Genomic DNA, 56,472 nt, shown 5'->3' with positions numbered 1-56,472 from the left:
TCGTCGTTGCTCGGGGAGGTGGCCTTGATCGCGTCGAAGCAGGCCATGGTGATCGGGGAGATCGGCGAGTCGGAGGCGCCGGCGATGCACACGTCGGCCCTGCCCTCCTCGATCGTGTGGAAGGCGTACCCGACGGCGTCGAGCCCCGACGTGCAGCCGGTGGAGACGGTCTGCACCGGCCCGCGCGCCTCGAACCGCTCCGCCACCGCCGAGGCGAGGGTGCTGGGCGAGAACGCCCGGTGCAGGTGCGGACCTGCCTCCCGGGGGTCCACGTCCCAGCGCTGCCCGCCGTGGCTGACCAGGACGTAGTCGTGCTCCAGCCGGGTGGTGCCGCCGACCGCGGTGCCCAGCGAGACTCCGACCCGCCACGGGTTCTCCGCGGCCAGGTCGAGGCCGGAGTCCCGTACCGCCTCCTCGCCGGCGACCAGGGCGAACTGGAGGTAACGGTCGCTCCGGGTGATCTGCTCCGCGTCCAGTCCGTGGGCCGCCGGGTCGAAGTCGCACTCGGCGGCGATCCGGGAACGCAGCTCCGACGGGTCGAAGAACGTGATCCCGCGGGTCGCCGTACGACCGCTGGTCAGCAGGTCCCAGAACGCCGGGACGCCGATACCGCCCGGAGCGACGATTCCTATGCCGGTGACCGCCACGCGCCTGTTCATGAGCGCAACCCGGATTGTTCGGCCGCCCCGGCGTGGACCGCGTCCACGGGGATCGGCACCCCGTCGGCGTCCTCGGTGTCGACGTGCCCGAGCGGCGGGCTCGGGGCCAGCGGGCCGAGGTGGAAGACCATGCGGGCCTCCACGTTGCCGACGTTGCGGAAGCGGTGCCGCATGTGGGACGGGATCAGGAGCCCCTGCTCGGGACGCAGTTCATGGGGCTCACCGTCCAGGTCCACCTCGAGCTGCCCGCACACCACGTAGATGAACTCCTCGGAGTACGGGTGGTAGTGCTCGGCGATGCGGTCGCCGGGCTGCACGATGGCCACGCCCATGAAACCGCTGGTGGAGCCGACCGTGGTGGGGGTGAGCAGGGCGCGCAGATCGCCCCCGCGCCGGGTGTTGGGCTCGACCTCGCTGAGGTCCACCACTCCGGGATGACGTTTGATCACGAGGTTCCTCCGAACAGGTGCTGCTTCGACATGAGGGCGTGGCCGGTCACGGCCCGAGCCGGTGGGATCAGGCCTCGGGCGCGCGGCGGTCGGTGACGAGGTCCATGCGGGAGACCGCGAGGAGGTGGGCGGGGCTGCTGTCCCGCAGTGCCGGACCGTCCACCCCGAGGGCTTCGCCGTCGAGGAGTGCCGTCAGCTCGGCCGCCCGGCCGTGCTCGGTGAGACCGAGCACCGGGCCGGGGTCGCCGTCGAGGGGGCCGCGCACGTCGACCAGGCGCATCACGACGTCGTCGCGCTGGAAGATGGTGCTGCGCAGCACCGGTCCCCGCGGATCGTCCGCCGCGGCCTCGTCCTGCCGGGCGAGCAGCTCGGCCAGCTGCATGCCGCGGCCCTCGCGGGCCGGGTAGTACAGCGCGTGCCGCACGGCCTCCGGGCTCTCCTGCCCGGCCGTCACATGGTGCACGGCGGGCAGTGCCGCGCGGGTGAAGAAGACCCGGGCGGACTCGGGGTCGTCCAGGTCCCGGTCCTGCTCCAGATAGGGGTTGATGGCTTCCTCGACGGCCCGCACCTCGGGCTGGCGGGCGACGTGGCGCAGCGCGGCGAGCAGGTCGCCCCGCACCTCGATGGCCCGGACGACCCGGTTGCCGTGCATGAAGAGGGAGGTGCGGATCAGCCGGGTGGTGTCGTCGACCCGCGGTTCCGGCGAGGTGTAGCCGGCGAGGATCTCGGCGACGGTGGCCTCGCTGCCCGGCTTGACGGTGAAGGTGAGCGCGTGGCGGATGACCCCGTCACCGATCCTGGGCGCCGCCTGGAGCCGGCGCTTCCCGGGCCCGGTCGGCACCGCCGGGCCGCCGGTCTCGCGGACGATGTGGAAGCGCAGCGACCGGGTGTCCCGGACGCAGCTGTGCAGCGGCTGCACCATCCGCACGTGTTCCTCGCTGTTGACCCAGGTGAGGAACGGCGGGGCGCTCTCCCACTCGCTGGTGATGAGCCACTGGGAGGGGTTCTCGATGGACTGGCACAGCTGGTCGCTGACATGTCCGGGAACGGAGGCGACCTGGCTGCACAGGCTCTCGTACGCCTCCAGGAACTGCTGCTGGGCCCCGTCGTAGACGTCGACCAGCAGGACGACACGGAGCCTGGAGCCGTCGAACACGGACTGGGAGACTCGCTGCGACGCCTGTTGTGTAGGCGCTTTCGAAACACGGTCGGACGTGGTGGTCATCCTGCGCACATCTCCTTCGGGGGCTAAGGCGGACGAACGTCGGCCACGGGGCGTGACGTCGGCGTTCCTCGATCGTCAGCCCGCCCCGGGAAGCGCGCGACTCGTATGCACCGTGGGGGTGACCGGCGGCCCGGGAGCCGGGCGGGGCGGGGCGGGTGAGGGGGGGCTCAGAGGAGGTGGGCGAAGACCACGAGGTTGTCCGTGTAGTCCTTCGCCGAACGGTCGTAGTCACCCGCACAGGTGATGAGCCGCACCTCGGGCCGGGCCGTGTCGTCGTACACGCGCCGACTGGGGAAGTTGTCCTTCTCGAACGTCTCCACGCTGTCGATCACGAAGGACGCTCGGCGCCCGTCGGCGCGGTCGACGTGGAAGACGTCCCCCGCCTCCAGTTCGCCGAGGTTCACGAACACGGCCGCCGACGTCTTCGTGTCGACGTGTCCGGCGATGATCGCGGTGCCCGGTTCCCCGGGGGAGACGCCCTTGGCGTGCCAGCCGACGAGGTTGGTGTCGGCGGCGGGAGGAGGTTCGAGCCGGCCCGTGGGGCCGATGGCGAGATCCGTGAAGGGGGCGTCGACCCCGATCTTCGGAATGAGCAGGCGTTCGGGTCTGGACCGCCGCAGTTGCCTGCCGGCCGGCTGCCCGGCCGCCTGTCCGGGCGGTGCGGGTGGAGCCGATACGGCGGTGGGCAGGGCCCGCGGCAGCCGGGGGGCGTCGGCGGACGACCCGTCGTTTCCGCCGAACAGGCTCACGGCCAGCACCAGGAGCGCCGCGGCGCCCAGCATCAGCTTGGTGTGGGACCCGTCCCCGGTCGGGGCGGGATCGTCCTGGCCGGGACTGTCTGCGGGGGGAGAAGGACGAACTGCCATCGGGCACCACCTCACCAGGGCACGGCAGCAAATCAGGCGGACGGGGCACGGGGAGGGCCGGCCGGGCCGCCACGCGGCACACGCGTGGCGGCCACGGCGGCTATCGCGTCCGGCATGGGTCAGGCCATGCTTCCGGCGAACTTCTTACGGCGTGCCGCGTACAGGCCGGTTCCGGCGACCACCAGCATGGCGAGGCCGCCCGTGGTGACCGCGGGGGAGGCGAGCCCGCCGCCGCCGGTGTGCATGCCGCCGCTGGGCTTCTCGTGGCTGCCGCTCCAGCCGCCGTCGTGCTTGCCGCCACCGGACTCCCGGCCCTGCTCGCTGTCCTTGTCCTTGTCCTTGTAGGTCTCCGGGTCGTACTTGGGGTTGGTGTGCTCCTTGCTGTAGGAGGAGTCCGACGAATCCCAGTCGTCCCCGGCCGCGTGAGCGCCGGGTGCGCCGAGAACGAGGACGGCCGAGGCCGCCGCCGTGGTCAGGAGGATGCGGGCAGAGCGCATGTGACGTTCCTTCCGTCGGTGGCCGGGCAGCTGCTGCTTCGTCAGCTGAGGTGGCCCGCCCCCGACGTGATCCACCGTCAGTCACCCGGGCGTCCGCCACCACTCAAGGCGCTCACCCGGGTGAACACGCCCGCATCCGGGGGAATGTCAGACGGATCCGAGCAGGGTGCTCAGAACCTGACGCAGCGTCGATTCGGCATCCGCGACCGGTCCCTGCGACCGCCAGGCCACGAACCCGTCGGGCCGTACCAGTACGGCGCCTTGGGGCGTCGTACCGTGCGCGGCCGACCAGTCCGTGCCGCCCTCGGGCGTCAGCTCGGTGTCCGGTCCCTCGCCCACCCGGTACGACGTCAGCGGGACGGACGTCTCCGCGGCGAGGCGGACGGCGGCCTGGTGCCAGCCGCTCGACGCCCCCGCGTCGCTGAGCAGGACGAGCGAGCGTTCGTAGAGGTCCAGGGTGGAGATCCGTTCCCCTTGGCGGCGTACCACCAGGTGGGGTGCCCTGCTGCCGGGTTCGCCGGACAGGTCGAGACGGTCCGGGACGACCGGGGTCGCGGGATCGGCGCCCACGACCGCGCCCTGCGGATAGCGGTAGCCGAGGGCCACGTTGAGGATGCCGCGCTGCGGGCCGCCACCGGTGCCTGGAGGCGGGGCGTAGCCGGGGTGGCTGTGCTCGGCCGACCGGGCGGCGGCGCGGGCGCTGGTCGCCTCCGCCACCGGGCGCCGCTCGGCGTCGTAGGAGTCGAGGAGCGTCTCCCCGGCCCAGCCGCCGAGGACCGCGGCGAGCTTCCAGGCGAGGTTGTGCGCGTCCTGGATACCGGTGTTGGAGCCGAACGCCCCGGTGGGGGACATCTCGTGGGCCGAGTCGCCGGCCAGGAAGACGCGCCCCGACCGGTAGCTGCGGGCGACGCGCTGGGCGGCGTGCCAGGGGGCCTGGCCGGTGATCTGTACGTCGAGATCGGCGACGCCGACCGCGCGGCGGATGTGGTCGACGCACCGCTCGTCGGTGAACTCCTCCAGCGTTTCGCCGCGTTCGGGGTGCCAGGGCGCGTGGAAGACCCAGTTCTCCCGGTTGTCGACGGGCAGCAGGGCGCCGTCGGCCTCCGGGTCGGTCAGGTAGCAGACGATGAACCGGCGCTCGCCCACGACGTCGGCGAGGCGGCGGGAGCGGAAGGTGATGCTGACGTTGCTGAACAGGTCACCGGGACCGCTCTGGCCGATGCCGAGCTGCTCGCGGACGGGGCTGCGGGGGCCGTCGGCGGCGACGAGGTAGTCCGCGAGGACGGTGGTGTGCTCGCCGGTCTCCCGGCTCTTGAGGATCGCGGTGACGCCGGAGGGCGAGGTGTCGAACGACAGCAGTTCGGTGGCGTACCGCAGATCGCCGCCGAGCCGCGTGGCGTGGTCGAGGAGGACCGGCTCCAGGTCGTTCTGGCTGCACAGGCACCATGAACTGGGGCTGAAGCGGGCCAGTCCGCCGCCCGCGTCGATCTCCTTGAACAGCCACTCGCCCGCGTCGCCGACCAGGGTGGGGGTCTGCAGGATCCCGTGGTTGTCGGCCAGGGTGGCTGCGGCCTGACGGATCATCGGCTCGACGCCGGCCGTCCGGAACAGTTCCATGGTGCGCACGTTGTTGCCGCGGCCGCGGGGGTGGATGGAGGTGCCGGCGTGCCGTTCCACCAGCGTGTGCGGTACGCCCAGCCGGCCCAGGAAGACCGAGGTGGACAGGCCGACGAGGGAACCGCCGACGATGAGGACGGGGACCCGGTGGGTCGTGGGTTCGGCTTGGGCAGCTCTTTGGTTCATCACTCGCCTCCAGCGCGTCGTGTCCGCCGACTCGTCCGGGTGCGGCGGCGAGCTTCATGCATGCCCCGCGACACGACCACGGGCCCAAGCTTCACCCGCTCAACACGCCCGGTTCCCCGAGTCGGCGGGCACTCGACGTGACGGCGGGTTCGACGCGCGCGGGGCCCCGATGCCGTACGGCATCGGGGCCCCGGAGGATCGGTACTGCGCCGGCGGCTCCTTGATGTGCGAGCCGCCCAGTGCGGCCCTCAGCCTCGTCGCCACCCTGGGAACGCCTTGGCTTCGAGGCTCGAGAGCCGCACTGACCTGCGAACTTCGTCTACCACTACCCGCCAGTTCGTGTCTGCCGGGTCTCGTTCGACCATGTCTACGATATGAAGCGTAACTATGTCGGCGAAGGATGTCTACTCTGGCAAGAGTAGATTTGCTGGCCCGGACCGCAGGCCGGTTCCGGGACTGAATAGGATCTGCTCTCATGTCGAACCCTGACGAGCTGCTCGTCGCCCTCTCCACCGCGGTGGAGTCCGAGCGAAGCAATCAGATGTCGTTGACCGTGGTCGTCGGCGGTGCCGTCATCACCGGCCGGCTGGCTCCTGAGGCCGTGTGGCGGGAGCGCGTGGCGGAGGTGCTGAAGGACTCGGACCGCCTCGGCCCGTTCTCCGACGTCTTCTCCCGTGAGCCGGGAGGGGACCGGCCCGATCACGACGGGGCGCCCGCCCAGCCCACCCATCTGCACTTCCATCTCGCCCGGATCCTGCAGGGAAGCCTCGGTATCCCGGAGACGGGAGGCATGTACCGCGTCGCGATCAAGGACGTCAGCGCGTGGACCGTGGGTGATCTCAGCTACTTCGACCAGTAGTCCGAGACCGGGGGCCCGGTCCGGCCGGGCCCCCGCTCTCGCCGCTCACTGTCTCGGGAGCGCCGCCTCCGGGTTGCCGTAGTAGGCGTCGGGGCCGTGTTTGCGGGTGTAGTGGCGCTCCAGGAGGTGCTGGGGCGGTGGGGCGGTCGGGTTGAGGGACATGGTGTGGAGGGCGATGTCGGCGACGGCCTCGCAGATGATCGCGTGTTCCAGGGACTTGCGGGCGGTGGCGCCCCAGGTGAAGGGGCCGTGGCCCGAGACGAGGGCGGCGGGGACCTCGACGGCCCGCTGATCCTCTCCGTCCAGCAGATCCACGATCACTTGGCCGGTGTTGTACTCGTAGTCCTTGGCGCACTCCTGGGCGGTGAGGTCGCGGGTGACGGGGATGGGTCCGTTGAAGGTGTCGGCGTGGGTGGTGCCCAGGACCGGGATGTCGCGGCGGGCCTGCGCGAAGGCGACCGCGTGGGTGGAGTGGGTGTGGGTCACGCCGCCGATGGAGGGGAACGCCCGGTAGAGGCAGCGGTGGGTCTCGGTGTCGGTGGACGGACGCAGGTGGCCTCCGACGACCGCGCCGTCGGACAGGCGGACCGTCACCAGGTCGTCGATCGTGAGGTCCTCGTAGGGGACCCCGGAGGGCTTGATGACGAATACGCCCGCCTCGCGGTCGACTCCGCTGACGTTCCCCCAGGTGAGGGTCGCGAGGCCGACCTGGGGGATGGTGAGGTTGGCCTCCAGGACCTCCTGGCGCAGACCCTCCCGGACACGCACGCTCTTGTCTCCCTCGATGCCGGTCACAGGGCCTGGGCCAGTCGGTGGTAGGCGGCGTTCCAGCGGATTTCCTTGGCGAACTGGTCGGTGCGGGTGTGCTCGTCGATGGTGAGGAGTTCGACGCCGGTCATGGCCGCGTAGTCGGTCAGCGTCTCGAGGTCGACGGCGGAGCTGAGCACGGTGTGGTGCGGGGCGCCGGCCAGCAGCCAGCTCTCGGCCGACTCCGCGAGTGAGGGGCGCGGCTTCCACACCGCCCGGGCCACGGGGAGGTGAGGCAGGGGCTCGCTGGGACCTACGACGTCCACGGCGTTGGCGGTCAGCCGGAAGCGGTCGCCGAGGTCCGAGAGGCCGACGACCACGGCAGGGCCCTCGGCCGCGTCGAAGACCAGACGGACCGGGTCCTCGCGGCCGCCGATGGACAGCGGGTGGATCTCGCAGCTGGGGCGGCCGGCGGCGATGGAGGGGCAGACCTCCAGCATGTGCGCGCCGAGCACGCGGGGGGTGCCGGGGCCCAGGTGGTAGGTGTAGTCCTCCATGAAGCTGGTGCCGCCGGGCAGCCCCTGGCCCATGACCTTCATGGTGCGCAGCAGGGCCGAGGTCTTCCAGTCGCCCTCGCCGCCAAAGCCGTAGCCGTCCGCCATCAGCCGCTGGACGGCCAGGCCGGGCAGCTGGCGCAGTCCGCCGAGGTCCTCGAAGTTGGTGGTGAAGGCGGTGAAGCCGCCCTCGGTCAGGAAAGTCCGCAGGCCGATCTCCTGGCGGGCCGCGTACAGGAGGGAGTCGTGGCGGATGCCGCCGGGGCGCAGTGCGGGTACGACGTCGTAGGACTCGACGTATTGGGCGGCGAGTTCGGCGGCCGCCTTGTCCTCGACGGCGTCGACCACGGCCACCAGGTCGTTGACGCCGTAGGTGTTGACGGAGAAGCCGAAGCGCAGCTGGGCTTCGACCTTGTCGCCTTCGGTGACGGCGACGTCGCGCATGTTGTCGCCGAAGCGGGCCAGGCGCAGGGTGCGTGAGGCGTGGCGGCCCAGGGCGGCGCGGGTCCAGGCGGCGATGCGGCGGATGACGCGGGGGTCGGTGGCGTGCCCGGCGACGATCTTGCGGTCGATGCCGACGCGGGATTCTATGTGGCCGAACTCGCGGTCGCCGTGGGCGGCCTGGTTGAGGTTCATGAAGTCCATGTCGATGCTGGGCCAGGGCAGCGACAGGTTGTACTGGGTGTGCAGGTGCAGCAGGGGCACGTCCAGGGCGCTGAGTCCGGCGATCCACATCTTTGCCGGGGAGAAGGTGTGCATCCACACGATCACGCCGACGCAGGTGTCGGAGGTGGTGGCTTCCAGGCACATCCGGCGGATCGAGTCGGCGTCGGTGAGGACGGGCTTCCACACGATGCGGGCCGGGATCTTGCCGGGGCCGCCGAGGATGTCGGCGATGTTTTTGGACTGCTGGGCGACCTGGTGCAGGACGTCATCGCCGTACAGGCCCTGGCTGCCGGTCAGGAACCAGATCTCCTGGCCGGGGTGGGCGGGGGCGTTGGTGTTGCTGGACATGGGGGTTTTCCTTTCAGGAGGACGCGGAGACTTCGGTGCGCAGGCGGCGCAGGCGGCGCATGACGTCGTTGGTGCCGCGGCCGAAGTAGTCGTGCAGCAGCCGGTACTCGGCGTAGAGGCGGTCGTAGGCCGCGGCCCGCTCGGGGTCCGGCTGGTAGACGCCGCGGTCGGCCTTGCCCATGGACCGGGCGGCGGCCTGGATGTCGGGGTACGCCCCGGCCGCCACCGCGGCGTGCATCGCCGCACCGAGCGCCGGGCCCTGGGTGGAGCCGATGACACCGAGGGGGCGGCGGGTGACGTCGGCGTAGATCTGCATGAGCAGGGCGTTCTTGGTCAGCCCGCCCGCGACGATGAGCTCCTCCACCGGCACGCCGGCGGCCTCGAAGGCGTCGATGATGGTGCGGGTGCCGAAGGCGGTGGCCTCCAGCAGCGCCCGGTAGACGTCCTCGGGACGAGTGGACAGCGTCTGGCCGATCAGCAGGCCGCTGAGGTCGTGGTCGACCAGCACCGAGCGGTTGCCGCTGTGCCAGTCCAGGGCCACGAGTCCGTGCTCGCCCACCTTCTGCCGGGCGGCCAGCTCGGTCAGGTACTCGTGCGCGGACTGCCCGGCCGCCGCGGCCTTCTCGGCGTACTCGGCGGGGAACCCGATGCGGACGAACCAGCCGAAGATGTCGCCGACCCCGCTCTGACCGGCCTCGTAGCCCCACAGGCCCGGCAGGATCCCGCCGTCCACGACACCGCACATGCCGGGCACGGTGCCGAGCTGGTCGGAGCTCATCACATGGCAGGTGGAGGTGCCCATGATGGCGACCATCTGGCCGGGCTCCACGGCCGCTGCCGCCGGGGCGGTGACATGCGCGTCGACGTTGCCGACGCAGACCGTGATGCCCTCGGGCAGTCCCGTCCAGGCGGCGGCCTCGGCGGTCAACGTCCCGGCCGGGTCGCCGAGCTGGCCGATCGAATGGTCCAGCTTGTCGGTGACGAAACCGGCGAAGTCCGGGTGCAGGGCGCCCAGATGGGCGGGTGACGGATAGCCCCCGTCCTGGTACTGGCCCTTGTAACCGGCGGTGCAGGCGTTGCGGACGTACGTGCCGCACAGCTGCCACACGATCCAGTCCGCCGCCTCCACCCACCGCTCCGTACGGCGGTAGATCTCCGGGTCCTCCTCCAGGACCTGCAGCGCCTTGGCGAACTCCCACTCCGAGGAGATCTTCCCGCCGTAGCGCTGGAGCCACGGCTCCTTCATCTCGGCGGCCAGCGCGTTGATCCGGTCGGCCTGGCCCTGGGCCGCGTGGTGGCGCCACAGCTTGACGTAGGCGTGCGGTCGGGCGGTGTACTCGGGCAACTCGCACAGGGGGGTGCCGTCCGCGAGCGCCGGCAGGACCGTGCAGGCGGTGAAGTCGGTGCCGATGCCGATGACCTGCTCGGGCGCCACACCGGCGCGGGCGAGGGCCTCGGGTACGGCGGTGCGCAGCACGTCGATGTAGTCCGACGGCACCTGAAGGGCCCAGTCGGGGGGCAGCCGGGTGCCGTCCGGCAGCTCGCGGTCCAGGACCGCGTGCGGATAGACGTGCTCCGCCGACGCGAGCTCCTCGCCGTCACGGACGCGGACGACGACGGCACGGCCGGACAGGGTGCCGAAGTCGACACCCACGACGCAGGGTTCTTCGGGCATGGCGCCCCACCTCTCGTTCGATATATCGATCACCGTTCGGGATCTAGGGCAGAGGATAAGGGGTCCGGCCTCGGCCGGACCCCCCTCTACGGGTCAGTTAATCCGCACGACCTGCCGCAGTTCGTCTTCGGCACCGTTGTCCGCCGACTGCACGATCAGCGCGCCGTTGGCGGTGGAGGCCGAGGCGACGTCCGCCGCCAGGCCGCTGCCGCTGTTGACGAGCTTGTAGTAGCCGCCTCCCGCGTCCGTGAGCGTCCACTGCTGGGAGCGCGCGGTGGACCACGCCTTCTGGACGACGGCCGCGCCGGCCGGACAAGAAGATGATCGCGGAGACGGCGGTGACGCGACTCCTCAAGCGGATCGGCGGCTCGTCTCCGGTCCCGGGCATGGAGATCCGGGCCCCGCACCGGCTCGTCCCCCGGGCGAGCACCATGGGGCGGAGGCTGCGGACACGGCCGAGTGGGCGGCATCACCACCCCTTTTGCACTAATTGGGGAACGCGGAGGATTCCCCACCCCTCCTTCTGTGTGAAGGAAACCGCACAGGTAGGAAATCGGGGATCAACCGGTATGGGTCTGACCAGCGAGACGACGGTGTATGTGATGGCGGCACTCGCCGCCGTGTGTGTGGCACTGCTGGTCTGGTGGTGGCCACGGTTCGCCCGGCAGGGGGTGCTGCAGGTGCTGGGACGCCTGGTGGCCCTCGGGACGACCCAGGTGGTGATCGTCGCCGCGTTCGCCTGCTGGCTGAACTCGTCGTACCAGTTCTTCGGATCCTGGGGCGAACTCTTCGGCCACGTGGAGACGGCCCCCGTCGGGGTCACACAGGCGGGGAACTACGGGGGCACGGCCGGTGCCGGGACGGTGGACGGTGTCGCCGTGAAGGGCGCCCTGGTACAGCCCGCCACCGATGAGCAGCTGCGCCGGGTCAGCGGACTGCCCACCGGCCCCGCCGCGGTGAACGGGCGGGTGGAGTCCGTGAAGGTCATCGGCCGCCGTACGGGCGTGGTCGACCCGGCGTTCGTCTACCTGCCGCCGCAGTACTTCCAGAAGGCGTACCGGCGCCAGCGCTTCCCGGTGATCGTCGCGCTCAGCGGCTACCCGGGCAGCATCTTCAACCTCGCGCAGTATCTGCGGGTGTCCCAGACGGCCGGGGCACTGCAGAAGAGCGGTCAGATGCAGCCGACGATCATGGTGATGATCCGGCCGACGATCGCCCCGCCGCGTGACACCGAGTGCGTGGACGTGCCGGGCGGTCCGCAGACCGAGACCTTCCTGGCCAAGGACCTGCCCGATGCCCTGAAGTCCGCCTACCGGGTCGGCCATGACGCCAGTGCGTGGGGAGTCATGGGCTATTCCTCCGGCGGCAGTTGCGCCCTGCAGCTGACGATGCGCGATCCGCACGTGTACACGACGGCCGCCGCCCTGTCGCCCGACTACAAGGTCAAGGACGACCCGACGACCGGCAACCTCTTCGGCAACGGCCCGGACCGCACCGAGCGGATCAACGGCCACGACCTGATGTGGCGGCTCAAGCACCTGCCCGTCCCCGAGGTCTCCGTCCTGGTGACCGAGAGCAAGCACGGCGAGCGCGGCTATCCGCAGACGCAGGCCTTCATCAGGGCCGTCAAGGCACCGATGCGGGTCGCGTCGATCCTGCCCGAGCACGGCAGCCACAACTTCCCCACCTGGGTCCAGGAGATGCCCCCCGCCCTGAAGTGGATGAACCAGCAACTGACGTTCCCCCAGGACGTCGTACCCCGCCACCACAAGAAGGGCACGGTGGTCGCCGACCCGCCGAAGCCCGGTCGCGACCCCCTGCGCGCCGACGGCCCGGAGCCCACGCCGACGGCCAGGACGCGCAGGTAAGGGCTGCGGTCAGCCGGGGCCGTCCGCTGTGGGGGGAAACTTACCCACCAGAGCCCCAAAACTATGGCAAAGCAGTCTGGGAAGAGGGCAGTTGACCATGCCATCGTGCGGCTTCGTCGCCTACCTGGCCGCGTCGCAGCGCGACAGGGGTGGCGCCGCGGCGGCCTGACCGTCGTACGGCGGTCCTCCGGCGGGGCGGCCGTCGTCCGTCGGCCAGGTCAGCGGACGCCCGCCGCGTCGAGCAGGGTGGTCACCGTGGGGGCGACGAGCCCCGGCAGCTTGTCGGCTCCGATTCCCGCCCGTGCGCTGGCACCGTCGAAGACCAGGCTGAGCTGCCGGGCCAGCAGGTCGGGATCGCTCGCCCCGCCCTGTTCGGCCTCTCCGCGGAAGTAGGCGGTCAGATTCTCCTTGACCCGGTGGGCCACCCGGCTCGCGGGATGGTTCTGATCCTTGAGCTCGATCTGCGCGGCCAGGTAGGGACAGCCGTGGAACTCGGGCGCGGCCGACTGCGACTCCACCTGTGCGAAGACGTGCAGGATCCGCTCGCGGGGCGAACGGTCGTCGTCCGCCGCGGGCAGGAGGGTCGCCACATAGTCGGAAGTACGCTGCTCCAGACTCGCCGCGAGCAGTTCGTCCTTGCTCTCGAACAGCTGGTACATGGAGCGCTTGGACACCCCCGCCGCCTTGCACAGCGCCTCGACGCCGATGTTGACACCGGATCGGTAGGTCAGCGCGGCCGCCGCGTTCAGCAGCCGCTCTCGGGGGCTCGGCTTCGCTTCGGTGGTCATACTGCGAGGTTAGCTCGATTCCGACAGAATGAAAACTGATCGGTTTCCAGGGTGTCGGACGGGGAGCATGGTGAGATGTCCGACTTCACGGATCCACCGCTCGCGGTCGACAACCGCGGCAACGCCCTGGTCACGTTCGTCCGCGCCACAGAGGGAGCGCCACCGCGTGACGCCCCGCTGCCGGCGTCGTTGGTCGCCCTCTGGCACGCCGACCGTGTCCTCCTGGTCTTCGACCGGTACCGCCGGCACTGGGAACTGCCCGGTGGGCGTACCGAGGACGGGGAATCCCCTCGCCAGGCGGCCGCACGCGAGTTGTCGGAGGAGAGCGGTCAGGTGTCCGACGGGCCGCTCCGGTTCATCGGATACGCGGGCTTCGTCCTCGCGCCGGACCGTCGAGCCGAGTACGCGGCCCTGTTCACCGGCAGCACCACCACGATCCGGGACTTCCGGGCCAACGAGGAGATCATGGCGATCCGCTGGTGGAACCCGGACCCCCGGGAACCGTTGCCCGCGGGTGTTCACCCCTTGGACGCCCACCTGGCCCGACTCACACGCGACTGAAACACGGCCCCGGGGGGTCGGCGATCACCGGGGAAGCCGTCCGGCGCGAGACCGGCTTCCTTCGCGTGCCCCTTGTCATCACCGACACGTCCGGCTTCTGTGGCAGCCCTGGACTCGGCTCATCCGGAACACAGGGCCGTCATGCCGGCCGCCCTCGGCGCGGTCGACGACCTGCGGCGCTGGACGGCGGGGTCGTGTCGTCGTGTCGTGGTGCCGGAGATCTCGGGGGGACCGCCTGGGCATGGCCCAGTCCGTCCGCGTCCGCTGCCAGGCGCTGGACACTCGACCCTGCCCTCGCCGACGCCGTGACCGCAGCGTTTTTCCGCCGAACGCGCGCTCGGGGATCAAGCCGCGTGGATCGATCACACCTCCGGGCACTACGCCCGTGGGCTGAGAGCTCGCCTCCCGCGATGAGCTGTGGAGAGCCCTCTCCCCCGGAGCCGGGCTCGAACGGTCCGCCCGGCCAACTCAAGCTCACCGTCCGGGCGTTGCTGCTTCGCAGGGGGAACGACGCGTAACCCCTCTTTGCCCATACTTTAGTCTGGGGCGCGCCGACAGCTGGTGGAACGTCTGTCGCAGTCTCAGAAGGGGGTCGCCTCATGGCGGATGAATTCAAGGTCGACCTCGGCCAATTGGACTCTTTTGGCCGGGTATTGAAGCAGTCTGTCACTGATCTGGAGGAAGCTCGCAAAGCGCTCTCCGCTGTCAGCGCCGAGCAGATCGGAACTCCGCGGCTGGACGAGGCGTGTGAAACCTTCCAGAACAAGTGGAAGTACGGAACCGGCCAGTTGAAAGACATGATCAAAGCGGTGGACGAAGGCGTGGAAAAGACCGCGCTGAGCTACAAGCAGTTCGAGGAGAACCTCTCGAAGGCCCTCAAGAAGATGGAAGAGACCAACGCCGCGAATACCGGGGGGAAGTGACCGGTGGCCGACAACCCCTACCCGAGCCTCGGCTGGAACCCGGTCCCCGGCGTACCCGAGCAGGTCACCTCCCTCCACCGCAAGGTGAAGTCAGCGGCCGACACCCTCAACAACTGCCACCGCCAGATCGAGTATCTGCTCGGAGCGAGTTCCAGCTGGCAGGGAGACGCCGCGAGCGCGTTCCGGGACACCCTGGACGGCGACCTCAAGACCGCCATGAGGAACGCCGGGCAGTCGCTCGAGAAAGCCGCCGCGGCGCTCGGCACATGGGAAGGCGACCTCACCTCCCACCGCGACCTGGCCAAGAAATACGACGATGCCGCGCGCGAGAACAAGGCCGACGCCGACAAGGCCAGGACCCGCTACGACCAGGCCAAGGGGAACCCGGACCTCAAGCTCGCCGGCAAGGAATACCCCAGCCAGGCGGAGGCGGATGCCGCGACGGAGCGCCTGCGTACCGCAGAGCGCGAACTGAACGAGGCCACCACTCACCTCAACACCGCCAACACCGCCTACAACGACGTCATCGCGAAGGCGAAGGAGTTGGAGGGCACCCACACCGACGCGGCCGAGGCCGTCGCCCGCACCCTCGACGAGGCCGACGACAAGCTGGCCCCCAAGGAACCGGGGTGGTTCAGCAAGACCCTCAGCGCCATCGGCGAGGGCCTCAAGGCGGTCGGCGAGTTCCTCGTGGAGCACGCCGGCACCATCGGCGCCATCGCCGGACTGCTGGCCCTGCTCCCTACCCCGCTGGCGCCGGTCTTCGCGGGTATCGCGGTCGCGGCGAGCGCGGTGTCCATGGCCAAGAACCTCTCCAGCGAGGACTTCAGAGATTCGCTGATGGGCGAGTACGGCTGGAAGGAGGGCGCGTTCGCGTGGGGCTCCATGGTCGGTGACACCCTCGGCATGGTGCCCGGAGTCGGCGCCCTCGCCCGGGCCGGCAGCGAGGCGGGTCTCGCGGCGGCGGTCGCACGAGAGGGCGGCGAGGCCCTGTCGGTCGGCTCGAAGCTGGGGGCATTCGGCAGGGAGATCGTGCCCGCGTTCAACTTCAAGGCTCTCGACGTGGCGACCGACCCCGCGACCGGAGCGCTCCAGTACGGCATCAACGGCGTCAACGTGGCGGCGAACATGGCGTCGTCCTTGGAAAACATGGGTGTGTTTCCGAAGAACGGCCCCGGACACGACGCGTCCGAGATCACCAAGGGTGCGGCCGCCTCGACCGGCTTCAAGAGCGGCGCGCTGGCCATCGCGGAGGACATCGGTGAACTGGTGGGAGGCATTCGGCTGTGAACGGATTCCTCGACACGGTGGAGGCCGAGCCGAAGCCGGAATTCTGGTACGGGCTGCCCTACGGATACCTACGGCTGGACCTCCAGCCGTCACCCGAGGGCATCCAGGAGGTGGCCCGGCAGCTCGACGCGCTTCCCGATGACGTCCGGGACCGCGCCGACCAGGTGTTCCGGCTCTATTCCGTCGTCCTGACGATGCTGCGGAGCCAGGCCGTGATGGGGTGCGCTCTCGGTATGCACCCGGACGAGCGCGGCGAGCCCACGCTGTCCGTCCTCACCGTCTCCACCGTCCCGACCTCGGGAGCGCACCCTGAAGCCGTGCTCCTCCAGATGCTGGGGGACGGCGGGACGGGGCCGGACAACGGCATCGTGCCCGTGGAGCTGCCCGCAGGGACCGGATACCTGTGGGAGACGGAACGGACCACGATCGCGCCGACAGCTCCCCCCGAGGGGCAGGAAGGGCCCGCGGAGGGGACCGTCTGGCAGGGCACGGTGGCGATCCCGGTTCCTCGCACCTCGTCGATCATCACCGTGCAGCTGGTCACCGCGTCGGTGGAGCTCGCCGACGACTACCGCGGCGTGCTGCTCGGCGTCGCGCGTACGGTGACGTTCGAGGACCCGGCGGCACCGGACCCGGCCGAAGTGGACAACGCGCCCGGGCCGTTCCCGGATTCCGGCTCAGGGGCAGAGGAAAGGAGCCCGTTCGGATGACGGAGCGAGATCGACGGAGAGATCATCTGGTCTCGGACACCGCGCCCGCGCCGTACCCGACCGACGGAACGGACTTCCGGGGCGCGGTGCGCTACCACTACGGCGTCACGCTGAGGAAATTCCTCAAGTTCTTCCCGGTGTTCCTGCTGATGTGGGGCCAGATTTTCGTGACCCGGATCGGGTATCTCCTGCCGGTGGCCATCGTCGGCATGCTCGGCCTCCTGTGGACGCTGTTCCTCTTCGCCGGTCGCATGGACCTGGCCCGGAAGTGCTCGCGAGTGTTCAAGACCTACCCGCTGGAATTCCGCACCCCGGTCGAGAAGATCGGCATGGAGTCGACGCACACGCTCTTCCTGCGCTTCGGAGACCAGGGCGGCACCCCCTTCACCTTGCGTGCGAGGGACGCCCTGGCGCGTGGTCGGTGGCCTGCCGGCATCACGGACGGCGTCTGGTTCGCCGGTGACGAGCCCTTCGGCGGCGCGATCATCGTGCCGGGCACCGGCGAGATGCTCTTCCTGCAGCCCAGGGACTGGGCCGCGAGGGACGAGGACCGCGACAGCGCGGGACCGGAGCGGATCGAGAAGGCGAGGCGCGCAGGCATCAGGCGTCCCGCTCGTCTCAGGTAGTGCGCTCACCGGACTGAGCGGACGGGTCTGCGGGGTTCCCCTGCGGGCCCGTTCGTCGTACGGGCCCCGCGAGGGTCCGTGGCCCCCGGCGGCGCAGGTCGGCGTTAGGCGACCGTGGCGAGGGGCACCGGTGCGCGTGGCGGACCTGGGCATCACGGTGACCGGCGATGCCCCTGAGGTCGAAGAAGAACCGGCGCGGGCTCCCGGTCGGGTTGCCGTGGATGTCGAGGCGCCATGCGGCCAGATGATCGGCGTTCATGTCGACGCCGATCACACCGTGCGCGGGCGCGGCGGCCAGCGGGACGGCTTGGGAGACCGGGATCTGCCAGGAAGTCAAGATCCTCTCGCCCCAGGTACTGACCAGCCTGTGACCCGGTGAGAGACGGCGGGCCCGTCAGGGCCGGGGCCGCAGGGTTCGCCCCGGCGAGGGCGGACTCCCGCCGATGTCCCTGATCAACTCCGCGCACACGTCCCGGAGTTTGACGTTGCGGCGCTGCGAGGCGGCGCGCAGCAGGTTGAACGCCTCGTCGGCCCCGCACCGCTGCTGCCCCATGATCACGCCGATCGCCTGGTCGATGACACTGCGCGACTCCATCGCCGTTTGGAGGTCGGCGGCGTACTCCTGCGCGTCGGCGATGCGCTGCGCGAGTGCGAGGGCCCCGGTGGCCTGGGCGGCGAGCGCGCGCAGGCCGGCGAGGTCGGCGTCGGCGAACCCGGAGACCTTCGGCGAGTACAGGTTGAGGGCGCCGGCGGTGTGCGTGTGGGCGGCGATCGGCAGGGAGGCCGACGAACGCGTACCGCAGGCGGCCGCGTAGGCCGGATAGGGTCCCCAGCGCTCCTCGCCCAGCATGTCCGCGACGACGACTTCCTCGCCCGTGCGCAGCGCCTGGAGACAGGGCCCGTCGTCCTGCCCGTACTGGGCCTCGTCCAGTTCGGGAGCGCTCGTACCGACGCTGGCCACGGTCAGGGGCCGCCGCTGCCGCTCCAGGGTGATTCCGACCCCCTGGGCCATGGGCGCCATGGCCAGCGCACTCTCCGCGAGCACCCGGAGGAACTGTTCGAGGGAGTCGGTGCTCACCAGGAGAGACGTCACGTCCGGCAGTGCATTCGGTTGATCGGTCATGATCGCTGTGTCCTTCCGGGCGTGAGACCCGTCGGCCGGCGTGGTGGGGACCGCCAAAGACCACGGGGATCCAGCCCGAAGGGATACCTCCAGCGAGGTGGCCGCCCCACTTGGGCCAAAGACCCGAGCGACGGCCTGCTCCTCCCACTGTCCTCCTCGACCCCCGCAACGGCTCGGCGCGAACAGCACCCTCACCGTGAAGGCCGCCGGAGTCCACGGCGTCCCGGCCGACGCGACCGCCGTCCGCTCCGAATTGTCGCGGCTGGTCACCCATCGCCGTTCGAGGTGGATTACCGCACCGTTCGGCGCGCGAAAATCTATCGTGGCTGGAGTAGACATTGGGTGCCGTCATGGCTATGGTTTCTCTCGTAGCCCAGAGAGACAGAAGGGCCCGGCAGACACGAACTGCCGGGCAGTAACACGTAGTTGCAGTGTGCAGGACGGTCCGGTGGTGGAGTTCCGAAGCCAGAGTTTTTGCGGTACGGCGACGGGGCTGACGACCGGACCGGGTGGCCCGCAGTGATCAGGGGCCGCCGTTGGCAGTACCGAGTTGGCACTACCCAGCAGTGAAGTCAGTGAGCAGTACCTCGGTGAAGGCGTCGGCTGCGGGCGCGCGCACCGGGAGGTTCGGCAGTGGGGTTCCAAGCCAGAGCAGACGCAGGACGGGCGACGGGGCTGGCTGCCGGAGAGTGGCGCTTCGCGAGGCCACCAGTGGTTCGCAGTATCAGCAGTTCAGCAGTGCGAGCAGTACGCAGTACCCGTTTGGCAAGTGATTGGTTGAGAGGGAAGAACGGAGGAGCCGAGCGCCATCAGGATCGCCCGGGCGGAAGTCTCGAGCCCGGGTACCGCAGGACATCGATAGTGAGGTGGTCTCCGGTCAGGCAACAGCGATCCCAGCAGCCCCGACAGCATCTCGGTCGGGTCCGCGGAAACAGAAGGCCGGCGCAGTACCAGGGTCGGCAGATGGTGTAGCAGTTCCTCCGGGGTCCTGGTGCCGCACGGCACCAGGACCCCTCCACGCGTTCCGCAGAGAGGTGAGATGACAGCAGACGATCCCCTCGGCCGTCTCGACGACGACGATTACCCCGCCTACACCATGGGCCGGGCTGCCGAGATGCTCGGCACCACCCCCGGCTTCCTCCGCGCCCTCGGCGAAGCCCGCCTCATCACCCCGCTCCGCTCCGAGGGCGGACATCGCCGCTACTCCCGCTACCAGCTGCGGATCGCCGCCCGCGCCCGGGAACTCGTCGACCACGGCACCCCCATCGAGGCTGCCTGCCGCATCATCGTCCTCGAAGACCAACTGGAAGAAGCCCAGCGCATCAACGCCGAGTACCGCCGCGCCGCCTCCCGGCACACGGTCGGCATCTGACCCGCAGTCCGCAGCGAGTGGCAGTCCGCAGCGAGTGGCAGGCCGCACTCATCCTTCGATCTCAGAATACGGGCGCATGATCGCCGAAGACACTCAGCCGCCGGAACGCAGGCCCGACCCCCAGCCTCGCCCCGGCACCGCTCCTGACGTCCTGCGACCCGTGGCCGATGCGCCTGCCGACGCAACCGGCGCAACCGGCGCAACCGGCCGACTGGCTGCCGCCGCTCCGGAAGGCGCGGCGGAGCGTATGGCGGCCGCGCTGAAGCCGAGGATGCGCGGCTGGCTGCACGCCGGCGTGTTCCCGCTGTCTCTGGTCGGCGGCATCGTCCTGATCGCCGTCTCGCGCTCGGCGGCGGCAGCGGCGGCCTGCTCGGTGTACGCGCTGTCGGCCTGTCTGCTCTTCGGCACCAGCGGTGTCTACCACCGCGGAACGTGGGGGCCGCGCGGGGAAGCGGTCCTGCGACGGCTGGACCACGCGAACATCTTCCTGATCATCGCCGGCACCTACACCCCCCTGGCGGTCCTTCTGCTGCCCACGGGTCAGCAGCGGGTGCTGCTGGCCGTGGTGTGGGCCGGTGCCCTGGCCGGCATCGCCTTCCGCATCCTGTGGATCGGGGCTCCCCGGTGGCTCTACACCCCGTGCTACATCGCACTGGGCTGGGTGGCCGTCTTCAACCTGCCCGACTTCGCACGCAACGGCGGCACCGCGATCGTCGTACTCGTCGTCGCCGGCGGTCTGCTCTACACGGCGGGCGCCGTCGTGTACGGACTCAAGCGCCCCGACCCCTCACCGGCCTGGTTCGGCTTCCACGAGGTCTTCCACGCCCTCACCATCGCCGCCTTCGGCGCGCACTACACGGCCATCCTCCTGGCAGCCGCATGACCGCGGGTCGGAGGCGGCCCCACGCACAGGGCTGAGGCCCCGACCGCAGACGGTCAGCGAGAGCGGCGGGCGGGGGCCCCGGTGGAGTCCTGGGCGTCATCGAGCGGTGAGGAACCGATGTGGCAGCGGTTGACCCTCTTGGCAGCGGGGGGTCACGACCGTGTTCAAGGTCGACGGTGATCGCATGACCGAGCACAGGAAGGCGTGGATGGTCATCGTCAGTGGTGGGCCCCTTGGCGAGGAGTCGTTCTTCCGTGCGGACCTGGGTGCGGCCGACGCGTGCCTTGATTCGTTGCTCGCTCACCTTGAGAGCAAGGGCTTGTCGCCGTTCGCATGACTGCGTCGTCCTGGTGGTTGACGCAGCCACTCGATGCGAACTATGGGCACGACGGCCACTGAGGGTCAATTGGCAGTTCAGCAAGGGTGGCAGGGGTCTTACTCGGCTGACTGCGGTCTGTGCGGTTGCTGTACTCCGCTGCCGTACAGCGACTTCGGAGGACCCGTGACCGCCCTGCCGGCGAGCGTAGACCGCGACATCCTCGATCACCGGATCATCGTTGCGATCACGGCGATCCGCGAAACGCGAGGCTGCACGATCCATGAGGCCATCGACGTGTTCGCGGCACGGTATGAGGAACTGCGCCGGGATCGTCCGGACGACTTCAGCGTCAGGCCCGAGGAGTATGGCCGGGGCTTCGTAGGCGGGGATGCCTCCGGCGTCGCCGGCTCTGCGAACTCCGTCGGGAGGGGACCAGGTGACTCTTGGGAGCCGGGCTTCCCCCATGGCTGAGTTGCGGGTGTGTTGCCGCTCGGTCGGTGAACGGACAGGAATCGGTCAACACCTTTCCATCTCCCCTTGGCCGGGGCTGGCACATGCCTGTTCACTGCGCCGTATGCGACACAAGAAACCCATGAGATCCCTGATCCGTCCGAGACGGACGGCCACCGTACTGACCGGCGCGCTTGCCGCACTCGGCCTGTCTCTGGGAACAGCCGCCGCGGACACGGTGCCGGCGGAGTTCGGGACCGACTACCACGACCCGGTGACGGCCGCCCCGGCCATCTCGACGCCGCACACCAAGTCGTGTTCGGTCACGATCGCCCAGGCGCAGTTCAAGGACTTCACCCCCTACACCGGCACCTACACGCCGCCCACCGGCTGCGGCACCCCCGGCCGCTGGTCCAAGGTCGTCCTGCGGATGGACGGGAGCGTGAAGGGACGGCAATACGACCGGCTCGGTTATCTGGACATCGGAGGTGTACAGGTCTTCCGTACATCGACGCCTGAGCCCTCGCAGGACGGGATCAACTGGTCCGTCGAGAAGGACGTGACCGAGTACGAGAAGACGCTGAGCAGCGCACAGTCGGTCGACATGCTCATAGGCAACGTTGTCAACGACACCTACACCGGCGTGCTCGACGTCAAGGTGACCCTCACCTTCTACGCCCCCGAGTCCGGCCGCACACCCTCCGCCCCCGACCGGGTCATCCCCCTCAGCGATGGCGACAGCGTGACGACCGGCGCCTCGCTGACCACTCCACGCAACTCCACGCGGATTCTCGCCGAGGTGTACGCCACCGGTTCGGGCGGCGGCTGTGAGGAGTTCTGGTACTCGGTCGTCACGCCGTCCGCGTCGTACTCCTGCCAGGGCGGGGACGACGGTCCGTACCGCGAGGTGCAGGTGAGTATCGACGGGAAGATCGCCGGAATCGCATCGCCGTATCCGAACGTGTGGACCGGAGGCTGGTCGCCCTATCTGTGGTCGGTGCTCCCCGCCCCACACGCCTTCGACGTACGGCCGCTGGAGTTCGACCTGACTCCGTTCGCGGGGCTGCTCAACGACGGCAGAGCGCACAACGTCGACGTGTCGGTGGTCGGGGTGCCGAGCGGCCAGACGGGGTGGAGCGCGCCGACGAACATCCTCGTGTGGCAGGACGCACACAAGTCGGTGGTGACGGGGGCCGTGACGTCGTACAAGAAGGCGGATCCAGCGGTGAGCAACACCTACACCGACGGTTCGGTGCGCCACCTGGTGACCGACGGCAAGGACCGGTTGATGGTCACCGGCTACCTGGATACCTCCCACGGCCGGGTCACGACGACGGTCGAGCGAACAGTCACGAGCGCGATCGACCACCAGTGGACGCCGGACGAGAACACCGACGACCAGACCGGCACGTGGAGCGACGACCAGACCGTGACCACCAACGGGCACGTCTTCCGCACCGACCGCACCTACACGCTCGACGGCCGCGCCACCATCGACAGCGCCAACCGCCTGCGCGTGATCATGTCCGTCGCCGACCGGGCGCACCTCGGCCCCACCCGCATCGACGACACCTACCAGGGAGACGCCACCTTCACCCTCGGCGTCGCCCGCGAGGACCGGCACGCGGTGGCCACGACCAGCGAGCGCTACCGGCTCCGGGCTCCCGGCGCGTGCTACGACCACACGCTCGCGACGGAGCAAGGGGTGCTGACGAAGGACGTGCGCGGCTGCTGACCCCGGACTCGGCCCTTGGCGCGCAGTTGCTCCACCGCTGCCGCGAAGCTCCGCACCACGGCATCGCGGCGGAGCCTCGTCGCCGAGATCGGACGGCCGTCCCCCTCCGAGGGGACGGCCGATGAGGCGGTGAGTCGGACGATGGCCTCACGGCGGGAGGCCATCGTGTTCGCCTGGCCACCGCCCGTTGCCTGACTGCCGCAACTCCTCATCGTCGACGATCAGTTCGGTCGAGCCAGTGCTTGCCGTTCCTCCGGCCCACCGGGCAGCCGACCAACTCCGGCGCACCGCAGAATTGCGGCCCCCGCCCATCGGCTTGGACAACAAAGAACCCCCGGGCCAATGACCTGGGGGTTCATGGAGCGGGTGACGAGAATCGAACTCGCGCTCTCAGCTTGGGAAGCGACGGCGCTTGGGCGGGCTCTATGGCCCTGACCTGCGAAGACGCCCTCTCTGCTAAAGGTCTGTCCGGTCGGATCGCACCGCTGTTGACCGTGGCTGCCTGCTCTTACGGGCACGCTGTGGGCACGGACGCCACCAGCAGTCGGGCCATGCGTGCGCATGTCGCTTCCGCCGAGCGGACCGCATCGTCTCTCGGGTTGATCTGGTGAGTCCGTCGCGACTGCACATACGGGAGCCGACGCTCAGACATGGACCCATGAATGTTGGAGACGTATTCTTCTATGTACATCACCAACATTGTGTGCGAGGTGCGGTATGTCTGTGACCCAGATCGACATCGACGACGATGCCCTGGAACGCGCCATGGCTCTGTCCAAGGTCAGGACCAAGAAGGAGGCGGTCAATCTCGCTCTGCACTTCTACGCCGAGCAGCAGGAGCGTGCGGCGCGCATCAGCCGTCACTTCGAGCGTGCGCGTGAGTGGGGTGCCGTCGAGGACGCCGAGCGCCTGCACCGGGCGGAGAAGCACAGCCGGTGATCTACTTGCTCGACACGTCCGGCCTGGTCCGGCTGCTCCGCGATCCCAAGCTGCAATCAGCCTGGTACGACGCGATCGATGCCGGGGCCGTCGCATCCTGCTACGTGCAGCGCGCAGAGTTCCTCCACAGCGCCCGCAACGGGCGCGAGTACGACGAGATCACGGAGATGTTCACTGATCTCTACCCGGACGTGTCGGTGCCGAAGAACGCGGGGCGCTGGATCGGCGCGGTGCAACACCGTATGGCCCAGGCGGGGGAGCATCGCAGTGCCTCGGCGGTGGACCTCGTCATCGCCGCCACCGCGGCCCATCACGGTCTGGCTGTCCTCCATGACGATGCCGACTACCGTGCTATTGCCCGGCACGCATCCGACCTGACCGAGCACAACGTCCACGACGTCGACTGAGGTGCCTGCGCCGCCCGACGGTTTGTAGATGGGGAAGTTTTCCGAATAGGTGGCCGGACTCTCCCACGCGGTGTGATCGAGCTCGGCCGTCAACGGCACCCGGACGGAGTGCGGCACCGGCCCCGGCCACTCGTTCGCGGGCTCGGCCGGACAGTGGTGGTGATGTTCCTCGATTGGCTGGTCGCGTTGGGCACGGACACCCTGCCCTGCCCGGACACGGACGTCACCGCCCCGTATGGCCGTCGACTCTACGCTCGGTGATGTGCAGGTCGCGCCCTGCCTGGTAGACGTGTGCGTTTCCGGCCGCGTGGGCCGAGATGCGCACCGAGCCGATGGACGACTGCTCACCAGGAGGAAGGAGCTCGCGAGCCTCACGCAGAACCCGCTCCAGGGCGGGCGCCGCGGCGGGGGCGGTCGCCAGGAGAAGCATCATCCGCCCTTGCCACTCGTCGGCCAACCTGGCCTCTGCCTCGCCTTCACCCTCACGTCCAACGACGATCTGCTCCCGCGTCTCGTCGAGAGCAGCCTCGACGTCCTCGGCGTCGGCCGGCCGGAAACGCCGCCACAGCGCGGCAACCCGGTCGCGCGTTGCGCTCCACGCCTCTGTGGCCATCAGCGCGACCACGGTCGTACCAGCGGTCTGCGTGAACTGCACCAACTGTGGATCCATTTGCTCCCCCGGTCGCGACGTTCCCCCTGAGACAGGCATGTGGCTGAACACCCGTGCGCCCAGGGAAAAGCCTATGGCTTCTCCCCTCATCTTTGCTGTCATGCCTAAAAGTTGACCTGATCACTCGGAGTGCGGCGCATACGCCGTCCCCTCAGTTCGAGTGCCGAGCCCCGGTCTCCTGAGGCCTCCAGCGATTCTTCCAACAGCTCGAAAGCGTCGAGGCATTCGTGCCGCAGGTTCGCCGGAAGGGTGACGGGGAGCCTTGCATAGACCGCGAGCGCTTCGTTGATCTTGTCCGGCACTTCACCTGGATTCCTCCGTCCTTCCACGCGTAACAGGGCGGCTCCACAGAGGAAACGGACGAGTGCGACCTCCAAAGGCACGACACCGAGTGTGGCACGGGGACGGATCAGGTCGGCTGCAAGGTCTGCCGCCGGGCATGCCTCGTCCCATTGCTCGGCTCCGCCCCGTGCGATTGCGAGGGTGTACGTCGCGACGGCCAGAGCGGGCCGGTATTCCTGACGGCCTTCGTCGACCCGGCGTTGGTCCAGCGCGACCAGTTCCTCTGCGATGGGTACCAGCTTCTTCCGATGTCCCAACTCCCGGTAGCGCGCGAAGAGGTAGTGGAGTTGGCCTTTCAGCATGGGTCCGAAGCGGTCGGGCACGATCCTGGCGAGTTCCCTTTCGATCGCGGCGGATTCCTCCAGGGACGCAAGTGCCTCGTCCGTCCGGCCTGTTCTCCACAGGGCCCTGCCGAAGGTGTCAAGGGCATTGGAGAGTACCGGAGAGTAAACGGCTCCCTGGGCCTCGGCCAAGCGTCTGCGGAGGTTGAGGGACTCCTCCGCGGCATCAAGAGCCAGAGCGTCGTTGCCCCAGGCGGCGGCCGCTCGGCTGAGGGTCGCCAGCGCCGTGGCGAGTGCCCCGGTATGGGTGTTCGGGTCGGTCTCGTCGAGGTTCCTCAGGATGTGGACTGCTTCGTCGGCGGGAGCCAGTGCTTCCGACGCTCTGTCCAGGTGTACGGCGAGACAGTTTCCGACATTGCTGAGTGCGACGGCCAGCCGGAGTTCGAACTCGCCAGGAGCATGGCGAGCGAGGCTCCGATAGTGGGAGACCGCCTCCCGTGCGGCATCCAGAGCAGGCTGATTCGCCCCGGTCAAGGAGAGGCATTCGGAGAGATTGGACAGCGCGCCGGCGAGATGGGCGCGGCAGTCCTCCGCACCGTCTGCCATGAGCCGTCGGAGAAGAGCGACGGCCGCCGCACCGTGGTCGACGGCTTCCGCATAGCGGCCGTTCTCACCGAGTGCTGCGCTCAACGCGGCGTTCACGAGTGCCCGTTGGTCGTCAGGGAAGAGATGCGCTTTGTCCGACAGCCAGGTGAGGAGGGCGACGTAGCCGGCATTGAGGTCGACGGGACGGCGCTGCGCGAGAAGCTCGTACAAGTCGAGTACCAGCACGCCGTCGAGGTTGCGCAATTCGGTGAGGGAGATGATCGCGGTGCTCCCCGCCTCCAGACAGATCTCGGGGTGTTCGCGTAATAGGGGGATGAGGTGTTCGCGTGCGACATGGGGCCATCGCTTAGCCGTCTCGGCCAGTGTGATGAGCGCGGTACGCGTCCACGGGGTGCCACCTGGTTTCAGGAGAAGACCGAGTGCCTGAGCGCTCCACGGGTCCGCCGGGAACGCGCAGTCGTGCCCCGGGGTCATCAGCGCCAGGAAGTCCTCGTTGAGTCGGTCCGGGTAGAGCGGTTCGAGCACGGAGTCCGCTCGGCTCGGTGGGTAGCACACTGCGTGGCCCTTGATGAGCCTTCCCGGATGCTCCCACAGCTCGACGGGGGCGGCCTGGAGAGCTGCTGTCCCGTCTGCATACGACAACGGCCCCGTCAGCGCCGCGATGTACATGACCTGGGACATCACGTTCGGGTCGGCCTTGAGCATGCCACGTTCGTGCAGGCGCGCCCAATGGTCGCGCTCGCGTGCCAGGAGGTAGGCCGAGAGCTTGTCGGGGTCGTCGGGCGCGGTGCTGTCCTGCACGGCCGCGAGGACGTTGGCGAGGGCGGACATGTGCAACGTCAGTACTTGGTCGTAGGCGCTGTGGTCCTGGAGGCCGGAAGGGGGGCGGGGGAGGAGCGCGGCGGGGGCCTCGAGAGCGGCGGCGAAATGACGGACGGCCTCGGAGAAGAGGAGCGCTCGGGCCGATGGCTGCCTGACGAGAGGTCCGAGCCGGAGCGCTTCCGGCACCATGTCGAAATTTCTGGTGACACGAGATTCGAGCATCTGCCACCACGTACCCGCCGACCGCGCCAGCAGCAATATCAGCACCGGAGCTGATTCGGGGGAGGACATGTCGTGGATGAGCCGGAGCAGATCATCGGTGTCCCATTCCTGGGCGTAGTCGACCACGATCAGCGTCCCTGAGGTGGTTCCAACCGACGTGATCTCCGGTGCGGGACCAGTCAAGGAGTAAGGTTGCCGGACCGCATGAAAGACGCTCCACCCTTCCTGCCGCCATATCCGGGCGGCCTGAGCGGCCAGCCGCGTCTTGCCCTGACCCCCTGGCCCATGAATGAGTCGCAACGCGACATGCGGGCGTCCTCGACAGCTGTCCCGCCAAGAGCGCAGGGTGTCCAATTCGGTCTCCCGGCCGACGAACTCGACGATCTCATGCCCGGCTCGGAGCAACCGGCTGGGCTGAGCGCGCGCCTCCTCGGCCGACAACGCCTTCGAGGGCGACGGCCACATCCTGAGCTCGTACGGCGCGCTCTCACCGTGTATCACCACATCTCCGCCCGCTTGCACGATGCGCGCGGAGTCCGAGGCCGACGCGTACTGCTCCACTGCGACACTCCGGGGGACGAGAAGGAGACCCACAGATGTCACGGCATCCCTGGGCGCTGAGCACGGTACCGGTAAGTGAGTGCGCAGTGGTGGCCCATTTCCCCGGTGGGGACGGCAGTCCGCGGAGCGCGGCGCCAGGCTCATGCAGCTGGCGATCTCCTGCACCCGTTTTCGACGCCGGACATGCCTTGCCCAAACGGTCAGACACGATAATCAGGTGCGGTGCCCCTCGCCGACCGGTCTGGACAACAAAGAACCCCCGGGCCGATGACCTGGGGGTTTCATGGAGCGGGTGACGAGAATCGAACTCGCGCTCTCAGCTTGGGAAGCTGATGTTCTACCATTAAACTACACCCGCGCGGACACCGGACAGGACCGGTGTCGAACGCAACGTTACCTTACCTCATGCCAGGCCCCCGGCGCCGAAGCCGTGGGGCCTGAGTGTGTTCGTGGGGTGGGACGGGGCTGCGGGGCGCGGGAGTTGGGGCGTACGGTGGAGAGGTGGGAGAGGGTCCGGGCGGGGTCGGAGTGCCGCCTGGAGGGCCGTCCCGTCCATCCCGTAATGTGGCTTTTGTCGTCAGGCGAACAGCAGCCGGACGCGGCTCTTGGGGAAGGGACTCTAGGACTTGATGGAGCGCACCGTCGTCCGTTGTGCCGATGGGCACGTGTTCAGCACCGCTTCGTTCCCGATGCAGCAGGCCGAGCGCCTCGGTCCCGGACGGCTCGTCCGGTGTCCTCGCTGTGCCCGGCTTCGCAGCGTCGTTCCGGTGACCTTGGAGAAGCACTGAAGGTCGGTACCAGGCGCGCGGGCCGTCCGATGGTGGTCGGTCCGCGCGCCTTGCGTATCCTCGGGGCGTGCTTCTCTCAGACAAGGACATCCGGGCCGAGATCGACGCCGGACGGGTACGGATCGATCCCTACGACGAATCCATGGTGCAGCCGTCCAGCGTCGACGTACGGCTGGACCGTTACTTCCGGGTGTTCGAGAACCACCGGTACCCGCACATCGACCCCTCCATCGAGCAGGTCGATCTGACGCGGCTCGTGGAGCCGGAGGGGGACGAGCCGTTCATCCTCCACCCCGGGGAGTTCGTCCTCGCCTCCACGTACGAGGTCATCACGCTCCCCGACGACCTCGCCTCCCGCCTCGAGGGCAAGTCCTCCCTCGGCCGGCTCGGGCTCGTCACCCACTCCACCGCCGGCTTCATCGACCCCGGCTTCAGCGGACACGTGACCCTGGAGCTGTCGAACCTCGCCACGCTTCCCATCAAGCTCTGGCCGGGCATGAAGATCGGCCAGCTGTGTCTGTTCAAGCTCTCCTCGCCGGCCGAGTTCCCCTACGGCAGTGAGCGCTACGGCTCCCGCTACCAGGGCCAGCGCGGACCCACCGCCTCCCGGTCCTTCCTCAACTTCCACCGGACCCAGGTATGAGCAACGCAGACGTGCGGGAGAACCTCACCTACGAGGCGTTCGGCACCGCCGTGCGCGAGCTCGCGCAGACCATCGCCGACGACGGCTACGAGCCCGACGTCGTGCTCTCCATCGCCCGCGGCGGAGTCTTCGTGGCCGGCGGCCTCGCGTACGCCCTCGACTGCAAGAACATCCACCTGGTGAACGTCGAGTTCTACACCGGCGTGGGGACCACCCTGGAGATGCCGGTCATGCTGGCCCCGGTCCCCAACGTCATCGACTTCTCCGACAAGAAGGTCCTCATCACCGACGACGTCGCCGACACCGGCAAGACGCTCAAGCTGGTGCGCGACTTCTGCCTCGACGCCGTCGCCGAGGTCCGCTCCGCGGTCATCTACGAGAAGTCGCAGTCCCTGGTGAAGTGCGAGTACGTCTGGAAGCGCACGGACCACTGGATCAACTTTCCGTGGAGCGTTCTGCCCGTGGTACGGAAGTCGGGGGAGCCGATCACTCCGTCGAAGGAAGCCCTCTGAGACAAGGCCGCTTGTCGCTCCGCCCGCGTCACCAGGACTCGGCCTGCAGGAACAGCGTGATCACCTCCGCGACGAACCAGACGGAGAACACCAGGCACGCGAGCCACAGCCCCCACAGGGCCCAGCGGACCTCTCGTCGTATGCGCATGTGCGGATCGCCCCCTCGAATCCCGGTCCGACGAAAGGCTCCCGGCGTTCGCAACCGGGAGCCTTTCGTCGTCACAGCGGAAGAACCGCCGAAGAACCTAGAACGTCCCCAGCTTCACGATCGACAGCAGTGCGATCAGCTGGATCGCCGACGCGCCGAGCGCCTTCGGCCAGGGGAGGTCGTGGGACCTGGACACCATCAGGGTGAGCAGGGCACCCGCCGCCACCCAGGTCGCCCAGCCCAGGAGCTGGACGAAGGACGCGTCGCCGCCGAAGAACATGGCCACGATCAGGCGGGGCGCGTCGGTCAGGGACATGATCAGCATGGACAGGCCGACCGTGGGCTGCCACGCTCCGTCGCCGCCGAGCTGGCGGGCCAGGGCGTGGGTGACGACGCCCAGGACGAACGCCGACAGGACCATGGCGACGGCCGTGGTCAGGACGATGGGGATCGCGTTCGACAGGGTGGCGTTGATCACGTCCTTGCGGGCGCCCTCGAAACCGAACACCGCGAGCAGGCCGTAGAGGAAGGTCACGACGAGGGCCGGGCCCCACATCGTGTAGTCCCGCATCTGGAGGAAGGTCTGCTTGGGCGAGAGCAGGATGCCCTTCAGGAGTTCCTTCCAGTGCAGGCGGGGGCCCACCGGGCCGGCCGGGGCCGAGCCCGCGCGGTAGGTGCCGCCCTGGTTGTAGGGGTCGTCACCGACCGAGAACGCCTGGGTGTGGCCCGGGTTGTTCGCCGCGTACGGGTCATGGCCGCCCTGCGGGTGCGGGGCACCACCGGGACCCGCGCCGTCGCCGAAGTACTCCGGCTCGTCGTAGCCCCCACCGCCGCCCTGGGGCCACTGGCCCGGGTGGGGCTGGGGCGCGGGGGGATAGCCGTACGGCTGTCCCTGGGGCGCCTGCTGCCCGTACGGAGGTTGTTGCGGTCGCGCGTGAGGAGCGCCGTTGTCCCGGCCGCGTCCGATCCTGAATCCAGCCACGTCTTCGAACGTACCTGGTCCTGGAGAGTGACGGGCGCGGCCGGGCATTTCGGGGACGGCTTTGCTGCCGAGCTGTGACATCCCCTAAGGGGCGGTCAGAGAGGAGTCGGGGGCCGTCTCAGGGTGGTGCCGTACTGGGCGTACGCAGTGTGCGAGACCGTACGGCTCCCCTCTCCACGGCACCTCAGCCGATGAGCCCCGTGCCGAAGCCGCCGTACACCCGCGGCCGGCCCACGCTCCCCGGCCCGAACGTCCGCGCCCCCGTCGTGGTCACACCCGTCAGGGCCGTCACCGCGCCGATGCCCTCGTCTTCGAACCCCGCCGCGACCGTGAGGTCGGCGTGGCCGTCGCCGGTGACGTCCGACAGGAGCACGTCCGAGCCGAAGTAGTCCGTCGCCTCTGCCGCGCCGGGTATGCCGGAGGTGTTCTGGGTGAACGTGCGGGCACCTTCGCGGGAGACGCCCGACGCCGCACCGTTCATGACGATGGTCGCGCCGGCGTCCTCGGTCGTGCCGAGGTCCTCGAAGACGACGCCGATCGCCAGCTCGCCGTGTCCGTCGCCGTCGACGTCGGCGATGGACACCGCGCCTCCGAAGCCGTCTCCGGCTTCGTCCGCGCCCGGAACTCCCGTGGAGGACTGGGTGAGTTCGGCCATGGGGGCGTCGCCGTTGACCGGGCCGCCCTCCGAGCCGCGGATCACGACGACCCGGCCGCCCAGGCTGCCGCTGTGGTCGTCCTCCTCACTGAAGACGTTGCCGAGGGCGATCTCGTCGTAGCCGTCGCCGTCGATGTCGCCCAGGGCGATGGAGGTGCCGCCGTTCAGCGGGCGCGGCACCGACGTGTCCAGGCCGGAGGGCGAGCCCAGGTACGCGACGCCCTTCGACCAGCTGCCCGATGCGTCCGTCGTCCGGTCCGTGCGATAGGTGAGGACCAGGTCGGCCCTGCCGTCGCCGTTCGTGTCGCCCGCGTCCATCGCGTCGAGGGCGTACGCCTGCTCGGGCACGTCGATCCGCTGAGCGGGACCGGAGACGCCGCCGCTGATGACGTACGCGTGCGGGGAATCGCTGCCCACGACGAGGTCGGCGTGGCCGTCGCCGTCGAAGTCTCCGGCGGTCAGCGTCCTGCCCCATTCGCCGTGTGCGGCGGGCGCCGGGTCCGTGACCGTGGTGCCGTTCGCGAGGCCGCTCGCCGAGCCCCACAGGACCGTCACCGAGCCCTCGCCGTCGTCCTCGCCGGATGCTCCCACCGCGAGGTCGGTGTAGCCGTCGTCGTTGAAGTCGGCCACGGCTAGGGCGGAACCGAAGGTGTCGTCGGTCTCCGCCGTGTCGGGCACGCCCGCGCTGTCCTGGCTGACCGTGGTGTGGTGGACGGGGTCGAGGCCGGTGGGGCCGCCGTGGACCACGGCCACGTAACCGGCGGATCCCTTGCCGTCGAGCTTCGCGTACGGGGCGGCGAAGGCGGCGTCGCCGTATCCGTCGCCGTTGAAGTCCGCCAGGTGGCGGTCGGTGTCCGCGGCTGTCGCCGGTGCGGCGGCGAAGGTGAGCAGACCGCCGGTCAGTGCGGCGGCGGTGGCCGTGGCGAGGGCGAGTCGCATCCGTCTCGGGTGCGGCTGGGGCATGCGGGTCCTCCTGCTCGGGTGCCGATCGTTTCGGTGACACGGAAGACCCTCGCCGGTGTGCCGGGGTTGTACGGATGTCATGAATCGGTCAGGAACTCCGAGGTGGAGAAGGTGACGGACGGTTCGGCGGTGACCAGCCCCTTCTTCGCGCCGGAGAACACCGCGACGGTGTCCTTCGTCTCGCTCCGGTACGTCCGCACGGCGAGGTCCGCCCGCTCGTCGCCGTCGAAGTCGCCGACCGCGACGACCCGGGTGGCGCCGGTGGCGGGGGGTGCGACGACGACCGTCGCCTTGGCGGACGGGCCCGCCGTACGGCCCTGGAAGACGCGCAGGCGTGAGCCGCTGGAGACCACTTCGCTCAGGCCGTCGCCGTCGAAGTCGGCGGCGTCCAGGACCGAGCCGGGGGAGGACAGGGAGCCCTTCGCCCCGTTCGGGAGGTCGTAGCGCAGTGACGTTCCTCCCATGGCGCCGATCGCCGCGTCCAGGGCCTTGCCGCGGCCGAAGGAACCGAGGGCCACGTCGATGCCGGACGGCAGGACGGCTCCGGTGCGGGTGGGGCCCGCCGGGCCGCCGAGGACCACGGCGGAGGGGCCGGTGCCCTGGGTCGTACGGACGATCAGGTCGTCGTAGCCGTCGCGGTCGACGTCGGCTGCCGGGCCCGTGGGGACCTCGCCGGGCGACTGGATCGGGGCGCCGGCCCCACTGGGGGCGCCCGCGCGGGTGAACGGGCCGCGCAGGTAGGTGAGATGGCCGCCGGTCGCGTGCAGGACCAGGTCCTTCGCGCCGTCGCCGTCGAAGTCGCCGCAGACCGGCTGGTCGGGCCAGTCGTTGCCGACGCGGGCGGCGGGCGGGACGGTGAGGAGAACCGCCTTGCCGGTCAGGCCGGCCGGGGAGCCGAAGAGGATCTGGAGCGGGACCGGGGGTTGGCCCTGGCCGTCGTAGGGCGGGTCGGTGGAGACGACGAGGTCCGTGAAGCCGTCCTTGTCCAGGTCGCAGGTGGCCTCCGCGTCGAACAGGGCGGGGAGTTGGCCGTCGGTGGCCGCGCCCTGCCGGGCCGGGGCGATCAACTGCCGGGCGCCCGGGACGAGTCCGCGCTCGCTGCCGTAGACGATGCCGATGCCGGGGTCGTCGGCGTGGGCCTGCTCCTTGACCAGGTCGCCCAGGACGAGGTCGCGGTATCCGTCGCCGTTGAAGTCGTCCGGGGTCCTGCTGCCCTTGCCCTTCGGGACGGGGACTCGGGCCGGGGCGTCGGCGATCCGTGCCGGGGTGCGGTCCGCGGATCCGGTGTGCGGGGTGGGACCGCAGGCGGCCAGGAGGAGGGTGCCACACAGGGCCGCCGTACCCACAACACCTCTACGCGCGCGCACCGTTCACCCCGTCAGCATCATTGACAACGACCCCGGCAATGATGCACGTGTTCGACAGGTGGCGACAGCCCCGTACGACCCTGGAGTCGAGTGGTGGACGCAGACGCGGTGTTGCACATCCTGGACCTGTTGCGGCGGGCCGGGGCGGAGGTCTGGGTCGGGGGTGGGTGGGGGATCGACGCGCTGGTCGGTGAGCAGACCCGGGACCATCGCGACCTGGACCTGATGCACCGGCGGGAGCAGGAGCCCGCCGTGGTGGCGGTCCTGGCCGGCGTGGGCTTCGTGGAGAGCCTCGACCTGCGGCCGGTGCGGTTCGTGGTCACCGATCCCGGCGGACGGGAGGTCGATCTGCACCCGCTGGTCTTCGCCGGGGACGGTTCCGCCGTGCAGGCGTCGGGGGAGCCGGAGCGGCCCTTCGCGTACCCGGCCGCCGGCTTCGTGACCGGGAGCATCGGCGGGACGGCCGTTCCGTGTCTGTCCGCCGAGCAGCAGGTCTACTTCCACCAGGGGTACGAGCCCGCGGAGCGTGACCGGCACGACATGGCTCAGCTCCGGCGGGTCTTCGGGATCGCCACCCACTTCTGAGCGGAGACCGGTTCTGAGTGGAGACCCTTTCTGAGCGGGGACCGCTTCTGCGTGGAGGCCGCAAAGACGCGGCGCCCCCGGGCCCGGTGGGACCCGAGGGCGCCGAACAGCACCGTCGTGAGCGCTACTTCACCGGCTCCGGCTCCGGCTCGCTCTCCGCCTCCGCCGCGTCCTGCGGGTCGCCCGGGGTCTTCACGGACTGCAGCAGCAGCTGGGCGACGTCGACGACCTGGATCGACTCCTTCGCCTTGCCGTCGTTCTTCTTGCCGTTGACCGAGTCGGTGAGCATGACCAGGCAGAACGGGCAGGCCGTCGAGACGATGTCGGGGTTGAGGGAGAGGGCTTCGTCGACGCGCTCGTTGTTGATGCGCTTGCCGATCCGCTCCTCCATCCACATCCGCGCGCCACCGGCGCCACAGCAGAAGCCGCGCTCCTTGTGGCGGTGCATCTCCTCGTTGCGCAGGCCCGGGACGCCCGCGATGATCTCGCGCGGGGGCGTGTAGATCTTGTTGTGGCGGCCCAGGTAGCAGGGGTCGTGGTAGGTGATGATGCCCTCGACCGGGGTGACCGGGACCAGCTTGCCCTCGTCGACGAGGTGCTGGAGCAGCTGGGTGTGGTGGATGACCTCGTAGTCGCCGCCGAGCTGCGGGTACTCGTTGCCGATCGTGTTCAGGCAGTGCGGGCAGGTCGCGACGATCTTCTTCGCGGACTTCGGCTTGGCGGACTCCGGGACCACCTTGCCGTCGTCGTCCAGCTCCTCGCCGAACGCCATGTTCAGCGCCATGACGTTCTCCATGCCGAGCTCCTGGAACAGGGGCTCGTTGCCGAGGCGGCGGGCGGAGTCACCGGTGCACTTCTCGTCGCCGCCCATGATCGCGAACTTGACGCCCGCGATGTGGAGGAGTTCGGCGAAGGCCTTCGTGGTCTTCTTGGCCCGGTCCTCCAGGGCGCCCGCGCAGCCGACCCAGTACAGGTACTCGACCTCGGTGAGGTCCTCGATGTCCTGGCCGACGACCGGGACCTCGAACTCGACCTCCTTGAGCCACTCCAGGCGCTGCTTCTTCGCCAGGCCCCAGGGGTTGCCCTTCTTCTCCAGGTTCTTGAGCATCGTGCCCGCCTCGGACGGGAACGCGCTCTCGATCATCACCTGGTAGCGACGCATGTCGACGATGTGGTCGACGTGCTCGATGTCCACCGGGCACTGCTCGACACAGGCGCCGCAGGTGGTGCAGGACCACAGGACGTCCGGGTCGATGACGCCGTTCTCCTCGGCCGTGCCGATCAGCGGGCGCTCGGCCTCGGCGAGAGCGGACGCGGGCACACCGGCCAGCTGCTCCTCGGACGCCTTCTCCTCGCCCTCCATCGTCTTGCCGCCGCCGGCCAGCAGATACGGCGCCTTGGCGTGCGCGTGGTCGCGCAGGGACATGATCAGGAGCTTGGGGGAGAGCGGCTTGCCGGTGTTCCACGCGGGGCACTGCGACTGGCAGCGGCCGCACTCGGTGCAGGTGGAGAAGTCCAGCAGGCCCTTCCAGGAGAACTGCTCGACCTGGGAGACGCCGAAGACGTCGTCGTCACCGGGGTCGGTGAAGTCGATCGGCTTGCCGCCGCTCGTCATCGGCTGGAGACCGCCGAGGGCCGTCCCACCGGTCGCGTTGCGCTTGAACCAGATGTTCGGGAAGGCCAGGAAGCGGTGCCAGGCCACACCCATGTTGGTGTTGAGCGAGACGACGATCATCCACACGAAGGACGTGCCGATCTTGATCGTCGCGACGAGGTAGACGAGGTTCTGCAGCGCGGAGACGCTCAGGCCCTTGAAGGCCAGGACCAGCGGGTACGAGGCGAAGTACCCGGCCTCGTAGCCGTCCACGTGGTGCAGCGCGCCCTCCAGGCCGCGCAGCACGTAGATGGCGAGGCCGATGGTGAGGATGACGTACTCGACGAAGTACGCCTGACCCGCCTTGGAGCCCGCGAAGCGGGACTTGCGGCCGGGGCGGGAGGGCAGGCTCAGCAGGCGGATCACGATGAGCGCGGCGATGCCGAGCACGGTCATGACACCGATGAACTCGATGTACATCTCGAACGGCAGGAACTCACCGATGACCGGCAGCACCCAGTCGGCCTTGAAGAGCTGGCCGAACGCCTGCGCGAGGGTCGGCGGCAGGGTCAGGAAGCCGACCGCCACGAACCAGTGGGCGAAGCCCACGATGCCCCACCGGTTCATCCGGGTGTGGCCGAGGAACTCCTTCACCAGCGTCACGCTGCGTGCGTAGGGGTTGTCGGTCCTGCTTCCGGCGGGGACCGGCTGGCCCAGCTTGAAGTACCGGACGAACTGGCCGATGGCGCGTGCGAGCAGTGCCACGCCGACCACGGTCAGGACCAGCGACACGATGATCGCGGCGAGTTGCATTTCGGGGCTCCTCGGGCCTGCGAGGGGTCTACGAGAGGTCCGTGAGGACGGATTCTCGTCATTACTAAGCGGTAACTTATGCAGTCCGTCTGAGACTACCCCCATCCTCCGCCGCACTGTAGCCGGGCACGCAGTGATCTGAATCGCTGAGGGTTACCTTAAAACCCGATCGTGTTATTCGTGATGAATTGGTACATACGGCGCTAATTTAGGCTCGTGCTCTACGGGATCCTTGCCGCCACCTCCGCCCTGCTCCTCGCCGCCGTGCTCACCGCCCTGCTGCGGGTGGCCGCCCTGCGCCTCGGGATCGTCGACCGGCGATGGCGACGGCCGATGCCGCTGTCCGGAGGTGTGGCGATGGTGGCGGCCACCTGTGGTGTGGCGTTCGTCGGGGACTGGCGGGGCGTGACCCCGCTCGGGCCCGACGTCGGACGGCTGCTCGTCGCGGGGGCCGGCGTGGCCCTCCTCGGGCTCGTCGCCGACGTACGGCGGGTCAAGGCACGGTTCCTCGTGGGCGGTACGGCCGTGGCGGCGGTGTGTGTCGTGCCGTACGAGGAGACGGGGGTGGCCGCAGGCCTCCTCGCGGCCGGCTGGATCGTCTTCGTCGCCCTCGGGTTCAAGGCGCTGGACCACGCCGACGGGCTCGCCGGGACCGTCGGGGTCGTCACCGCCTTCGGGGCGGGGGTCTGTGCGGCGGCCGAGGTGATGGACGGGCTCGCCGTGCTGCTGAGCGTGCTGGCCGCCGCGCTGACCGGGTTCCTGATGCACAACTGGCATCCCGCGCGCGCGGGACTCGGCGCGTGCGGGGCGCTGTTCACCGGGTTCGTGCTCGCGTCCGCAGCCGTGACGACCCGCGCAGGGCAGGAACTCGGGTCCGGTGCGGGGGTGTTGTTCGCGCTGACGGCGGTGGTGAGCGCCGACGTCGTGCTCGTCGTCCTGGCCCGGCTGCTGTCCGGGCGGCCGCTGCTGCGTGCCGCCCCCGACCATCTCGCCCACCGGCTGCGGCGGCTCGGGCTCACTCCGCAGGGCGCGTCCGTCGTGCTGGGTGTCGCGGCCTTCGGCGGGGTACTCGTCGCGGTCCTGGTGCACCTCGGGTGGATCGCCGCGACCAGCGCCCTCTGGGTGGCCGGGGGCGCCCTGGTCGTCGTACTCGCACTCCTTCGTGTGAAGTCCAGCAGTGCGCCTCGTCCCGTATCGACGCAGGTCAGAGGGCAGTTGCGTGTAAGGAACGGATAAGAGTTGAGTCTTTACGACTCAGGTCTGTTGACCGAGCCGGGGCTGTCGTGCACACTTGAGTCTGTTCCACTCAAGTCAGCTGGAGGAATCAACCATGGCACGTGCGGTCGGCATCGACCTGGGCACGACTAACTCCGTCGTCAGCGTTCTCGAAGGCGGCGAGCCCACCGTCATCACCAACGCCGAGGGTGCCAGGACCACGCCGTCCGTCGTCGCCTTCGCGAAGAACGGCGAAGTGCTGGTCGGCGAGGTGGCCAAGCGCCAGGCGGTCACCAACGTGGACCGGACCATCCGTTCGGTGAAGCGTCACATGGGCACCGACTGGAAGATGGAGCTGGACGGGAAGCCCTTCAACCCGCAGCAGATCTCCGCCTTCATCCTCCAGAAGCTGAAGCGGGACGCCGAGTCCTACCTGGGCGAGAAGGTGACCGACGCGGTCATCACCGTCCCGGCGTACTTCAACGACTCCGAGCGTCAGGCGACCAAGGAGGCCGGCGAGATCGCGGGCCTGAACGTCCTGCGCATCGTCAACGAGCCCACCGCGGCCGCGCTCGCGTACGGCCTCGACAAGGACGACCAGACGATCCTCGTCTTCGACCTCGGTGGCGGCACCTTCGACGTGTCCCTGCTGGAGATCGGCGACGGCGTCGTCGAGGTGAAGGCCACCAACGGTGACAACCACCTCGGTGGTGACGACTGGGACCAGCGCGTCGTCGACTACCTGGTGCAGCAGTTCAAGTCCGGTCACGGCGTGGACCTCGCCAAGGACAAGATGGCGCTGCAGCGTCTGCGTGAGGCCGCCGAGAAGGCGAAGATCGAGCTGTCCTCCTCGACGGAGACCTCGATCAACCTGCCCTACATCACCGCCTCCGCCGAGGGCCCGCTGCACCTGGACGAGAAGCTCACCCGGGCTCAGTTCCAGCAGCTGACCGCGGATCTGCTGGAGCGCTGCAAGACCCCGTTCTTCAACGTCATGAAGGACGCCGGCGTCTCCATCAACGAGATCGACCACGTCGTCCTCGTCGGTGGCTCCACCCGCATGCCCGCCGTCGCCGAGCTCGTCAGGGAGCTCACCGGCGGCAAGGACGCCAACAAGGGCGTCAACCCGGACGAGGTCGTCGCCATCGGCGCCGCCCTGCAGGCCGGTGTGCTCAAGGGTGAGGTCAAGGACGTCCTGCTCCTCGACGTGACCCCGCTGTCCCTCGGTATCGAGACCAAGGGCGGCATCATGACCAAGCTCATCGAGCGCAACACCACGATCCCGACCAAGCGGTCCGAGATCTTCACGACGGCCGAGGACAACCAGCCGTCCGTGCAGATCCAGGTCTACCAGGGCGAGCGCGAGATCGCGGCGTACAACAAGAAGCTCGGGATGTTCGAGCTGACCGGTCTGCCGCCCGCCCCGCGCGGTGTCCCGCAGATCGAGGTCGCCTTCGACATCGACGCCAACGGCATCATGCACGTGACCGCGAAGGACCTGGGCACGGGCAAGGAGCAGAAGATGACCGTCACCGGCGGCTCCTCGCTGCCGAAGGACGAGGTCGACCGGATGCGCCAGGAGGCCGAGCAGTACGCGGAGGAGGACCACCGCCGCCGCGAGGCCGCCGAGACCCGCAACCAGGGCGAGCAGCTCGTCTACCAGACGGAGAAGTTCCTCAAGGACAACGAGGACAAGGTCCCCGGTGAGGTCAAGACCGAGGTCGAGTCCGCCGTCGAGGAGCTGAAGGCCGCGCTCAAGGGCGAGGACACCGCGGAGATCCGCACCGCGACCGAGAAGGTCGCCGCGGTCTCCCAGAAGGTCGGCCAGGCCATGTACGCCGACGCCCAGGCCGGAGCGGCCGCCGGCGGCGAGGACGCCGGTGCCTCCGAGGCCAAGGCGGACGACGACGTCGTGGACGCCGAGATCGTGGACGACGAGCGCAAGGACGGTGCCGCGTGACGGAGGAGACCCCGGGCTTCGACGAGAAGCCCGACGTCCCCTCCGGCGCCACCCCCGACGACGCCGAGCCGAAGGCCGCCCCCGAAGAAGGGGCGGCCCCGGCCGGGGACGCAACAGCGCAGATCGCCGGCCTGACGGCCCAGCTGGACCAGTCGCGCAAGGCGCTCGACGAGCGCACCGCGGACCTCCAGCGGCTCCAGGCCGAGTTCCAGAACTACCGCCGCCGCGTGGAGCGGGACCGGATCACGGTCAAGGAGATCGCCATCGCGAACCTCCTGACCGAACTCCTGCCCGTGCTCGACGACATCGGCCGCGCACGCGAACACGGTGAACTCCTCGGCGGCTTCAAGGGCGTCGGGGAATCGCTGGAGACCGTCGCGGCGAAGATGGGCCTGCAGCAGTTCGGCAAGGAGGGCGAGCCCTTCGACCCGACGATCCACGAGGCCCTGATGCACAGTTACGCACCCGACGTCACCGAGACGACGTGCGTGGCGATTCTGCAGCCTGGGTATCGCATCGGCGAGCGCACCATCCGCCCCGCGCGGGTGGCCGTGGCCGAGCCGCAGCCGGGCGCGCAGACGGTCAAGGCCGAGGACGGGTCCGAGGCCGGCGACGACAAGGACAACGGCCCTGAGGAGGGCTGAGGTCGAAGAGAACGATCGGGACACCGGAAAGGGGGCACGTCGAGGATGAGCACCAAGGACTTCATCGAGAAGGACTACTACAAGGTCCTCGGCGTCCCCAAGGACGCCACCGAGGCCGAGATCAAGAAGGCGTACCGCAAGCTCGCCCGCGAGTTCCACCCGGACGCCAACAAGGGCAACACCAAGGCCGAGGAGCGCTTCAAGGAGATCTCCGAGGCGAACGACGTCCTCGGTGACCCCAAGAAGCGCAAGGAGTACGACGAGGCCCGCGCCCTGTTCGGCAACGGCGGCTTCCGTCCGGGGCCGGGCGGCGCGGGCGGCTCCTTCAACTTCGACCTGGGCGACCTCTTCGGAGGCGGCGCCCAGGGCGGGGCCCAGGGAGCCGGCGGCTTCGGCGGCGGACTCGGAGACGTCTTCGGAGGCCTGTTCAACCGGGGCAGCTCCGGAACTACGCGCGTCCAGCCGCGGCGCGGCCAGGACATCGACACCGAGGTCACCCTCAGCTTCACCGAGGCGATCGAAGGTGCGACGGTCCCGCTCAGGATGTCCTCGCAGGCCCCCTGCAAGGCCTGTTCGGGCACCGGCGACGCCAACGGCAACCCGCGCGTGTGCCCGACCTGCGTGGGCACCGGCCAGGTGGCGAGGGGCTCCGGCGGAGGGTTCTCCCTCACGGACCCCTGCCCGGACTGCAAGGGCCGCGGCCTGATCGCGGAGAACCCCTGCGAGATCTGCAAGGGCTCCGGGCGGGCCAAGTCCTCCCGCACCATGCAGGTCCGCATCCCGGCCGGAGTGTCCGACAACCAGCGGATCCGGCTGCGCGGAAAGGGGGCGCCGGGCGAACGCGGCGGCCCCGCGGGCGACTTGTACGTCACCGTGCACGTCGACACGCACCCCGTCTTCGGCCGCAAGGGCGACAACCTCACGGTGACGGTCCCGGTGACCTTCTCGGAGGCGGCGCTCGGCGGCGAGGTCAAGGTGCCGACGCTGGGCGGCCCCTCGGTGACCCTGAAACTGCCCCCGGGCACGCCCAACGGCCGCACCATGCGGGCGCGGGGCAAGGGCGCGGTCCGCAAGGACGGCACCCGGGGCGATCTGCTGGTCACCGTCGAGGTGAGTGTCCCGGCCGAGCTGTCGGGGAAGGCTCGTGACGCGCTGGAGGCGTATCGCGAGGCGACCGTGGGTGAGGATCCACGGGCGGAGCTGTTCCAGGCCGCGAAGGGAGCATGATCTAGATGGACGGTCGTCGACGCAACCCGTATGAACTGACCGAGGAGACCCCGGTCTACGTCATCTCGGTGGCGGCCCAGCTGTCCGGACTGCACCCGCAGACGCTGCGTCAGTACGACCGTCTGGGGCTGGTGTCTCCGGACCGCACCGCGGGCCGGGGCCGGCGCTACTCGGCCCGGGACATCGAACTGCTGCGCCAGGTGCAGCAGTTGTCGCAGGACGAGGGCGTCAACCTGGCGGGCATCAAGCGCATCATTGAGCTGGAGAACCAGGTCGCGGCGCTGCAGTCCCGGGTGGCCGAGCTCCAGGCGGCCGTCGAAGGGGCCGCGGCGGCCATGCAGCAGCGTGAGGCGGCGGTGCACGCGTCGTACCGCCGTGACCTGGTGCCGTACCAGGAGGTGCAGCAGACCAGCGCGCTGGTGGTGTGGCGGCCGAAGAAGGCCAGGGACTAGGCACAGCATGAAGAAGGGGCCCGGAGATCTCTCCGGGCCCCTTCTCCATGTGCCGTCAGCAGCTGTGGTGTGTGTCAACGCCCGCTGAAGAACTCCACCGAGGCGCTCTGTGTGCCCTGGCGGCCGTAGGCGTCCACGGCGTACACCTCGGCGACGCAGGGGCCGTTCCAGGGAGCCGTCCACGAGAGGGCGCCGGTGGTGGAGAACCGGATGCCGCTGTCGCCGCAGGCGCCCGAGATCTGCCAGGAGTACCCCTTCAGGACGCGTTCCTCGTCACCCGTGCCGGGAGCCGCCGTGACCTGGACGGGGGCGCGCGCCGGCACTCCCTCCGTGACCAGGGTCAGCTTCGGCGCGGCCGGGCCCGTCGCGGTGGCCGGGGTGAGCCGGTCGACGGTGACCGCGGTGGAGGGCACCGAGTCGGCGCCCTGGGCGTCGGCGGCGGCCACGTAGTAGTAGGCCTTGCCCTGCGGGGCGGAGGTGTCCTCGTACGACGTCCCCGCAGCGCTGCCCAGCAGGCTCCAGGCGCCGTTGACGTAGGTGCGCCGGTAGACGCGGTAGCCGGTGGCGCCGTCGGCCGCGGTCCACGCGAGCGTGGTGGACGCGTCGGCGGGTGTGCCAGTGGCTCCGGTCGGGGCGGGCACCGCCGAGGCGACGGGACGGGTGACGGTGGCCGGGTCGGAGACCGGCGCGAAGTTCCCGGCCGTGTCGACGGCCTGCACCTTGTACGCGTACGCCGTCCCGGCGTCCGCCGTCACGTCCGTCCAGGAGGTCCCCCGGACCGGCTCGGGCCCGTCGGGGTCGGACTGCCCCACGGGCGCGCTCCACACCTCGTAGTGGTCGACGTCCTTGGACGAGGACGCCTGCCACGTGACGGAGTTGCCCGCCGTGGTGCCCAGCGCGGTCACCCCGGTGGCCGCCGTGGGTGCGGTCCGGTCGGCGGTCACCACGGCCTGGTCGGCGGTACCGCCCGACTCGTTGCCGGCCTTGTCGTAGGCGCGGACCTCGTAGTAGTACGTGGCGCCGGTGGGCGGCGGGGTGTCCGTGTACGAGGTCGAGGTGGTCGTCGTGAGCGGCTTGGTGCCGAAGGAGGTCCCCTTGAGCCGCCGGTAGATCCGGTAGCCGGCGAGGTCCATCTCCTTGTTCTTCGCCCAGGTGAGCTTGGCTGTGCCGGTGGCCTTGTCGTACGAGACCGAAGGGGCCGTAGGGGCCAGCGGTTTGACCTTGTCGACGTCGGCGGAGGTCCGGGGCGCGTACGTGACCTTGACCTTGGCGGCGCCGGTCCAGTTGGCGTAGTCGACGCGGAGGGTGTGTTTGCCGGACGGGATGGTGACGTTGGCAGTCTCGGCGACCGTGGTGGAGACGTTCTTCCAGAGGTCGATCTTCCGTACGCCGTCGAGGTACACCCGCATCCCGTCGAGGCCGGTGGCGCTGAGGGCGAACGGGCCGCCGGAGCCGAAGTCGCGGGTCACGGTCCAGCGGACGCCGAAGTTGTCCTTCGGGAGGCCGCTGACCGGGGCGCCGGTCCAGCTCTGGTCGATCACGGTGTCGCAGTCCGTTTTCTTCGGGGCGCCGGACAAGCTCGTGTTCGCGTAGAACTGCCGCTGGAACACGGGCGAGGCACACGACACGGCCGCCGAGGCGGGAGCCGCCGTCAGGGAGACGAGGGTGCCGGCGGTGGCGAGGACGACGGCGGCTGCGGTCGTCCGTCTGGCTGACTTCATTCGGTCCTCTGGTCGTACGGGGAACAGCAGTTGTGCGGCTGCTGTGATCACGACTCGCGAGGTGTGAAGTTGGTTGTACTAGTGTTCGCGCCAAGTCTTCACACCATTGGCGGAGAGTGGCGTTGCGCACTCGTTAAGTGATTCCGCTTGACGTCGATGGGCGGCCCCGCGTTGGCTTTTCAGTCACATGGGCCGCAATGCCGCGCCCGCGTCCGGAAAGCACCAGAAGTGAGCAGCCCCATGCGTCGTATCGCCATAGCCGTGGCCGCGTCCACGATGACCCTCTCGCTGGCCGCCTGTGGCGCGCTCGGCGCCGCGAGCGGGAGCGAGGCGAGCCCGACCAAGGGCAACGACATCACCGTGGGTGTGCTCATGCCGGAAAAGACGAACACCCGCTACGAGGAGTTCGACTACCCGATCATCCAGCGCAAGGTCGCCCAGCTCACCAACAAGCAGGGCAAGACCGTCTACGCCAACGGCGAGGCCAACGCCAAGAAGCAGGCCGCGCAGATGCAGCAGATGATCGACCAGAAGGTCGACGTCATCCTGCTGGACGCCGTGGACTCGCACGCCATCGCGGGCATGGTGCAGAAGGCCAAGGACGCGGGCATTCCGGTCATCGCCTACGACCGCCTCGCCGAGGGCCCGATCGACGGGTACGTCTCCTTCGACAACGAGCTCGTCGGCGAGGTGCAGGGCCGCTCCCTCATCGAGGCGATCGGCTCCGGCATCGACACCTCCGACAAGATCGTGATGATCAACGGCTCGCCGTCCGACCCGAACGCCGGGCAGTTCAAGGCGGGCGCGATGTCCGAGCTCAACGGCAAGGTGACGATCTCCAAGACGTACGACGTCGACGGCTGGAAGCCCGAGACCGCGCAGAAGGACATGGCTGAGGCGATCAGCGCGATCGGCAAGGGCAACATCAAGGCCGTGTACTCCGCCAACGACGCCATGGCCGGCGCCGCCATCCAGGCGATGGAGAACGCGGGCATGAGCAAGCTCCCGCCGATCACGGGCCAGGACGCGGAGCTGGCCGCGGTCCAGCGGATCGTCTCGGGCGAGCAGTACATGAGCGTCTACAAGCCGTACCCGGACGAGGCCGAGGCCGCCGCCGAGATGGCCGTGACGAAGGTCCAGGGCAAGGGCATCCAGTTCGACGCCCTCGCCTCGGACAGCGTCGACAGCCCCACGAACAAGAAGATCCCGGCCCAGCTGGTCCAGGTCGTCGCGCTGACGAGGGACAACATCAAGAGCACGGTCGTCAAGGACGGCATCTACACCGTCAAGGACATCTGCACCTCGGACTACAAGAGCGCCTGCGCGGCGGCGGGCCTGCAGTAACCGGCCCTTCCCCGCCCCTCCCCGGAGTTCACGCCACCCGCGTGAACTCCACCGTCACCTCCGGCGGTGCCCCCGGCACCCCCCGGTAGATCCCCTTGTGCGGGGTCACGTCGTCGTAGTCCCGGCCCCGGCCCACCACCACGTGGGACTCGTCGGCCCGGACCCGGTTGGTGGGGTCGTAGCCGCACCACTCGCCCGCCCAGTACTCGACCCAGGCGTGGCTCTGCCCCGCGACCGGCCGGTGCAGCTCCGCGTCCCGCTCGGGATGCAGATAGCCGGAGACGTACCGCGTCGGCAGGCCCACGCCCCGCAGCAGCGCGAGGGTGACGTGGGCGATGTCCTGGCAGACCCCGGCGCCCTGCTCCCAGGCCTCGGCGGCGGAGGTGTTCACGCCCGTGGTGCCGGGCAGGTAGGAGACCCGGTCGGCGACGAGGTCGGACACGGCGACCGCCGTCGCGTGGACGTCGAGGCCGGCCGCGAGCTCCCGTGCCTTGTCGACCAGTGCGGCCGGGACGGTCGTACGGACTGTGGGATCGAGGAACTCCAGCAGGCGTGAGTCCGCGGCCTGTCGGGCGAGCTCGGCCCAGGCGGGCGGTACCGGGAGCGGGCCCGCCGGGTGGGTCTCGACCAGGCTGGAGGCCGTGATGGTGAGATGGCCGTGCGGGTCCATCAGGTCGAAGCCGGTGACCTGGGTGCCCCAGTAGTCCCAGTACGACCAGGTGGGCGTGGCCGGGCTGACGGTGACCCGGGAGTCCAGGGTGGTCTGGGAGGGCAGGGTCAGCGGGGTCATGCGGACCTCGTTGTGGGACGAGGCGACGGGCTGGGCGTACGACACGTGCGTGACGTGCTTGATCCGGAGGCGGCTGGTCATGCTCACGCTCCTTCCTGGGCCCATTCGACGGGCCCCTGGTACGGGAAGAACCGCTCCGCCACCGCCTCCGCGGCAGCCATGCAGGCGCTCTGCAAGTCCCCGAGGAGCAGCGGGAGTTGATCCTCCAGGGCGTGCAGGTCGAGGTATTCGAGGCGGGTGCGCATCCGGCCGATGGGGCGGCGCGCGGGGTCCTGGCGGGGGCGGCCGAGCGCGGTCAGGCACTCCTCCGCCGTCGTCAGGGCGTGCAGCGCGGAGCGCGGGAAGTCCCGATCCAGGAGCAGGAATTCGGCCACCCGCGGGGTGTCGCCGAAACCGCCGTACACGCGCGCGTACGCCTCGTCGGCGCCCGACGCGCTCAGCAGGGTCGGCCAGTCGGGCGCGTGGGCGGCGTCCAGGACCCGGACCGACAGCAGCCGCACGGTCATGTCCACCCGCTCCAGACTCCGGCCGAGGACGACGAAACGCCAGCTGTCGTCACGGCTCATGGTGGAGTCTGCGAGCCCGAAGAAGAGAGCCGCGCGCCGCCGTACGAGTTCCAGATAGGCGTAGGGGCCGGTACGGCGGGCCGCGAGGCGCTGGTCGGCCAGGGCGTGCCAGGTGGAGTTCAGGCACTCCCACATCTCCGAGGAGACGGCCTCACGGGCGCTCCTGGCGTTGAGCCGGGCCGCGCCGAGCGCGCCCTCGATGGAGCAGGTGGAGCGGGAGTCGAAGGCGAGCTGGTCGAGGACCTGCTGCATGTCGACCCGGGGGCCGCCCGCGTCGACGCCGAGGATCGCGTACAGCGACCGGCAGGCCAGGTCCTCGTCGCGCCAGGGGTCCTCGAGGAGGCGGTGCAGGTAGGCGTCGAGGATCCGGCCGGTGTTGTCGGCCCGCTCTACGTACCGGCCGGTCCAGGTCAGTGCCTCGGCTATCCGGGAGAGGATCACGTCGTTCACTGCTGTCCTCCTTCCTGTACGACGGTGGGAGTGCCGTCGGGACCGTGCTGACGTGGGGCGATGTCCAGGCGGGCGGTTCCGTTCGCGGGCGTGGGCGGTTCCGCGGGGCCCTCGGCGAGCACCCAGGTGTCCTTGGAGCCGCCGCCCTGGCTGGAGTTGACGATCAGGTTGCCCTCCTGGAGGGCGACCCGGGTCAGGCCGCCGGGCAGGACCCAGATGTCGTTGCCGTCGTTGACGGCGAAGGGGCGCAGGTCGATGTGGCGGGGTGCCATGCGTTCGCCCGCGAGGGTGGGGGAGGTGGACAGGGCGACCGGGCGCTGGGCGATGAAGCCGCGGGGGTTCTCGGCCACGGCCCTGCGGGTCTTCTCCAGCGTTTCGCGGTCGGCCTTCGGCCCGATGACGATGCCCTGCCCGCCGGCCCCGTCGACGGGTTTCACGACGAGCTGGTCGAGCTGGTCGAGGACGGCCTGGAGCTGGCCGGGTTCGTCGGGCCGGAAGGACTCCACATTGGGGAGAATCGGTTCTTCGGAGAGGTAGTAGCGGATCAGGTCCGGCACGTAGGTGTAGAGCAGCTTGTCGTCCGCGATGCCGTTGCCGACCGCGTTGGCGAGGGTGACATGACCCGCCATGGCCGCGCCGAGGATGCCCGGGCAGCCGATCACCGAGTCGGGGCGGAAGTGGAGCGGGTCGAGGAAGTCGTCGTCCAGGCGCCGGTATACGACGTGGACGGGCACCTCGCCGCGGGTCGTGCGCATCCACACCCGGTTGCCCCGGCACACCAGGTCGTGCCCCTCGACCAGCTGCACGCCCATCAGCCGGGCGAGCAGGGCGTGTTCGAAGTAGGCGGCGTTGCTGGGGCCGGGGGTGAGGACCACGACCCGGGGGTCCTGGACGCCGTCGGGCGCGGCGGCGCGCAGGGCGGCGAGCAGCTTCTGCGCGTAACCGTCGACGGGGACCACGTGCTGCTCGGCGAAGAGGGACGGGAAGACCCGGGTCATGGCGCGCCGGTTCTCGATGACGTACGACACGCCGCTGGGAACCCGGACGTTGTCCTCCAGGACCCGGAAGTCGCCCTGTTCGTCCCGGACCAGGTCGATGCCGGCGACATGGATGCGCACACCGCCCACGGGTTCGAGCCCGTGCGCGGCCCGGTGGAAGTGCGGGGAGTTCAGCAGCAGCCGCCAGGGCACGACCCCGTCCTCGAAGGCGCGGGCGGGCCCGTAGGCGTCCGCGAGGTAGGCCTCCAGGGCCCGGACCCGCTGGCTCACCCCGCGGCGCACGAGATCCCATTCCAGGGCGTCGAGGATCCGGGGCACGAGGTCAAGCGGCCAGGGCCGCTCCTCGCCCGCGAAGGCGTAGGTCACGCCCCGGTCGGTGAACGCCCGGGCCATCTGGTCGGCCCGGAACCGCAGTTCACTCGGCTCGATCGGCTGGAGCGCGGCCAGTACCGGCTCGTAGGCGGTCCTGACCTCGCCTGGCCGCTCGAACATCTCGTCCCACGCGTCGGCCAACGCGTATGCGTCAAATATGTCCGCCATGGCCTGACGTTAAGTGCGGCACGTAACGGGGTGATCACTGCGTGGTTTCCGGCAGTTCACGCGCGGAGCGGACGGTTCCGGCCGGGGGCGAAGGGCCACGGCGAGGCACCCGTGAGGGTGGCCGCGTCACCGTCAGCTTGTTGCAGAAGGGCGGGCGGAGGGCCGTAGGTAACGGGGTATACCGGCCGTTTTCCCCGCCCTTGACCCGAGGAGCCGTGTTGCGGAGCCGGTCCGGGCCGCGCATAGTTGCTCCGCCGAGGGGGCTTCGACGCTCCGATGGGGAACAGGACAGAGGGCGGTAGACGCTGGAACCGGGGGTGGGATGGGCAATGACCGGGCTCGGGACGGACGACCATCCACACGGTGCTGACCGGCTGTGCGAGGCCGGGGACCGGGTGTACTCCCGGGCCGTACGGCGCGGCCGCGTGCCCCGCGCCGACGCCGGGCCGGTGCCCTGCCTGCTGGAACTGGCCCTGCTCCACCCGGACCCCGACGACATGGACTGGCTGGTGCCGACGGCACCGCAGGAGGTCATGACCCGGCTGCTGCGCGAGGTCCACGACGAGGTCAGCGCGAGCCAGCGGCGGGTGGGCGCGGCGGTCGCGGCGGTGGAGCGGTACGCGGGCCTGGGACCCAGTCTGGTGCCGGGCGCCGGTGAGGGGACCGCGATCCGGGTCCTCGACGGTCTCTCCCGGATCCAGGCCGCGATGGACGAGGCGACCGAGGCGTGCACGACGGAGGTCCTCACGGTCCAGCCCGGCGGCATCCGTCCCGAGCACGAGCTGACGGAGGGCCTGCACCGGGCGCTGGCGCTGCGCGGCCGGGGCGTACGGATGCGGGACCTCTACACCCATGTCGCCCGGCACGGCCAAGGGCTCCTGAACTACCTGGAGTTGATGGGCGGCTCGGTGCAGGCGCGGACGCTGGACGAGGTCATCGACCGGCTGATCCTCTTCGACCGCACGGTGGCCTTCATCCCCGCGAACGCCGACCGCACCCTCGCTCTGGAACTGCGGCACCCGGCGCTGGTGGAGTACCTGGTCACGGTCTTCGAGCGGCTGTGGCGCCTGGCGATCCCCCTCACCGCCCCCCTGCCCGACACCGGCATCGAGGGCATCTCCCATCGCGAGCAGTCCATCGCCGCCCTGCTGGCCGAGGGCCACCAGGACGCGGTGATCGCGGAACGGCTGGGAATCAGCGTGCGCACCTGCCGGGCCCATATCGCCCGGCTGTCGGAGACGCTCGGGGCGGCCAGTCGTACGCAACTGGGCGTGCGGATAGCGCAGGTGGGCCTGGACGGCCCCACCGCGGTGTCCCCGATCACGCTTCCCGGTCAAGAATCCCGGACCGTCCGATGAGGTAGCCGAGCTGGGCCCGGCTCTCGCTGCCGAGCGTCGCCGCGAGTTTGGCGATGTGGACGCGGGCGGTGCGGATGTTCATGCCGAGCCGGTCGGCGATGACGGCGTCGGTGTGGCCCTCGATGAGGAGCGCGGCGATGGCGCGCTGGCGGGGCGTGATGCCGTCGGGGGAGGGCGGGTGGACGGCCCGGGGATACATCGGCGTGGCCAGGCGCCACAGGCGGTCGAACGTGGTGGCGAGGAAGTCGGCGATGGCCGGGTGGCGGATCTCCAGGGCGAGGGTGCGGTCCTTGTTGGCGGGGATGAAGGCGACCACGCGGTCGATCACGATCAGACGCTGGGTGACCTCGTCGAGGGTGCGGGCCTCCACATCCCCCCGCAGACGCTCGTAGCGGGACAGGATGCTGGGCGCGTGGCGGAGGGTGTGCTGGTAGAGCGTGCGGATACGGCCGCCACGGTCGAGCAGGGCCTGGTCGCGCACGAAGGCCTCGGCGTGGATCCCGGCCGGGGAGTGGGTCTGACCGGTGTGCGGCTGGATGGTGAGGACCTCGCCCGAGGAGTCCGCCACGGCCCGGTGTATGGCCTGGCCGATACGGTCGAGACCGCTGAGGACGCTGATGGTGTCCGCGACCGCGGTGTAGCGGCTGTCGATCTCCGCCAGCGACTCGAACACCGCCGCCAGCCGCTCCTCACGGCGCCGTTCGTCCGCGACGCGGTCCGCCACGCCACGCAGCAGCCGGCGCAGGGCGAAGGCCGGGGCGATGGGCCGCAGCCACCGCAGGTCCTCGATGTCCGGCTGCACCAGACCGAGGTCGACGAGACAGGGCGCCTCGTCCGCCTCCTTCGCGCTCACCCGCCCTTCGCGCAGCGCACGGGTGTACAGGTGCAGACCCGCCTCGCAGAGTTCTTCCGGCCCGTGGGTGTGCGCCCCGCTCACGGGTGGACGTCTCCCCCCGGCATCGGGTGGTCGGGCTTCAGGATGCCCGACTGGGCGATGAGGAAGCCGAGCTGGGCGCGGCTGCCGCTGCCGAGCGCCGTGGCGAGCTTGGCGATGTGGGCCCGGCACGTGCGTACGTTCATCCCCAGCCGCCGGGCGATCGCCTCGTCGACATGGCCCTCCACGAGCAGCTTGGCGATGGAGTGCTGGATGTCCGTGATGCCGTCGGGGGCCGTTACGTAGGGGGCGCCGGCGTTCAGGGGCACGGCACGGCTCCACATGAACTCGAACACCTTGATCAGGTACCGGACGAGACCGGGGTGACGGAGTTCGAGGGCGACCTGGCGGTCGTCACGGGTGGGGATGAAGGCGACGGTCTCGTCGCAGATGATGAGGCGCTCCACCAGTTCGTCGATGGTGCGGTACTCCGCCTTCCCGTCGGCGAAGTGGTCCACCCAGGCGAGCCTCTCCGGGCTGTACCTGGCCGTGTGCTGGTAGAGGGTCCGGATCCGCACACCGCGCTCTATGAGCGGTCTGTCGCGTTCCAGCGCCTCCATGAGCCTGGTCTCGGAACTGCGGCGACCGCTCGGCTGGACCGTGAGCATCTCGGTCTGACACTGGGCGGTGGCCAGGTCGAGTGCCGCGTTGATGCGGTCGAGGCCCTCCAGCACGGTGATCGAGTGGGTGGAGGTGGTCTCCTGCGCGCTGAGAGCCATGAACGGCTCGAAGACCTCGGTGAGCGCGATCGACAGCCGCCGGTTCTCGCTGATCTCGTGCTCGATGGGGTGCAGGCGCTGCGCCAGGGCGACGGCGGGCGAGACGGGGCGCAGCCAGCTCGCGTCGTCCGGGTCGGGGTGCAGAAGGGCGAATTCCATCAGACACGGAGCGGGCTCGATGTCCGCTCGGAGGATTCGTCCCGTGCGCAGAGCGTTTGCGTAGAGGCGCGTTCCCTCATCACACAACTCGGTCATCGCATGGGGATGTGTCGCCTTAATCCCATTTGTTGCCAAATCTCCACCCCCCAGGGTCCTGAACATGCAGGAACATGATGCACCGATCGTGTGGCCATGACGTGCCTGAATGAGCCATCGTCTTACTCGACGGGGGAAGAGGGGACCTTCAAGTGAGGACGAAGCCGACTATGCGTAAGAGAATGCTTCGCTCGGTGCTTGTCGCCGCCTTCTCCGCCGTTGTGGCCTTCGGGACTCTGAGTGGCCTCTCCGGTACGAAGAGCGATGCGCGCGAGACGGGTGGTGCGCAGTCTGTTGTTGTCGCGGATGACGATCTGATCGTGTTCCCGGCTGACAGTAAGTGGGACTGAGGCCGATGACCACCCCACCCGACGACCGCTCCTTCCGCAGAGAAATGGCCACCGCCTACCGCTCCGGCTGGCACTTCATCGATCTGGTCACCGCGATCCCCCACCCCGGTGACTCGTTGATGGTGACTGTCTTCGGCGAACCGGTGGTCGTCACGCGGGACGAGGACGAGGACGTACGGGCGTACCGGTGTCTGCGGCGGCCTCGGGGGGCGCCGCAGCCCGTTCGGTGTGCCATCCGGTACGGAATGATCTTTGTGAACCTGGACCAACGAGACCATCGGCTGGTGGAACCGGAAACCCCCACCCCCCGGACCATCTCAGCCACCCCCCGCAGTGCCTGACGCGATTCCCCCGTCGTAACAGATCGCTCAGGTGCTTCCCCCCGCAGCGGCGTCACCGTGACCTGAACACGGTGACGCCGCTGCAGTTTTGGGCGACATTTCGCGGTATCGGGTGATCGGGCCGCGGCTCAGAAGGCCGCTCGGAGGCCGCTCGGAGCGCCGCTCAGAAATGCCCCATCGCTCCGGTGAGCGAGATCTCGATGACCACGCGCAGCGGGTTCGGCGCCGGCGTCCGTTCGTAGCGCTCGGCGTACCGCCGCACCGCGTCCGCCACCCGGTCCGGCTCCGTGCGGACGTGTGCCAGCCCTTCCAGCGTCGCCCACCGCCGCCCTGCCACCTGGCACACCGCCACCGTCGCCCCGCTCTCGCCGGCCGCCAGCACGTGCCGTACCTTCGCGCTGGTCCGGCTCGTGATCACCCGGGCGAGACGGGCCTCGGGGTCGTACGTCACCCCGACCGGCACCACGTGCGGGCTCCCGTCCGGGCGGGGTGTCGTCAGTGTGCACAGATGCCGTTCGCGCCAGAAGCTGAGGAACGACGGGTCCGGGGCACCCGGATCCTGGGCGTAGGAGGTCATGCCGGGACGCTAGCCCCTGATCCCTCCCACGGACTGCCTTGAGTGGAATAGACTCAACTTTATGTACGCTGAATGAGTCAGTGCAGGAGTCGGTACAGGAGCTGACACCGAGGAGGAGTACGGACCAGTGGATGCCGAGCTGACCAACCGGAGCCGGGACGCCATCAACGCGGCCAGCAACCGGGCCGTGACCGAGGGACACCCGGACCTCACCCCCGCCCACCTGCTCCTCGCTCTGCTCCAGGGGCAAGGCCAGCGGCAGGACAATGCGAACATCGTCGACCTGCTCGCCGCCGTCGACGCCGACCAGGCCGCCGTGCGGGCCGGGGCCGAGAAGGTGCTCGGCTCGCTGCCCAGCGTGGCCGGGTCCACCGTCGCGCCCCCGCAGCCCAACCGCGACCTGCTCTCCGCCATCGCCGACGCGCAGGCCCGCGCCCAGGACCTCGGGGACGAATACCTGTCCACCGAGCACCTGCTCATCGGCATCGCCGCCAAGGGCGGACCGGCCGCCGAGGTGCTGACCCGGCAGGGCGCCACCCCGAAGAAGCTGCTCGAAGCGTTCCAGAAGGCCCGAGGAGGGCGCAGAGTGACCACCGCCGACCCCGAGGGCCAGTACAAGGCCCTGGAGAAGTTCGGTACCGACTTCACCGCCGCCGCACGGGACGGCAAGCTCGACCCCGTCATCGGCCGCGACCAGGAGATCCGCCGGGTCGTCCAGGTGCTCAGCCGCCGTACGAAGAACAACCCCGTCCTCATCGGCGAGCCCGGCGTCGGCAAGACCGCCGTCGTCGAGGGGCTCGCCCAGCGGATCGTCAAGGGGGACGTGCCCGAGTCGCTCAAGGACAAGCGGCTCGTCGCGCTCGACCTCGGGGCGATGGTCGCCGGGGCGAAGTACCGCGGTGAGTTCGAGGAGCGCCTGAAGACGGTCCTGGCCGAGATCAAGGACTCCGACGGGCAGATCATCACCTTCATCGACGAGCTGCACACCGTCGTGGGCGCGGGCGCCGGCGGCGACTCCTCCATGGACGCCGGCAACATGCTCAAGCCCATGCTCGCCCGCGGTGAGCTGCGCATGGTGGGCGCGACGACCCTCGACGAGTACCGGGAGCGGATCGAGAAGGACCCCGCCCTGGAGCGCCGCTTCCAGCAGGTGCTGGTCGCCGAGCCCACCGTCGAGGACACCATCGCCATCCTGCGCGGACTCAAGGGACGCTACGAGGCCCACCACAAGGTCCAGATCGCCGACAGCGCGCTGGTCGCGGCGGCCACCCTCTCCGACCGGTACATCACCTCCCGCTTCCTGCCCGACAAGGCCATCGACCTCGTCGACGAGGCGGCCTCCCGGCTCCGCATGGAGATCGACTCCTCGCCCGTCGAGATCGACGAACTCCAGCGCGGGGTGGACCGGTTGAAGATGGAGGAGCTCGCGCTGGTCAAGGAGACCGACCCGGCCTCCCGTGAGCGCCTGGAGCGGCTGCGCCGCGACCTCGCCGACAAGGAGGAGGAGCTGCGGGGCCTGACCGCCCGCTGGGAGAAGGAGAAGCAGTCCCTCAACCGGGTCGGTGAACTGAAGGAGAAGCTGGACGAGTTGCGCGGCCAGGCCGAACGCGCCCAGCGCGACGGCGACTTCGACACCGCCAGCAAGCTGCTCTACGGCGAGATCCCCACCCTGGAACGGGACCTGGAGGCCGCGTCCGAGGCCGAGGAGGAGGTCTCCAAGGACACCATGGTCAAGGAGGAGGTCGGCCCCGACGACATCGCCGACACCGTCGCCGCCTGGACCGGCATCCCGGCGGGCCGCCTCCTGGAGGGCGAGACGCAGAAACTCCTGCGCATGGAGGAGGAGTTGGGCAAGCGGCTCATCGGCCAGAGCGAGGCCGTGCAGGCCGTGTCCGACGCCGTGCGCCGCACCCGGGCCGGTATCTCCGACCCGGACCGGCCCACCGGCTCCTTCCTCTTCCTCGGCCCCACCGGTGTCGGCAAGACCGAACTCGCCAAGGCGCTCGCCGACTTCCTCTTCGACGACGAGCGGGCGATGGTCCGCATCGACATGTCGGAGTACGGCGAGAAGCACACGGTCTCCCGCCTGGTCGGCGCGCCCCCCGGCTACGTCGGCTACGAGGAGGGCGGCCAGCTGACCGAGGCGGTGCGCAGGCGGCCGTACAGCGTGGTGCTCCTCGACGAGGTGGAGAAGGCCCACCCGGAGGTCTTCGACATCCTGCTCCAGGTGCTGGACGACGGGCGCCTGACGGACGGTCAGGGCCGTACGGTCGACTTCCGCAACGCGATCCTGGTCCTGACGTCGAACCTGGGCAGCCAGTTCCTGGTCGACCCGATCACCTCCCAGGAGGAGAAGAAGGAGCAGGTCCTCGAGGTGGTCCGCGCCTCCTTCAAGCCGGAGTTCCTCAACCGGCTCGACGACCTGGTCGTCTTCTCGGCCCTGACCAAGGACGAGCTCCGCCGCATCGCACGCCTCCAGATCGACCGCCTCGCCAAGCGGCTCGCCGAGCGCAGGCTCACCCTGGAGATCACCGACGAGGCACTGGACTGGCTCTCGGTCGAGGGCCTGGACCCGGCCTACGGTGCCCGGCCGCTGCGCCGCCTCGTCCAGACCGCCATCGGTGACCGGCTCGCCAAGGAGATCCTGTCCGGCGAGGTCAAGGACGGCGACACGGTCCGGGTGGACGCGTTCGGTGACGGTCTGATCGTGGGACCGGCGACCGGTCGTCCGGAGACGGGCAAGACGCTCTGAGCGGCGTGGCGGGGGTCGTCCCGGCCCCCGCCCCGGCTCTCACAGCGTGAACGCCACGAACTGCCTGCACCTGGGACCGCTTGCGCCGGTCGTGGACGGTCTCGATCCGCACGGAGGCCCGCTGCCCGGCGACCGGCAGGACGCTCCGAGCGGCATGGGGGTCGTTCCGGCCCCGCCCCGGCTCTTGCAGCGTGAATGCCACGGACCGCACCTGGGAGCGCTTGCGCCGGTCGTGGACGGTCTCGATCCGTACGAGGCCCGCTGCCCGGAGACGGGCAAGACGCTCTGAGCGGCATGGGGGTCGTTCCGGCCCCGCCCCGGCTCTTGCAGCGTGAATGCCACGGACCGCACCTGGGAGCGCTTGCGCCGGTCGTGGACGGTCT

At 69.7% G+C, this 56,472-nt stretch carries 52 protein-coding genes, 1 tRNA gene and 2 pseudogenes (1 of these 55 running past the window's edge); 28 read left to right on the top strand and 27 right to left on the bottom strand.

Annotated features, from left to right (window positions below):
• From ACIRP7_RS10625 to ACIRP7_RS10600, 6 genes are all read right to left on the bottom strand, one after another.
• On the bottom strand, positions 1–659 hold the 5' portion of the coding sequence (locus ACIRP7_RS10625; protein WP_403656177.1) for a beta-ketoacyl-[acyl-carrier-protein] synthase family protein. Its footprint begins 610 nt before the window's first position; 659 of the gene's 1,269 nt are visible here — the first part of the coding sequence; the start codon lies at positions 657–659; its stop codon lies beyond the left edge, outside the window.
• Positions 656–1,108 (bottom strand): cupin domain-containing protein, encoded by a 453-nt coding sequence (locus tag ACIRP7_RS10620; protein ID WP_352387490.1) that lies wholly within the window; start codon positions 1,106–1,108, stop codon positions 656–658. The genes ACIRP7_RS10625 and ACIRP7_RS10620 overlap by 4 nt, the downstream gene beginning before the upstream one ends.
• Positions 1,109–1,175: 67 nt before the next feature.
• Complete coding sequence (locus ACIRP7_RS10615; RefSeq protein WP_403656174.1) at positions 1,176–2,333, bottom strand: SchA/CurD-like domain-containing protein; 1,158 nt, start codon at positions 2,331–2,333, stop codon at positions 1,176–1,178.
• A gap of 167 nt (positions 2,334–2,500) precedes the next feature.
• A complete protein-coding gene (locus ACIRP7_RS10610) occupies positions 2,501–3,199 on the bottom strand; it encodes a class F sortase (protein ID WP_403656171.1) in 699 nt (232 codons plus the stop codon).
• A 119-nt stretch (positions 3,200–3,318) separates the two neighbouring features.
• Complete coding sequence (locus ACIRP7_RS10605; protein WP_403656169.1) at positions 3,319–3,696, bottom strand: hypothetical protein; 378 nt, start codon at positions 3,694–3,696, stop codon at positions 3,319–3,321.
• 147 nt (positions 3,697–3,843) lie between these two features.
• Positions 3,844–5,499, bottom strand: a complete 1,656-nt coding sequence (locus tag ACIRP7_RS10600) for an FAD-dependent oxidoreductase (RefSeq protein ID WP_403656166.1) — start codon at positions 5,497–5,499, stop codon at positions 3,844–3,846.
• A gap of 475 nt (positions 5,500–5,974) precedes the next feature.
• Between ACIRP7_RS10600 and ACIRP7_RS10595 the strand changes: the two genes are divergently transcribed.
• Positions 5,975–6,358: a hypothetical protein gene (locus ACIRP7_RS10595; protein WP_403656163.1), complete on the top strand. Its 384-nt coding sequence runs from the start codon at positions 5,975–5,977 to the stop codon at positions 6,356–6,358.
• 45 nt (positions 6,359–6,403) lie between these two features.
• Here the strand turns inward: ACIRP7_RS10595 and araD are convergent, their stop codons facing one another.
• The 4 genes and pseudogenes from araD to ACIRP7_RS10575 form a co-directional block, all read right to left on the bottom strand.
• The gene (gene araD, locus ACIRP7_RS10590) at positions 6,404–7,126 is read right to left on the bottom strand and encodes an L-ribulose-5-phosphate 4-epimerase AraD (RefSeq protein WP_403656160.1); all 723 of its coding nucleotides are present in this window, start codon (positions 7,124–7,126) and stop codon (positions 6,404–6,406) included.
• Between the two features lie 23 nt (positions 7,127–7,149).
• On the bottom strand, positions 7,150–8,673 hold the full coding sequence (araA, locus tag ACIRP7_RS10585; protein ID WP_403656157.1) for an L-arabinose isomerase: 1,524 nt from the start codon (positions 8,671–8,673) through the stop codon (positions 7,150–7,152).
• Positions 8,674–8,686: 13 nt separating this feature from the next.
• Entirely contained in the window at positions 8,687–10,348 is a 1,662-nt protein-coding gene (gene araB, locus ACIRP7_RS10580) for a ribulokinase (protein ID WP_403656154.1), read from the bottom strand.
• A 93-nt stretch (positions 10,349–10,441) separates the two neighbouring features.
• Positions 10,442–10,651, bottom strand: a pseudogene (locus ACIRP7_RS10575) (RICIN domain-containing protein); the annotation flags it as partial.
• A gap of 266 nt (positions 10,652–10,917) precedes the next feature.
• Between ACIRP7_RS10575 and ACIRP7_RS10570 the strand changes: the two are divergent.
• The gene (locus ACIRP7_RS10570) at positions 10,918–12,216 is read left to right on the top strand and encodes an alpha/beta hydrolase (RefSeq protein WP_403656151.1); all 1,299 of its coding nucleotides are present in this window, start codon (positions 10,918–10,920) and stop codon (positions 12,214–12,216) included.
• Positions 12,217–12,434: 218 nt separating this feature from the next.
• On the opposite strand, the gene ACIRP7_RS10565 is transcribed toward ACIRP7_RS10570, so the two are convergent.
• Complete coding sequence (locus ACIRP7_RS10565) at positions 12,435–13,004, bottom strand: TetR/AcrR family transcriptional regulator (RefSeq protein ID WP_403656148.1); 570 nt, start codon at positions 13,002–13,004, stop codon at positions 12,435–12,437.
• Between the two features lie 75 nt (positions 13,005–13,079).
• Between ACIRP7_RS10565 and ACIRP7_RS10560 the strand changes: the two genes are divergently transcribed.
• From ACIRP7_RS10560 to ACIRP7_RS10540, 5 genes are all read left to right on the top strand, one after another.
• On the top strand, positions 13,080–13,565 hold the full coding sequence (locus ACIRP7_RS10560) for an NUDIX hydrolase (protein WP_403656145.1): 486 nt from the start codon (positions 13,080–13,082) through the stop codon (positions 13,563–13,565).
• Between the two features lie 599 nt (positions 13,566–14,164).
• Positions 14,165–14,488 carry a hypothetical protein gene (locus ACIRP7_RS10555; protein WP_403656143.1) on the top strand — a complete coding sequence of 108 codons (324 nt, stop codon included), beginning with the start codon at positions 14,165–14,167 and terminating at the stop codon, positions 14,486–14,488.
• Between the two features lie 3 nt (positions 14,489–14,491).
• A complete protein-coding gene (locus ACIRP7_RS10550; RefSeq protein WP_403656140.1) occupies positions 14,492–15,778 on the top strand; it encodes a putative T7SS-secreted protein in 1,287 nt (428 codons plus the stop codon).
• On the top strand, positions 15,775–16,488 hold the full coding sequence (locus ACIRP7_RS10545) for a hypothetical protein (RefSeq protein WP_403656138.1): 714 nt from the start codon (positions 15,775–15,777) through the stop codon (positions 16,486–16,488). Before ACIRP7_RS10550 ends, ACIRP7_RS10545 begins: the two co-directional genes overlap by 4 nt.
• Complete coding sequence (locus ACIRP7_RS10540; RefSeq protein ID WP_403656135.1) at positions 16,485–17,114, top strand: hypothetical protein; 630 nt, start codon at positions 16,485–16,487, stop codon at positions 17,112–17,114. Before ACIRP7_RS10545 ends, ACIRP7_RS10540 begins: the two co-directional genes overlap by 4 nt.
• 133 nt (positions 17,115–17,247) lie before the next feature.
• Here ACIRP7_RS10540 and ACIRP7_RS10535 read toward each other — a convergent pair.
• Both ACIRP7_RS10535 and ACIRP7_RS10530 read right to left on the bottom strand, forming a co-directional pair.
• Positions 17,248–17,454, bottom strand: a pseudogene (locus ACIRP7_RS10535) (IS200/IS605 family accessory protein TnpB-related protein); the annotation flags it as partial.
• A gap of 54 nt (positions 17,455–17,508) precedes the next feature.
• Complete coding sequence (locus tag ACIRP7_RS10530; protein WP_403656132.1) at positions 17,509–18,237, bottom strand: GAF and ANTAR domain-containing protein; 729 nt, start codon at positions 18,235–18,237, stop codon at positions 17,509–17,511.
• Between the two features lie 1,039 nt (positions 18,238–19,276).
• On the opposite strand from ACIRP7_RS10530, the gene ACIRP7_RS10525 reads away from it, so the two are divergent.
• The 7 genes from ACIRP7_RS10525 to ACIRP7_RS10495 all read left to right on the top strand — a co-directional run bounded on the left by ACIRP7_RS10525 (position 19,277) and on the right by ACIRP7_RS10495 (position 24,342).
• A complete protein-coding gene (locus ACIRP7_RS10525) occupies positions 19,277–19,609 on the top strand; it encodes a MerR family transcriptional regulator (RefSeq protein ID WP_389997026.1) in 333 nt (110 codons plus the stop codon).
• Positions 19,610–19,685: 76 nt separating this feature from the next.
• Positions 19,686–20,492 (top strand): hemolysin III family protein, encoded by an 807-nt coding sequence (locus tag ACIRP7_RS10520; protein WP_403656129.1) that lies wholly within the window; start codon positions 19,686–19,688, stop codon positions 20,490–20,492.
• Positions 20,493–20,652: 160 nt separating this feature from the next.
• Positions 20,653–20,829, top strand: a complete 177-nt coding sequence (locus ACIRP7_RS10515; protein WP_403656126.1) for a hypothetical protein — start codon at positions 20,653–20,655, stop codon at positions 20,827–20,829.
• A gap of 165 nt (positions 20,830–20,994) precedes the next feature.
• Positions 20,995–21,282 carry a hypothetical protein gene (locus ACIRP7_RS10510; protein ID WP_403656123.1) on the top strand — a complete coding sequence of 96 codons (288 nt, stop codon included), beginning with the start codon at positions 20,995–20,997 and terminating at the stop codon, positions 21,280–21,282.
• Positions 21,283–21,385: 103 nt separating this feature from the next.
• Positions 21,386–22,996, top strand: a complete 1,611-nt coding sequence (locus ACIRP7_RS10505) for a peptide-N4-asparagine amidase (RefSeq protein ID WP_403656120.1) — start codon at positions 21,386–21,388, stop codon at positions 22,994–22,996.
• 717 nt (positions 22,997–23,713) lie between these two features.
• Complete coding sequence (locus tag ACIRP7_RS10500) at positions 23,714–23,935, top strand: type II toxin-antitoxin system VapB family antitoxin (RefSeq protein ID WP_172629543.1); 222 nt, start codon at positions 23,714–23,716, stop codon at positions 23,933–23,935.
• The gene (locus ACIRP7_RS10495; protein WP_403656117.1) at positions 23,932–24,342 is read left to right on the top strand and encodes a PIN domain-containing protein; all 411 of its coding nucleotides are present in this window, start codon (positions 23,932–23,934) and stop codon (positions 24,340–24,342) included. The genes ACIRP7_RS10500 and ACIRP7_RS10495 overlap by 4 nt, the downstream gene beginning before the upstream one ends.
• Positions 24,343–24,565: 223 nt before the next feature.
• Here the strand turns inward: ACIRP7_RS10495 and ACIRP7_RS10490 are convergent, their stop codons facing one another.
• The 3 genes from ACIRP7_RS10490 to ACIRP7_RS10480 all read right to left on the bottom strand — a co-directional run bounded on the left by ACIRP7_RS10490 (position 24,566) and on the right by ACIRP7_RS10480 (position 28,204).
• Positions 24,566–24,997 (bottom strand): hypothetical protein, encoded by a 432-nt coding sequence (locus ACIRP7_RS10490; RefSeq protein ID WP_403657104.1) that lies wholly within the window; start codon positions 24,995–24,997, stop codon positions 24,566–24,568.
• A 119-nt stretch (positions 24,998–25,116) separates the two neighbouring features.
• Positions 25,117–27,846, bottom strand: coding sequence for a hypothetical protein (locus ACIRP7_RS10485; RefSeq protein WP_403656114.1), 2,730 nt, complete (start codon positions 27,844–27,846; stop codon positions 25,117–25,119).
• A gap of 284 nt (positions 27,847–28,130) precedes the next feature.
• Positions 28,131–28,204, bottom strand: a tRNA-Gly gene (locus ACIRP7_RS10480).
• A 497-nt stretch (positions 28,205–28,701) separates the two neighbouring features.
• Here ACIRP7_RS10480 and dcd point away from each other — a divergent pair.
• On the top strand, positions 28,702–29,277 hold the full coding sequence (gene dcd, locus ACIRP7_RS10475) for a dCTP deaminase (protein WP_403656112.1): 576 nt from the start codon (positions 28,702–28,704) through the stop codon (positions 29,275–29,277).
• Positions 29,274–29,789, top strand: a complete 516-nt coding sequence (locus tag ACIRP7_RS10470) for a phosphoribosyltransferase (RefSeq protein WP_403656109.1) — start codon at positions 29,274–29,276, stop codon at positions 29,787–29,789. Before dcd ends, ACIRP7_RS10470 begins: the two co-directional genes overlap by 4 nt.
• Positions 29,790–30,034: 245 nt before the next feature.
• Here ACIRP7_RS10470 and ACIRP7_RS10465 read toward each other — a convergent pair whose 3' ends face one another.
• The 3 genes from ACIRP7_RS10465 to ACIRP7_RS10455 all read right to left on the bottom strand — a co-directional run bounded on the left by ACIRP7_RS10465 (position 30,035) and on the right by ACIRP7_RS10455 (position 33,883).
• Entirely contained in the window at positions 30,035–31,000 is a 966-nt protein-coding gene (locus ACIRP7_RS10465) for a YIP1 family protein (protein WP_403656107.1), read from the bottom strand.
• Positions 31,001–31,103: 103 nt separating this feature from the next.
• Positions 31,104–32,537, bottom strand: coding sequence for an FG-GAP repeat domain-containing protein (locus ACIRP7_RS10460; RefSeq protein WP_403656104.1), 1,434 nt, complete (start codon positions 32,535–32,537; stop codon positions 31,104–31,106).
• A 77-nt stretch (positions 32,538–32,614) separates the two neighbouring features.
• Entirely contained in the window at positions 32,615–33,883 is a 1,269-nt protein-coding gene (locus ACIRP7_RS10455) for an FG-GAP repeat domain-containing protein (RefSeq protein ID WP_403656101.1), read from the bottom strand.
• Positions 33,884–33,997: 114 nt separating this feature from the next.
• Between ACIRP7_RS10455 and ACIRP7_RS10450 the strand changes: the two genes are divergently transcribed.
• Positions 33,998–34,489 carry a nucleotidyltransferase domain-containing protein gene (locus ACIRP7_RS10450; protein ID WP_403656098.1) on the top strand — a complete coding sequence of 164 codons (492 nt, stop codon included), beginning with the start codon at positions 33,998–34,000 and terminating at the stop codon, positions 34,487–34,489.
• Positions 34,490–34,613: 124 nt separating this feature from the next.
• Here ACIRP7_RS10450 and ACIRP7_RS10445 read toward each other — a convergent pair whose 3' ends face one another.
• Complete coding sequence (locus ACIRP7_RS10445) at positions 34,614–36,896, bottom strand: (Fe-S)-binding protein (RefSeq protein WP_403656095.1); 2,283 nt, start codon at positions 36,894–36,896, stop codon at positions 34,614–34,616.
• Between the two features lie 216 nt (positions 36,897–37,112).
• Between ACIRP7_RS10445 and ACIRP7_RS10440 the strand changes: the two genes are divergently transcribed.
• The 5 genes from ACIRP7_RS10440 to ACIRP7_RS10420 all read left to right on the top strand — a co-directional run bounded on the left by ACIRP7_RS10440 (position 37,113) and on the right by ACIRP7_RS10420 (position 42,394).
• Positions 37,113–38,132, top strand: coding sequence for an MraY family glycosyltransferase (locus tag ACIRP7_RS10440; RefSeq protein ID WP_403656091.1), 1,020 nt, complete (start codon positions 37,113–37,115; stop codon positions 38,130–38,132).
• 94 nt (positions 38,133–38,226) lie between these two features.
• Positions 38,227–40,071 carry a molecular chaperone DnaK gene (gene dnaK / locus ACIRP7_RS10435; RefSeq protein ID WP_403656088.1) on the top strand — a complete coding sequence of 615 codons (1,845 nt, stop codon included), beginning with the start codon at positions 38,227–38,229 and terminating at the stop codon, positions 40,069–40,071.
• A complete protein-coding gene (gene grpE, locus ACIRP7_RS10430) occupies positions 40,068–40,715 on the top strand; it encodes a nucleotide exchange factor GrpE (protein ID WP_403656085.1) in 648 nt (215 codons plus the stop codon). Before dnaK ends, grpE begins: the two co-directional genes overlap by 4 nt.
• A gap of 45 nt (positions 40,716–40,760) precedes the next feature.
• Positions 40,761–41,942 (top strand): molecular chaperone DnaJ, encoded by a 1,182-nt coding sequence (gene dnaJ / locus ACIRP7_RS10425; protein ID WP_403656082.1) that lies wholly within the window; start codon positions 40,761–40,763, stop codon positions 41,940–41,942.
• Between the two features lie 5 nt (positions 41,943–41,947).
• Positions 41,948–42,394, top strand: a complete 447-nt coding sequence (locus ACIRP7_RS10420) for a heat shock protein transcriptional repressor HspR (RefSeq protein ID WP_352387581.1) — start codon at positions 41,948–41,950, stop codon at positions 42,392–42,394.
• Positions 42,395–42,468: 74 nt separating this feature from the next.
• Here the strand turns inward: ACIRP7_RS10420 and ACIRP7_RS10415 are convergent, their stop codons facing one another.
• Entirely contained in the window at positions 42,469–44,115 is a 1,647-nt protein-coding gene (locus ACIRP7_RS10415) for a fibronectin type III domain-containing protein (protein ID WP_403656078.1), read from the bottom strand.
• Positions 44,116–44,355: 240 nt separating this feature from the next.
• Here ACIRP7_RS10415 and ACIRP7_RS10410 point away from each other — a divergent pair, with 240 nt between their 5' ends.
• Complete coding sequence (locus ACIRP7_RS10410; RefSeq protein WP_403656076.1) at positions 44,356–45,459, top strand: sugar ABC transporter substrate-binding protein; 1,104 nt, start codon at positions 44,356–44,358, stop codon at positions 45,457–45,459.
• A 28-nt stretch (positions 45,460–45,487) separates the two neighbouring features.
• Here the strand turns inward: ACIRP7_RS10410 and ACIRP7_RS10405 are convergent, their stop codons facing one another.
• Genes ACIRP7_RS10405 through ACIRP7_RS10395 form a run of 3 tightly spaced genes read right to left on the bottom strand, consistent with a single transcriptional unit; the run spans position 45,488 to position 48,803 of the window.
• Complete coding sequence (locus ACIRP7_RS10405) at positions 45,488–46,330, bottom strand: transglutaminase N-terminal domain-containing protein (protein WP_403656073.1); 843 nt, start codon at positions 46,328–46,330, stop codon at positions 45,488–45,490.
• A gap of 2 nt (positions 46,331–46,332) precedes the next feature.
• Positions 46,333–47,265, bottom strand: coding sequence for an alpha-E domain-containing protein (locus tag ACIRP7_RS10400; protein ID WP_403656070.1), 933 nt, complete (start codon positions 47,263–47,265; stop codon positions 46,333–46,335).
• Positions 47,262–48,803, bottom strand: coding sequence for a circularly permuted type 2 ATP-grasp protein (locus ACIRP7_RS10395; protein WP_403656067.1), 1,542 nt, complete (start codon positions 48,801–48,803; stop codon positions 47,262–47,264). The genes ACIRP7_RS10400 and ACIRP7_RS10395 overlap by 4 nt, the downstream gene beginning before the upstream one ends.
• A gap of 329 nt (positions 48,804–49,132) precedes the next feature.
• Between ACIRP7_RS10395 and ACIRP7_RS10390 the strand changes: the two genes are divergently transcribed.
• The gene (locus tag ACIRP7_RS10390) at positions 49,133–50,161 is read left to right on the top strand and encodes a LuxR C-terminal-related transcriptional regulator (protein ID WP_403656064.1); all 1,029 of its coding nucleotides are present in this window, start codon (positions 49,133–49,135) and stop codon (positions 50,159–50,161) included.
• On the opposite strand, the gene ACIRP7_RS10385 is transcribed toward ACIRP7_RS10390, so the two are convergent.
• Both ACIRP7_RS10385 and ACIRP7_RS10380 read right to left on the bottom strand, forming a co-directional pair.
• Positions 50,124–51,098 carry a LuxR C-terminal-related transcriptional regulator gene (locus tag ACIRP7_RS10385; RefSeq protein WP_403656061.1) on the bottom strand — a complete coding sequence of 325 codons (975 nt, stop codon included), beginning with the start codon at positions 51,096–51,098 and terminating at the stop codon, positions 50,124–50,126. The two genes, ACIRP7_RS10390 and ACIRP7_RS10385, sit on opposite strands and share 38 nt — an antisense overlap.
• Positions 51,095–52,135 carry a helix-turn-helix transcriptional regulator gene (locus tag ACIRP7_RS10380; RefSeq protein WP_403656058.1) on the bottom strand — a complete coding sequence of 347 codons (1,041 nt, stop codon included), beginning with the start codon at positions 52,133–52,135 and terminating at the stop codon, positions 51,095–51,097. The genes ACIRP7_RS10385 and ACIRP7_RS10380 overlap by 4 nt, the downstream gene beginning before the upstream one ends.
• A gap of 128 nt (positions 52,136–52,263) precedes the next feature.
• Between ACIRP7_RS10380 and ACIRP7_RS10375 the strand changes: the two genes are divergently transcribed.
• Together ACIRP7_RS10375 and ACIRP7_RS10370 are read left to right on the top strand one after the other, a co-directional pair.
• Positions 52,264–52,419: a hypothetical protein gene (locus ACIRP7_RS10375; RefSeq protein ID WP_352388087.1), complete on the top strand. Its 156-nt coding sequence runs from the start codon at positions 52,264–52,266 to the stop codon at positions 52,417–52,419.
• A 5-nt stretch (positions 52,420–52,424) separates the two neighbouring features.
• On the top strand, positions 52,425–52,760 hold the full coding sequence (locus ACIRP7_RS10370; protein WP_028809089.1) for a hypothetical protein: 336 nt from the start codon (positions 52,425–52,427) through the stop codon (positions 52,758–52,760).
• A 163-nt stretch (positions 52,761–52,923) separates the two neighbouring features.
• Here ACIRP7_RS10370 and ACIRP7_RS10365 read toward each other — a convergent pair whose 3' ends face one another.
• A complete protein-coding gene (locus tag ACIRP7_RS10365) occupies positions 52,924–53,337 on the bottom strand; it encodes a pyridoxamine 5'-phosphate oxidase family protein (protein ID WP_403656055.1) in 414 nt (137 codons plus the stop codon).
• A gap of 127 nt (positions 53,338–53,464) precedes the next feature.
• On the opposite strand from ACIRP7_RS10365, the gene clpB reads away from it, so the two are divergent.
• Entirely contained in the window at positions 53,465–56,089 is a 2,625-nt protein-coding gene (clpB, locus tag ACIRP7_RS10360; RefSeq protein ID WP_403656052.1) for an ATP-dependent chaperone ClpB, read from the top strand.
• Between the two features lie 46 nt (positions 56,090–56,135).
• Positions 56,136–56,378, top strand: coding sequence for a hypothetical protein (locus ACIRP7_RS10355; RefSeq protein WP_403656049.1), 243 nt, complete (start codon positions 56,136–56,138; stop codon positions 56,376–56,378).
• Positions 56,379–56,472: the final 94 nt, after the last annotated feature.

The sequence above is a fragment of the Streptomyces sp. NPDC102270 genome (assembly GCF_044766405.1).
Lineage (GTDB): Bacteria > Actinomycetota > Actinomycetes > Streptomycetales > Streptomycetaceae > Streptomyces.
This window is presented reverse-complemented; position numbering and strand designations above follow the sequence as displayed.

Bases quoted from the DNA above. Each gene is read 5' to 3' on its own strand.
- ACIRP7_RS10615 (WP_403656174.1), bottom strand. From the start codon at position 2,333: ATGACCACCACGTCCGACCGTGTTTCGAAAGCGCCTACACAACAGGCG.
- ACIRP7_RS10610 (WP_403656171.1), bottom strand. From the start codon at position 3,199: ATGGCAGTTCGTCCTTCTCCCCCCGCAGACAGTCCCGGCCAGGACGAT.
- ACIRP7_RS10605 (WP_403656169.1), bottom strand. From the start codon at position 3,696: ATGCGCTCTGCCCGCATCCTCCTGACCACGGCGGCGGCCTCGGCCGTC.
- ACIRP7_RS10600 (WP_403656166.1), bottom strand. From the start codon at position 5,499: ATGAACCAAAGAGCTGCCCAAGCCGAACCCACGACCCACCGGGTCCCC.
- ACIRP7_RS10595 (WP_403656163.1), top strand. From the start codon at position 5,975: ATGTCGAACCCTGACGAGCTGCTCGTCGCCCTCTCCACCGCGGTGGAG.
- araA (WP_403656157.1), bottom strand. From the start codon at position 8,673: ATGTCCAGCAACACCAACGCCCCCGCCCACCCCGGCCAGGAGATCTGG.
- araB (WP_403656154.1), bottom strand. From the start codon at position 10,348: ATGCCCGAAGAACCCTGCGTCGTGGGTGTCGACTTCGGCACCCTGTCC.
- ACIRP7_RS10570 (WP_403656151.1), top strand. From the start codon at position 10,918: ATGGGTCTGACCAGCGAGACGACGGTGTATGTGATGGCGGCACTCGCC.
- ACIRP7_RS10565 (WP_403656148.1), bottom strand. From the start codon at position 13,004: ATGACCACCGAAGCGAAGCCGAGCCCCCGAGAGCGGCTGCTGAACGCG.
- ACIRP7_RS10560 (WP_403656145.1), top strand. From the start codon at position 13,080: ATGTCCGACTTCACGGATCCACCGCTCGCGGTCGACAACCGCGGCAAC.
- ACIRP7_RS10555 (WP_403656143.1), top strand. From the start codon at position 14,165: ATGGCGGATGAATTCAAGGTCGACCTCGGCCAATTGGACTCTTTTGGC.
- ACIRP7_RS10540 (WP_403656135.1), top strand. From the start codon at position 16,485: ATGACGGAGCGAGATCGACGGAGAGATCATCTGGTCTCGGACACCGCG.
- ACIRP7_RS10530 (WP_403656132.1), bottom strand. From the start codon at position 18,237: ATGACCGATCAACCGAATGCACTGCCGGACGTGACGTCTCTCCTGGTG.
- ACIRP7_RS10525 (WP_389997026.1), top strand. From the start codon at position 19,277: ATGACAGCAGACGATCCCCTCGGCCGTCTCGACGACGACGATTACCCC.
- ACIRP7_RS10520 (WP_403656129.1), top strand. From the start codon at position 19,686: ATGATCGCCGAAGACACTCAGCCGCCGGAACGCAGGCCCGACCCCCAG.
- ACIRP7_RS10505 (WP_403656120.1), top strand. From the start codon at position 21,386: ATGCGACACAAGAAACCCATGAGATCCCTGATCCGTCCGAGACGGACG.
- ACIRP7_RS10500 (WP_172629543.1), top strand. From the start codon at position 23,714: ATGTCTGTGACCCAGATCGACATCGACGACGATGCCCTGGAACGCGCC.
- ACIRP7_RS10470 (WP_403656109.1), top strand. From the start codon at position 29,274: ATGAGCAACGCAGACGTGCGGGAGAACCTCACCTACGAGGCGTTCGGC.
- ACIRP7_RS10465 (WP_403656107.1), bottom strand. From the start codon at position 31,000: ATGTCACAGCTCGGCAGCAAAGCCGTCCCCGAAATGCCCGGCCGCGCC.
- ACIRP7_RS10460 (WP_403656104.1), bottom strand. From the start codon at position 32,537: ATGCCCCAGCCGCACCCGAGACGGATGCGACTCGCCCTCGCCACGGCC.
- ACIRP7_RS10445 (WP_403656095.1), bottom strand. From the start codon at position 36,896: ATGCAACTCGCCGCGATCATCGTGTCGCTGGTCCTGACCGTGGTCGGC.
- dnaK (WP_403656088.1), top strand. From the start codon at position 38,227: ATGGCACGTGCGGTCGGCATCGACCTGGGCACGACTAACTCCGTCGTC.
- dnaJ (WP_403656082.1), top strand. From the start codon at position 40,761: ATGAGCACCAAGGACTTCATCGAGAAGGACTACTACAAGGTCCTCGGC.
- ACIRP7_RS10420 (WP_352387581.1), top strand. From the start codon at position 41,948: ATGGACGGTCGTCGACGCAACCCGTATGAACTGACCGAGGAGACCCCG.
- ACIRP7_RS10415 (WP_403656078.1), bottom strand. From the start codon at position 44,115: ATGAAGTCAGCCAGACGGACGACCGCAGCCGCCGTCGTCCTCGCCACC.
- ACIRP7_RS10410 (WP_403656076.1), top strand. From the start codon at position 44,356: ATGCGTCGTATCGCCATAGCCGTGGCCGCGTCCACGATGACCCTCTCG.
- ACIRP7_RS10405 (WP_403656073.1), bottom strand. From the start codon at position 46,330: ATGACCAGCCGCCTCCGGATCAAGCACGTCACGCACGTGTCGTACGCC.
- ACIRP7_RS10395 (WP_403656067.1), bottom strand. From the start codon at position 48,803: ATGGCGGACATATTTGACGCATACGCGTTGGCCGACGCGTGGGACGAG.
- ACIRP7_RS10390 (WP_403656064.1), top strand. From the start codon at position 49,133: ATGACCGGGCTCGGGACGGACGACCATCCACACGGTGCTGACCGGCTG.
- ACIRP7_RS10380 (WP_403656058.1), bottom strand. From the start codon at position 52,135: ATGTTCAGGACCCTGGGGGGTGGAGATTTGGCAACAAATGGGATTAAG.
- ACIRP7_RS10370 (WP_028809089.1), top strand. From the start codon at position 52,425: ATGACCACCCCACCCGACGACCGCTCCTTCCGCAGAGAAATGGCCACC.
- ACIRP7_RS10365 (WP_403656055.1), bottom strand. From the start codon at position 53,337: ATGACCTCCTACGCCCAGGATCCGGGTGCCCCGGACCCGTCGTTCCTC.